The 53879-nt window shown below is 57.3% G+C and carries 65 protein-coding genes and 1 tRNA gene (1 of these 66 running past the window's edge); 46 read left to right on the top strand and 20 right to left on the bottom strand.

Translation table 11 applies throughout. The annotated features are described in order from the left end of the window. From DY251_RS05305 to rlmN, 4 genes are all read left to right on the top strand, one after another. Window positions 1-393 carry the 3' portion of an MAPEG family protein gene (locus DY251_RS05305; RefSeq protein WP_116622834.1) on the top strand. Its footprint begins 12 nt before the window's first position, so 393 of the gene's 405 nt are visible here — the last part of the coding sequence; its start codon lies beyond the left edge, outside the window; it ends in the stop codon at window positions 391-393. Between the two features lie 45 nt (window positions 394-438). After that, window positions 439-897, top strand: coding sequence for a hypothetical protein (locus tag DY251_RS05300; RefSeq protein ID WP_116623117.1), 459 nt, complete (start codon window positions 439-441; stop codon window positions 895-897). 52 nt (window positions 898-949) lie between these two features. Continuing rightward, window positions 950-2353: a dihydrolipoyl dehydrogenase gene (gene lpdA / locus DY251_RS05295; RefSeq protein WP_116622833.1), complete on the top strand. Its 1404-nt coding sequence runs from the start codon at window positions 950-952 to the stop codon at window positions 2351-2353. Between the two features lie 275 nt (window positions 2354-2628). Beyond that, on the top strand, window positions 2629-3864 hold the full coding sequence (gene rlmN, locus DY251_RS05285; protein WP_116622831.1) for a dual-specificity RNA methyltransferase RlmN: 1236 nt from the start codon (window positions 2629-2631) through the stop codon (window positions 3862-3864). 4 nt (window positions 3865-3868) lie between these two features. On the opposite strand, the gene DY251_RS05280 is transcribed toward rlmN, so the two are convergent. Continuing rightward, window positions 3869-4510, bottom strand: a complete 642-nt coding sequence (locus DY251_RS05280; protein WP_116622830.1) for a LysE family translocator — start codon at window positions 4508-4510, stop codon at window positions 3869-3871. Between the two features lie 178 nt (window positions 4511-4688). On the opposite strand from DY251_RS05280, the gene DY251_RS05275 reads away from it, so the two are divergent. Beyond that, on the top strand, window positions 4689-5912 hold the full coding sequence (locus tag DY251_RS05275) for an argininosuccinate synthase (RefSeq protein ID WP_116622829.1): 1224 nt from the start codon (window positions 4689-4691) through the stop codon (window positions 5910-5912). Between the two features lie 74 nt (window positions 5913-5986). On the opposite strand, the gene DY251_RS05270 is transcribed toward DY251_RS05275, so the two are convergent. Then, on the bottom strand, window positions 5987-6796 hold the full coding sequence (locus tag DY251_RS05270) for a lytic murein transglycosylase (RefSeq protein WP_116622828.1): 810 nt from the start codon (window positions 6794-6796) through the stop codon (window positions 5987-5989). Between the two features lie 260 nt (window positions 6797-7056). On the opposite strand from DY251_RS05270, the gene DY251_RS05265 reads away from it, so the two are divergent. After that, on the top strand, window positions 7057-7953 hold the full coding sequence (locus DY251_RS05265; RefSeq protein WP_116623116.1) for a CPBP family intramembrane glutamic endopeptidase: 897 nt from the start codon (window positions 7057-7059) through the stop codon (window positions 7951-7953). Here DY251_RS05265 and DY251_RS05260 read toward each other — a convergent pair. After that, on the bottom strand, window positions 7950-8639 hold the full coding sequence (locus DY251_RS05260; protein ID WP_116622827.1) for a DUF2270 domain-containing protein: 690 nt from the start codon (window positions 8637-8639) through the stop codon (window positions 7950-7952). The genes DY251_RS05265 and DY251_RS05260 overlap by 4 nt on opposite strands. A 265-nt stretch (window positions 8640-8904) precedes the next feature. Between DY251_RS05260 and ffh the strand changes: the two genes are divergently transcribed. Genes ffh through rpsP form a run of 3 tightly spaced genes read left to right on the top strand, consistent with a single transcriptional unit; the run spans window position 8905 to window position 11274 of the window. Continuing rightward, a complete protein-coding gene (gene ffh / locus DY251_RS05255) occupies window positions 8905-10485 on the top strand; it encodes a signal recognition particle protein (protein WP_116622826.1) in 1581 nt (526 codons plus the stop codon). A gap of 9 nt (window positions 10486-10494) precedes the next feature. Further along, window positions 10495-10830 (top strand): chorismate mutase, encoded by a 336-nt coding sequence (locus tag DY251_RS05250; protein ID WP_116622825.1) that lies wholly within the window; start codon window positions 10495-10497, stop codon window positions 10828-10830. A gap of 45 nt (window positions 10831-10875) precedes the next feature. After that, window positions 10876-11274: a 30S ribosomal protein S16 gene (rpsP, locus tag DY251_RS05245; protein ID WP_116622824.1), complete on the top strand. Its 399-nt coding sequence runs from the start codon at window positions 10876-10878 to the stop codon at window positions 11272-11274. 366 nt (window positions 11275-11640) lie between these two features. Here the strand turns inward: rpsP and DY251_RS05240 are convergent, their stop codons facing one another. The 5 genes from DY251_RS05240 to DY251_RS05220 all read right to left on the bottom strand — a co-directional run bounded on the left by DY251_RS05240 (window position 11641) and on the right by DY251_RS05220 (window position 16368). Then, window positions 11641-12675, bottom strand: coding sequence for an aspartate-semialdehyde dehydrogenase (locus tag DY251_RS05240; RefSeq protein WP_116622823.1), 1035 nt, complete (start codon window positions 12673-12675; stop codon window positions 11641-11643). Between the two features lie 300 nt (window positions 12676-12975). Next, the gene (leuB, locus tag DY251_RS05235; protein WP_116622822.1) at window positions 12976-14076 is read right to left on the bottom strand and encodes a 3-isopropylmalate dehydrogenase; all 1101 of its coding nucleotides are present in this window, start codon (window positions 14074-14076) and stop codon (window positions 12976-12978) included. 64 nt (window positions 14077-14140) lie between these two features. Further along, window positions 14141-14524, bottom strand: a complete 384-nt coding sequence (locus DY251_RS05230; protein ID WP_116622821.1) for a RidA family protein — start codon at window positions 14522-14524, stop codon at window positions 14141-14143. Then, a complete protein-coding gene (gene leuD / locus DY251_RS05225) occupies window positions 14521-15126 on the bottom strand; it encodes a 3-isopropylmalate dehydratase small subunit (RefSeq protein WP_116622820.1) in 606 nt (201 codons plus the stop codon). The genes DY251_RS05230 and leuD overlap by 4 nt, the downstream gene beginning before the upstream one ends. Before the next feature lie 75 nt (window positions 15127-15201). Further along, the gene (locus DY251_RS05220) at window positions 15202-16368 is read right to left on the bottom strand and encodes an NAD(P)/FAD-dependent oxidoreductase (protein ID WP_116623115.1); all 1167 of its coding nucleotides are present in this window, start codon (window positions 16366-16368) and stop codon (window positions 15202-15204) included. A gap of 121 nt (window positions 16369-16489) precedes the next feature. Here DY251_RS05220 and DY251_RS05215 point away from each other — a divergent pair, with 121 nt between their 5' ends. Both DY251_RS05215 and DY251_RS05210 read left to right on the top strand, forming a co-directional pair. Continuing rightward, window positions 16490-17374 (top strand): HpcH/HpaI aldolase/citrate lyase family protein, encoded by an 885-nt coding sequence (locus tag DY251_RS05215; RefSeq protein WP_116622819.1) that lies wholly within the window; start codon window positions 16490-16492, stop codon window positions 17372-17374. Beyond that, complete coding sequence (locus tag DY251_RS05210) at window positions 17371-17577, top strand: DUF1737 domain-containing protein (protein ID WP_116622818.1); 207 nt, start codon at window positions 17371-17373, stop codon at window positions 17575-17577. Before DY251_RS05215 ends, DY251_RS05210 begins: the two co-directional genes overlap by 4 nt. A gap of 2 nt (window positions 17578-17579) precedes the next feature. Here the strand turns inward: DY251_RS05210 and DY251_RS05205 are convergent, their stop codons facing one another. From DY251_RS05205 to DY251_RS05195, 3 genes are all read right to left on the bottom strand, one after another. Then, window positions 17580-18002 (bottom strand): metallopeptidase family protein, encoded by a 423-nt coding sequence (locus DY251_RS05205; RefSeq protein WP_116622817.1) that lies wholly within the window; start codon window positions 18000-18002, stop codon window positions 17580-17582. Window positions 18003-18115: 113 nt separating this feature from the next. After that, a complete protein-coding gene (locus tag DY251_RS05200; RefSeq protein ID WP_116622816.1) occupies window positions 18116-18331 on the bottom strand; it encodes a Trm112 family protein in 216 nt (71 codons plus the stop codon). Between the two features lie 11 nt (window positions 18332-18342). Further along, entirely contained in the window at window positions 18343-19014 is a 672-nt protein-coding gene (locus DY251_RS05195; RefSeq protein ID WP_116622815.1) for an LON peptidase substrate-binding domain-containing protein, read from the bottom strand. Window positions 19015-19210: 196 nt separating this feature from the next. On the opposite strand from DY251_RS05195, the gene DY251_RS05190 reads away from it, so the two are divergent. The 4 genes from DY251_RS05190 (at window position 19211) to leuC (ending at window position 23068) form a co-directional block, all read left to right on the top strand. Then, the gene (locus tag DY251_RS05190; RefSeq protein ID WP_116622814.1) at window positions 19211-19999 is read left to right on the top strand and encodes a transporter substrate-binding domain-containing protein; all 789 of its coding nucleotides are present in this window, start codon (window positions 19211-19213) and stop codon (window positions 19997-19999) included. 16 nt (window positions 20000-20015) lie between these two features. Beyond that, window positions 20016-20840 (top strand): amino acid ABC transporter permease, encoded by an 825-nt coding sequence (locus DY251_RS05185; protein ID WP_116622813.1) that lies wholly within the window; start codon window positions 20016-20018, stop codon window positions 20838-20840. Window positions 20841-20903: 63 nt separating this feature from the next. After that, window positions 20904-21413 carry an MgtC/SapB family protein gene (locus DY251_RS05180; protein WP_116622812.1) on the top strand — a complete coding sequence of 170 codons (510 nt, stop codon included), beginning with the start codon at window positions 20904-20906 and terminating at the stop codon, window positions 21411-21413. A gap of 245 nt (window positions 21414-21658) precedes the next feature. After that, window positions 21659-23068: a 3-isopropylmalate dehydratase large subunit gene (leuC, locus tag DY251_RS05170; RefSeq protein ID WP_116622810.1), complete on the top strand. Its 1410-nt coding sequence runs from the start codon at window positions 21659-21661 to the stop codon at window positions 23066-23068. 33 nt (window positions 23069-23101) lie between these two features. On the opposite strand, the gene DY251_RS05165 is transcribed toward leuC, so the two are convergent. Together DY251_RS05165 and DY251_RS05160 are read right to left on the bottom strand one after the other, a co-directional pair. Beyond that, window positions 23102-23872 (bottom strand): COG3904 family protein, encoded by a 771-nt coding sequence (locus DY251_RS05165; RefSeq protein WP_116622809.1) that lies wholly within the window; start codon window positions 23870-23872, stop codon window positions 23102-23104. A 7-nt stretch (window positions 23873-23879) separates the two neighbouring features. Further along, complete coding sequence (locus DY251_RS05160; RefSeq protein ID WP_425373282.1) at window positions 23880-24215, bottom strand: hypothetical protein; 336 nt, start codon at window positions 24213-24215, stop codon at window positions 23880-23882. A 294-nt stretch (window positions 24216-24509) separates the two neighbouring features. Here DY251_RS05160 and sdhC point away from each other — a divergent pair, with 294 nt between their 5' ends. The 5 genes from sdhC to DY251_RS05135 all read left to right on the top strand — a co-directional run bounded on the left by sdhC (window position 24510) and on the right by DY251_RS05135 (window position 28763). Beyond that, window positions 24510-24932 (top strand): succinate dehydrogenase, cytochrome b556 subunit, encoded by a 423-nt coding sequence (gene sdhC, locus DY251_RS05155; protein WP_116622807.1) that lies wholly within the window; start codon window positions 24510-24512, stop codon window positions 24930-24932. Then, window positions 24932-25315: a succinate dehydrogenase, hydrophobic membrane anchor protein gene (gene sdhD, locus DY251_RS05150; protein WP_116622806.1), complete on the top strand. Its 384-nt coding sequence runs from the start codon at window positions 24932-24934 to the stop codon at window positions 25313-25315. Before sdhC ends, sdhD begins: the two co-directional genes overlap by 1 nt. Before the next feature lie 4 nt (window positions 25316-25319). Beyond that, window positions 25320-27146 carry a succinate dehydrogenase flavoprotein subunit gene (gene sdhA / locus DY251_RS05145; RefSeq protein WP_116622805.1) on the top strand — a complete coding sequence of 609 codons (1827 nt, stop codon included), beginning with the start codon at window positions 25320-25322 and terminating at the stop codon, window positions 27144-27146. A gap of 11 nt (window positions 27147-27157) precedes the next feature. Continuing rightward, entirely contained in the window at window positions 27158-27937 is a 780-nt protein-coding gene (locus DY251_RS05140; RefSeq protein WP_116622804.1) for a succinate dehydrogenase iron-sulfur subunit, read from the top strand. Window positions 27938-28088: 151 nt separating this feature from the next. After that, a complete protein-coding gene (locus DY251_RS05135) occupies window positions 28089-28763 on the top strand; it encodes a DUF480 domain-containing protein (RefSeq protein WP_116622803.1) in 675 nt (224 codons plus the stop codon). Between the two features lie 10 nt (window positions 28764-28773). Here DY251_RS05135 and DY251_RS05130 read toward each other — a convergent pair whose 3' ends face one another. The 3 genes from DY251_RS05130 to DY251_RS05120 form a co-directional block, all read right to left on the bottom strand. Continuing rightward, window positions 28774-29211: an OsmC family protein gene (locus DY251_RS05130; protein WP_116622802.1), complete on the bottom strand. Its 438-nt coding sequence runs from the start codon at window positions 29209-29211 to the stop codon at window positions 28774-28776. 96 nt (window positions 29212-29307) lie between these two features. Next, window positions 29308-29769 carry a YbaK/EbsC family protein gene (locus DY251_RS05125; RefSeq protein WP_116622801.1) on the bottom strand — a complete coding sequence of 154 codons (462 nt, stop codon included), beginning with the start codon at window positions 29767-29769 and terminating at the stop codon, window positions 29308-29310. 39 nt (window positions 29770-29808) lie between these two features. After that, window positions 29809-31050 (bottom strand): ubiquinone biosynthesis hydroxylase, encoded by a 1242-nt coding sequence (locus DY251_RS05120; protein WP_170971282.1) that lies wholly within the window; start codon window positions 31048-31050, stop codon window positions 29809-29811. Window positions 31051-31239: 189 nt separating this feature from the next. Here DY251_RS05120 and tesB point away from each other — a divergent pair, with 189 nt between their 5' ends. The 4 genes from tesB (at window position 31240) to DY251_RS05100 (ending at window position 36954) form a co-directional block, all read left to right on the top strand. Then, the gene (gene tesB, locus DY251_RS05115; protein ID WP_116622800.1) at window positions 31240-32112 is read left to right on the top strand and encodes an acyl-CoA thioesterase II; all 873 of its coding nucleotides are present in this window, start codon (window positions 31240-31242) and stop codon (window positions 32110-32112) included. Between the two features lie 224 nt (window positions 32113-32336). Beyond that, a complete protein-coding gene (locus DY251_RS05110; protein ID WP_116622799.1) occupies window positions 32337-32675 on the top strand; it encodes a P-II family nitrogen regulator in 339 nt (112 codons plus the stop codon). Window positions 32676-32713: 38 nt separating this feature from the next. Then, window positions 32714-34084, top strand: a complete 1371-nt coding sequence (locus tag DY251_RS05105; RefSeq protein WP_116623113.1) for an ammonium transporter — start codon at window positions 32714-32716, stop codon at window positions 34082-34084. 203 nt (window positions 34085-34287) lie between these two features. After that, window positions 34288-36954, top strand: coding sequence for a DNA translocase FtsK (locus tag DY251_RS05100; RefSeq protein ID WP_116622798.1), 2667 nt, complete (start codon window positions 34288-34290; stop codon window positions 36952-36954). Window positions 36955-36966: 12 nt separating this feature from the next. Here DY251_RS05100 and DY251_RS05095 read toward each other — a convergent pair whose 3' ends face one another. Then, entirely contained in the window at window positions 36967-37290 is a 324-nt protein-coding gene (locus tag DY251_RS05095) for a DUF167 family protein (protein WP_116622797.1), read from the bottom strand. Then, window positions 37287-37580, bottom strand: a complete 294-nt coding sequence (locus tag DY251_RS05090) for a YggT family protein (protein ID WP_116622796.1) — start codon at window positions 37578-37580, stop codon at window positions 37287-37289. The genes DY251_RS05095 and DY251_RS05090 overlap by 4 nt, the downstream gene beginning before the upstream one ends. Before the next feature lie 120 nt (window positions 37581-37700). Between DY251_RS05090 and DY251_RS05085 the strand changes: the two genes are divergently transcribed. The 16 genes from DY251_RS05085 (at window position 37701) to DY251_RS05020 (ending at window position 46834) form a co-directional block, all read left to right on the top strand. Beyond that, a tRNA-Ala gene (locus DY251_RS05085) sits at window positions 37701-37776 on the top strand. Between the two features lie 141 nt (window positions 37777-37917). Continuing rightward, the gene (locus DY251_RS05080; RefSeq protein WP_116622795.1) at window positions 37918-39147 is read left to right on the top strand and encodes a tyrosine-type recombinase/integrase; all 1230 of its coding nucleotides are present in this window, start codon (window positions 37918-37920) and stop codon (window positions 39145-39147) included. 90 nt (window positions 39148-39237) lie between these two features. After that, window positions 39238-40044, top strand: a complete 807-nt coding sequence (locus tag DY251_RS05075) for a hypothetical protein (protein ID WP_116622794.1) — start codon at window positions 39238-39240, stop codon at window positions 40042-40044. A gap of 154 nt (window positions 40045-40198) precedes the next feature. Beyond that, window positions 40199-40375: a helix-turn-helix transcriptional regulator gene (locus DY251_RS05070; RefSeq protein WP_116622793.1), complete on the top strand. Its 177-nt coding sequence runs from the start codon at window positions 40199-40201 to the stop codon at window positions 40373-40375. 10 nt (window positions 40376-40385) lie between these two features. Further along, complete coding sequence (locus DY251_RS21240; RefSeq protein WP_137113416.1) at window positions 40386-40622, top strand: hypothetical protein; 237 nt, start codon at window positions 40386-40388, stop codon at window positions 40620-40622. Next, the gene (locus tag DY251_RS05065) at window positions 40619-41179 is read left to right on the top strand and encodes a hypothetical protein (protein ID WP_116622792.1); all 561 of its coding nucleotides are present in this window, start codon (window positions 40619-40621) and stop codon (window positions 41177-41179) included. Before DY251_RS21240 ends, DY251_RS05065 begins: the two co-directional genes overlap by 4 nt. Continuing rightward, window positions 41176-42690 (top strand): YfjI family protein, encoded by a 1515-nt coding sequence (locus DY251_RS05060; protein ID WP_116622791.1) that lies wholly within the window; start codon window positions 41176-41178, stop codon window positions 42688-42690. The genes DY251_RS05065 and DY251_RS05060 overlap by 4 nt, the downstream gene beginning before the upstream one ends. After that, the gene (locus tag DY251_RS21235; RefSeq protein ID WP_137113417.1) at window positions 42687-43055 is read left to right on the top strand and encodes a hypothetical protein; all 369 of its coding nucleotides are present in this window, start codon (window positions 42687-42689) and stop codon (window positions 43053-43055) included. The genes DY251_RS05060 and DY251_RS21235 overlap by 4 nt, the downstream gene beginning before the upstream one ends. A 98-nt stretch (window positions 43056-43153) precedes the next feature. Then, entirely contained in the window at window positions 43154-43882 is a 729-nt protein-coding gene (locus tag DY251_RS05050; protein ID WP_245415866.1) for a hypothetical protein, read from the top strand. 34 nt (window positions 43883-43916) lie between these two features. After that, window positions 43917-44165: a hypothetical protein gene (locus DY251_RS05045; RefSeq protein WP_116622789.1), complete on the top strand. Its 249-nt coding sequence runs from the start codon at window positions 43917-43919 to the stop codon at window positions 44163-44165. A 57-nt stretch (window positions 44166-44222) separates the two neighbouring features. Next, the gene (locus tag DY251_RS05040; protein WP_116622788.1) at window positions 44223-44879 is read left to right on the top strand and encodes a TrmH family RNA methyltransferase; all 657 of its coding nucleotides are present in this window, start codon (window positions 44223-44225) and stop codon (window positions 44877-44879) included. Continuing rightward, the gene (locus tag DY251_RS05035; protein WP_116622787.1) at window positions 44880-45191 is read left to right on the top strand and encodes a hypothetical protein; all 312 of its coding nucleotides are present in this window, start codon (window positions 44880-44882) and stop codon (window positions 45189-45191) included. Next, a complete protein-coding gene (locus DY251_RS21430; protein WP_158553224.1) occupies window positions 45188-45373 on the top strand; it encodes a hypothetical protein in 186 nt (61 codons plus the stop codon). Before DY251_RS05035 ends, DY251_RS21430 begins: the two co-directional genes overlap by 4 nt. Further along, window positions 45357-45857: an Imm26 family immunity protein gene (locus DY251_RS05030; protein ID WP_158553223.1), complete on the top strand. Its 501-nt coding sequence runs from the start codon at window positions 45357-45359 to the stop codon at window positions 45855-45857. Before DY251_RS21430 ends, DY251_RS05030 begins: the two co-directional genes overlap by 17 nt. A 96-nt stretch (window positions 45858-45953) precedes the next feature. Further along, window positions 45954-46316 (top strand): Imm8 family immunity protein, encoded by a 363-nt coding sequence (locus DY251_RS05025; RefSeq protein ID WP_158553222.1) that lies wholly within the window; start codon window positions 45954-45956, stop codon window positions 46314-46316. A gap of 167 nt (window positions 46317-46483) precedes the next feature. Next, window positions 46484-46834, top strand: coding sequence for a hypothetical protein (locus DY251_RS05020; protein WP_137113419.1), 351 nt, complete (start codon window positions 46484-46486; stop codon window positions 46832-46834). A 125-nt stretch (window positions 46835-46959) separates the two neighbouring features. On the opposite strand, the gene DY251_RS05015 is transcribed toward DY251_RS05020, so the two are convergent. Both DY251_RS05015 and DY251_RS05010 read right to left on the bottom strand, forming a co-directional pair. After that, window positions 46960-47286: a hypothetical protein gene (locus tag DY251_RS05015; RefSeq protein WP_116622783.1), complete on the bottom strand. Its 327-nt coding sequence runs from the start codon at window positions 47284-47286 to the stop codon at window positions 46960-46962. Between the two features lie 174 nt (window positions 47287-47460). Then, complete coding sequence (locus tag DY251_RS05010; RefSeq protein ID WP_116622782.1) at window positions 47461-47820, bottom strand: immunity protein Imm33 domain-containing protein; 360 nt, start codon at window positions 47818-47820, stop codon at window positions 47461-47463. A 204-nt stretch (window positions 47821-48024) separates the two neighbouring features. On the opposite strand from DY251_RS05010, the gene DY251_RS21425 reads away from it, so the two are divergent. The 6 genes from DY251_RS21425 to DY251_RS04980 form a co-directional block, all read left to right on the top strand. Next, window positions 48025-48168, top strand: coding sequence for a type II toxin -antitoxin system TacA 1-like antitoxin (locus tag DY251_RS21425; protein ID WP_158553221.1), 144 nt, complete (start codon window positions 48025-48027; stop codon window positions 48166-48168). Next, a complete protein-coding gene (locus tag DY251_RS05005) occupies window positions 48168-49580 on the top strand; it encodes a hypothetical protein (protein WP_116622781.1) in 1413 nt (470 codons plus the stop codon). The genes DY251_RS21425 and DY251_RS05005 overlap by 1 nt, the downstream gene beginning before the upstream one ends. After that, entirely contained in the window at window positions 49577-51643 is a 2067-nt protein-coding gene (locus DY251_RS05000; RefSeq protein WP_116622780.1) for a hypothetical protein, read from the top strand. Before DY251_RS05005 ends, DY251_RS05000 begins: the two co-directional genes overlap by 4 nt. A gap of 38 nt (window positions 51644-51681) precedes the next feature. Continuing rightward, on the top strand, window positions 51682-52176 hold the full coding sequence (locus DY251_RS04990; RefSeq protein ID WP_147307418.1) for a hypothetical protein: 495 nt from the start codon (window positions 51682-51684) through the stop codon (window positions 52174-52176). A 9-nt stretch (window positions 52177-52185) separates the two neighbouring features. Beyond that, on the top strand, window positions 52186-52794 hold the full coding sequence (locus DY251_RS04985) for a hypothetical protein (RefSeq protein WP_116622777.1): 609 nt from the start codon (window positions 52186-52188) through the stop codon (window positions 52792-52794). A gap of 731 nt (window positions 52795-53525) precedes the next feature. Further along, window positions 53526-53879 (top strand): IS21 family transposase (locus tag DY251_RS04980; protein ID WP_483466591.1); only part of this gene is annotated, 354 nt, incomplete at its 3' end.

Here is a 53879-nt window from a genome sequence, read left to right as displayed (position 1 = left end):
GTGCTGTCTACTGAACTCACCTATCTTGCGTGGAGCGTTGTGTTGCTGATCGGCCAGATCGTGGCGCAGGCTCTTTCACTCACCAAAGACGGGGGCCTGGCCTATACCGCTGGCGCGCGCGACGGCGAGGTTCCGATTTCTGTCGTTACAGACAGGTTCACGCGCGCACTGCGCAATTTCCTCGAAACCTATGGCGCGTTCATTGCGCTTGCGCTGGCGCTACATGTTACCGGCAAGGCTGGTGGCATCGGCGCAACGGGCGCTGCGCTGTGGTTCTGGGCGCGGGTTGCCTATGTCCCGGCCTATGCGTTTGGCATTCCCTATCTTCGTTCGTTGATCTGGGCTGCGTCGCTGCTCGGCATTGTGCTGATGCTCATCCGGCTTATCGGGTGACATTTGGGAGTGATCGGAGCCAGACTCGGAACTGCCGCTGTTGCCATGAGCCTGTCGGTTTTGCAGGCTCATGCGGCCTGCCCGATGGAACTCGCGGTTTATGGTGACAAGACCGGCGTGGCTGGCATCGATTTTCGTCCCACGGGTGAAAATGCAGTCGTAACGAACAGCTTCAAGATGGTGATGGACAGCGATGTCGTGCTCGACGGCATTGTCATGTGGACGCAGGAAGAGCCCCGACCCAACGCCCTCGTTTCCCGAAACTGTCCAGAGGGCGACGTGACCGGCGAGGAATACGCAGCCTGCACGCTGTGGCAGGGCGTGGTCTACGCCGTGGATGAAAAGGGAGAGATCGGGCTTTTACCCGCCGAGGGATCGCCTGCGCCCGCGCGCTTGATCCTTGCGGATATTGGCCCGGCGTTGCGCGCTTCAAATGCCTTCGGCGAGGGCGGATTTACAAAAGTGCCTTTCGACATGTTCGAGTTGAAGGGCTGTCAGGAATGATTGGCGGCTTGCCCGGTGCGGGCTCCGCAGCAAGACAATTAGAGGGTGCATTATGGCTTATGATGTTGTTGTGATTGGTTCCGGTCCCGGTGGCTATGTGTGCGCTATCAAGGCGGCGCAACTCGGCATGAAGGTGGCTGTCGTTGAGAAGCGGGAGACGTTCGGCGGAACCTGCCTCAACATCGGCTGCATTCCATCGAAGGCGCTGCTTCATGCATCTGAAATGCTGGCTGAGGCGGAGCATTCATTCGATACGCTTGGCATCGAGGTTGGCAAGCCGAAGGCCAATCTCACGAAGATGATGGCGCATAAGGACACGACCGTGAATGCTAATGTCAGCGGCGTCGCGTTCCTGTTCAAGAAGAACAAGATCGACAGTTTCCGCGGCACCGGCAAGATTCTTGGACCCGGTCTGGTTGGCGTTACGGATTCGGAAGGTTTGATGCAGGAAATCGAGACGACGAACATCGTTATCGCGACGGGCTCGGATGTTGCGGGCATTCCCGGCGTGCCGGTCGATATTGACGAGAAGGTTATCGTGTCCTCAACCGGCGCGCTGTCGCTCGACAAGGTGCCGGAAAAGCTCGTGGTCGTCGGCGGTGGCGTGATTGGCCTTGAGCTTGGCTCGGTCTGGGCGCGTCTCGGCTCGAAAGTCACTGTCGTGGAATATCTGGATTCCATTCTCGGCGGCATGGATGGCGAAGTGTCCAAGCAGTTCCAGCGTATGCTCGGCAAACAGGGCTTTGAGTTCAAGCTCGGTGCGAAAGTCACCGGCGTCGAAAAGGCCAAGAAGGGCGCGAAGGTTACGTTCGAGCCGGTCAAGGGTGGGGCAGCTGAAACCATCGAGGCCGATGTGGTGCTGATCGCCACCGGTCGCAGTCCATATACGGATGGGCTGGGTCTTAAGGAGCAGGACATTGCAATGGATCGCGGTCGGGTCAAAACCGATGGCCATTGCCGCACGAATGTGCCGGGCATTTACGCCATTGGCGATGTGACCGTCGGCCCGATGCTGGCGCACAAGGCTGAAGACGAAGGCATCGCGGTTGCGGAAATGATGGCCGGCCAGAAGGGGCACGTGAATTACGACGTCATCCCCGGCGTCGTTTACACCAGCCCGGAGGTGGCTTCTGTCGGCAAGACGGAGGAGCAACTGAAAGCGGAAGGCGTGGCTTATAAGGTCGGCAAGTTTCCTTTTACCGCAAATGGCCGCGCACGCGCCATGCTGCATACGGATGGCTTCGTTAAGATGCTGGCCGACAAGGAAACCGACCGCGTGCTGGGCGTTCACATTCTCGGCTTCGGCGCCGGCGAAATGATCCATGAAGCCGCAGTACTGATGGAGTTTGGCGGGTCGGCGGAAGACCTCGCACGGACGTGCCATGCGCATCCGACGATGTCGGAAGCCGTGCGCGAGGCCGCTCTCGCCACGTTCTTCAAGCCGATTCATATTTAATCGGGAGCAGATTTGCCCCTCACCCTTACCCTCTCCCCGTAAACAGGGAGAGGGGCTTCAGCGTCGCATTGCATTTTGTGCGCTGATTGAGTTTGCGAGACATTGCCAACGCTCTCCTCTCCCTGTTTTCCACGGGGAGAGGATGCCGGCAGGCAGGTGAAGGGCAGCGCGAGCGCCGCGAAGCTGGCCATAGGGACGTGACGTTTCGGAAATTCCGTGATATTGGCCGCGCGCGTTCGACAAATCGAACTTCGTTTCCCATATTCACGGCTGCCATGACGATCTCGCTCGATATCAAAGACGACGCAACGCGTGCATCTCTTGCCGCTCGCGCCGCTGTGCCTGCGAAAGAATCGCTGATCGGCCTGACGCGCGAGGAAATGGGCGCGGCGCTCGCCGCCATCGGCGTGCCGGAGCGCCAGACGCGCATGCGCGTGCAGCAGCTTTGGCATTGGCTCTATGTGCGAGGCGTGTCCAGCTTCGACGATATGTTCAACATCTCGAAGGATTTGCGCGCGACGCTGGCGAAGCATTTCACCATCGCGCGGCCAGAAATCGTTGAAGAGCAAATTTCCAACGATGGCACGCGCAAATGGCTGTTCCGGTTTCCGTCGCGCGGCGCGGGGCGGCCCGTTGAAATCGAAACGGTTTACATTCCCGAAGAGGGGCGCGGCACGCTGTGCATTTCCTCGCAGGTTGGCTGCACGCTCACCTGCTCGTTCTGCCATACGGGCACACAAAAGCTGGTGCGCAACCTGACTTCGGAAGAGATTCTGGCGCAGTTGCTGACCGCGCGCGACCGGTTGGGCGATTTTCCTGATCGCGATACGCCCGATGGCGCGATTGTTCCTGCAGAAGGCCGTAAGGTGTCCAACATCGTGATGATGGGCATGGGCGAGCCCCTTTACAATTTCGAGGCGGTGAAGAACGCGCTGCTGATCGCGTCGGACGGCGATGGGCTGTCGCTTTCCAAGCGCCGCATTACGCTCTCGACGTCGGGCGTCGTGCCTGAAATCTTCCGTACCGGCGATGAGATCGGCGTGATGCTGGCGATTTCGCTGCACGCGCCGGACGATGATCTGCGCGACCTGCTTGTGCCCATCAACAAGAAGTTTCCGCTGGAACAGTTGATGGATGCCTGCCGGAAATATCCCGGTCTGTCGAACGCCAAGCGCATCACCTTTGAATATGTGATGCTCAAGGACGTGAACGACTCGCTGGAACATGCCCGCGCGCTGGTCAACCTGTTGAAGGGCATACCGGCCAAGATCAATCTGATCCCGTTCAATCCGTGGCCGGGCACGAATTATCAGTGCTCCGACTGGGAGACGATCGAGAAGTTTGCGGACTACATTAACAATGCGGGCTATGCGTCGCCGATCCGTACGCCACGCGGGCGGGATATTCTCGCGGCTTGCGGTCAGCTCAAGTCAGAATCTGAACGGCTGAAAAAGCACGAGCGGCTCGCGCTTGAAGCCATGATGATCGCCAACCACGGCGAGAGCTGGTAGCGTCCTATTTCGCCTGCGCGGTAAGTATCTTCAGCGCGAAGGCCGAGAACACGCCTGCAAACAGATAATCGACAATGCGCGTCACGCGCGGGCTCTTGCGCAGCAGGGCGGCGAATTTGTCGGCTGCAATCACGATTGGAATCGTTACCGGCAGTGAAAGCACGATGAACATCATGCCGAGGAAGAACAGCTTGCCGGGCGCATTAGGGTCGTGCGCCGAAACGAATTGCGGCAGGAACGTCATGAAGAAAAGAATGATCTTAGGATTCATCAGATTGATGCCGAGGCCCGTGGCCCAGTTTTTGTAGAATGAGCGCGGCGGGCGCGGCGTGGCGTCAGGCGAGAAAGCCGAGCCGTGCCATAGCGCCTGATAAGCGAGCCAGACGAGATAACCCGCGCCACCGATCTTGAGCACGAGAAACGCCTGTGGCGATGCGACGATCAGCGCGGAAAGCCCCAGCGCGACCAAAGCGGTGTGAATGATAATTCCTGACAGTGCGCCAAAGAGGCAGGCAAAGCCGGCGGCGCGACCTTCGGAGAGTGCCCGCCCGACAAACAGCGTCATGTCCGGCCCCGGCGTGATGGCAATCACGAAGGTAGCCACCGCGAATTGCAGGATGGTCGAAAGATCGGGAACGAAGCTCATTGAATGGTCCACTGCGTGAAAGCCCGCGCTCTATGGCACATTTTTTGCCGAATTGAACAGCGGCGATCTCGTGACACAGGCAAAGGAATGCAGGGCCAGTGCTGTCGGGCCGCTTGCCCCCATGCCCGTAAATCGCTAAAGCGCGGGCAACATTATTTCCATGCTATTGGGGTCGTGAATGGCGAAGCCGAAAGACGTCAAGAAGGTGGTGCTTGCCTATTCGGGCGGGCTCGACACTTCCATCATTCTCAAGTGGCTGCAAACCGAGTTGGGCGCGGAGGTCGTGACCTTTACTGCCGACCTCGGACAGGGCGGCGAACTTGAACCTGCGCGCAAGAAGGCGGAACTGCTCGGCATCAAGGAAATCTATATCCGCGATGTGCGCGAGGAGTTCATCAAGGATTTCGTGTTCCCGATGTTCCGCGCCAATGCGCAGTATGAGGGCGTTTATCTGCTCGGCACGTCTATCGCGCGCCCACTGATTTCCAAGCATCTCGTCGAGATTGCACGCGAGACTGGCGCTGATGCCGTAGCGCACGGCGCGACTGGCAAGGGCAACGACCAGGTGCGTTTCGAGCTATCGGCCTATGCGCTGAATCCCGACATCAAGGTCATTGCGCCGTGGCGCGATTGGTCGTTCAAGTCGCGCACCGATCTGCTGGAATTCGCGCGCGATCATCAGATTCCGATTGCCAAGGACAAGCAGGGCGAAGCGCCGTTCTCGGTGGACGCGAATCTGCTGCACTCCTCATCCGAGGGCAAAGTGCTGGAAGACCCGTGGCAGGAGCCGCCGGAATATGTGCACCAGCGCACGGTTTCGCCGATGGATGCGCCCGACAAGGTCACGGAAATTACTTTGACGTTTAAGAATGGCGACCCCGTTGCACTGAACGGCAAGGAAATGTCTGCCGCAACGCTGTTTGCGGCGCTGAACGATCTTGGTCGCGACAATGGCATTGGCCGTCTTGATCTGGTCGAAAATCGCTTCGTGGGCATGAAGTCGCGCGGCGTCTATGAAACCCCCGGCGGCACGATCCTGATCGTGGCGCATCGCGCGATGGAATCGATAACGCTGGATCGTGGTGCGGCGCATCTCAAGGATGAGTTGATGCCGCGCTATGCGGAGCTGATCTACAACGGCTTCTGGTATTCGCCGGAGCGCGAAATGCTGCAGGCCTTGATCGACAAGAGCCAGACCGATGTCGAGGGCGAAGTTCGCCTCAAGCTTTACAAGGGCAATGTGATCGTCACCGGTCGCCGGTCGCCGAAATCGCTCTACAGCGACGCGTTGGTGACATTCGAGGATGATCGCGGTGCATATGATCAAAAGGATGCGGCGGGCTTCATTCGCCTGAACGCCTTGCGCCTTCGCACGCTGGCCGCGCGGGATCGCAAGGGCTGAGAGTGCTCTGCTCCCTCTATCAACAAAAAAGCCGGCTTTGAGCCGGCTTTTTTGTTGTTTTTCTTAGCGGCCAATCAGCCGCCGTCAATTGCGGCGCCGATTGCTGCAATGGCCTGCTGGTAGACGCTTGCTGCGTTCCAGCCCTGAATCGCAGCGAAGTTTGGCTGCCCCGGCTGATAGCCAGCGCCCGGCTGCCAGCCATGACCGCGCAGGAAGTTTGCCGTCGAGGCAAGCGCGTCAGCCTTTTCGCGCAGGTCTACGCCACCGCCACCGCCGCCATTGACGCCGTAACGAAGAACGTTGCCGGGCAGGAACTGCGTGTGGCCAACTTCGCCATGCATAGCGCCAACGGATGAAGAGGTAAGCGTACCCTTATCCACCAACTTGAGCGCGGCGATTGCGTGCGGCTTGAAATAATCCGGGCGGCGGCAGTCATAGGCGAGCGTGGTGATGGCAGAAATCGTGTTCTGCTTGCCCATATAGCTGCCGAAGCCTGTTTCCATGCCCCAGATTGCGATCAGCGGGCCGGCAGGCACACCATAGCGCTGCTCGATATTGGCGAAGAGCGCTGCATTCGCGCGCTTCATCTGCTTGCCCTTGGAGATGATGGTGGAAGCGCCGCGTTTCTTCATGAAGGCGTCAAAGGAAAGCTTGAAGCTTTTCTGGTTGCGGTCGGCATTGATCGTGGCGTTGGCATAGCTTGCACCCGCCAGTGCCGAAAGGCCCTTGCGGCCAACACCCTGCGCGGCGGCTTCCTGTGCAAAGCTCGCTTTCCAGTTTTCAAATCCGGAACTGGTCTTGCCGCATTCGGCTGCTATTGCGCCACCGCTGAAACCACCCAGCAAAAGAGCGGCCAACAAAACGCTTCTGGCACGTCCTGCCATGAAATCTCTCCTGAAAATCGAGGTTCTTTTGATTGTGGCGAAGGCTCCGCACACCACAAATCACTTACTAAACGCAACGTCGTTAACGGGCTTACAACCAAGAAATGAGGCGCAATCAAGTGTTTTGTTACATGAAACGCACTCAACATGCATTCAATTAGGCGCGAGTGTTGCGCGCGTGACGCTTACACGCAGTTGACCTGTCAGTAACCGGAACCTGTCTATCTATGGTTGTCTCAGTGGAACCGGACCGATCAGCCATGCATAGCCCTGCCTTTGAAGCCTACAGATCCAGCCCTCCTCGTCGGGTAAGCCTGTGGCGCTTGCTGTTCGGCATAGTAGTCATCGGCCTGTGCTGGCTCGGCACCTCACTGCTGGCCGGTCTGCCCGCACTTCTAGATCGGAGCGCCGATCCGCTGGCCTTCTTCAGTTCGAAGATCGGCACGCTGGCGACCCTTGCAAGTTTCATCGGAATCTGGATCGGCGTGTGGATTGCAACGCGCTTTATCCATCGCGAACCGTTCAGCAATGTGCTGGGCGTGTCGCGGCGCATCAACTTCGGAGATTTCGCGAAGGGATTGCTGGCAGTGTTTCTAACCTCCGTGCTTTCCGAGGTGCTGATTTACATTCTCAATCCGCAATTTGAACGCACGGCGCTGGATATAGGCACATGGCTCGTTTTCATTGTGCCCGTTCTTGCGCTGTGTTTTGTGCAGACTTCTTCCGAAGAGTTGTTGTTCAGAGGCTATCTGCCGCGGAATCTTGCCAATCGCTTTCGCAGTCCGTGGATATGGGCGGTGCTGCCGAGCATCATGTTCATTGGTCTGCACCTGACGCCGCAAATGTCCGCATCGCAACTGGCATTGGTCGTGATCAGCATCGGCACGCTCACCGCGCTGATGATGTTTCTGGTTTGGCTGACAGGAAATCTTGGCGCTGCCTTCGGTGTCCATATGGGCAATAATCTGTTCGGCTTTGCGCTGGTTGCGCATCAGGATGAGTTTGCAGGCCTGGCACTTTTCCGAGGTGTGCCGATCAATGACCCGGCGATGGGCAATGATTTTGCATTAGCGCTCGGTGCTGTCGGCGTTGTCTGCGTTGGCCTGACGGCGCTGCTGCTATTGCATTCGCGCTCGCCGCTGAAGGTTTCCGGTTAGACGTGTACCTCGCCATAACCCGCTTCATCCGCATCGTCGGAGGGGCGGAAATAGGCGTAAGCGAGGTAGGCATAGAACAGGCCGACACCAACCACTACCGCGATGCCTGGAATGGGTCCCAGATTGGCGTTCAGAATGCCCTCGTGAATGCTCGGCGTGATGGCGCCGAGTTCGGGCGAAGAGATCTTAAGCACCCATGCCAGAAGAAGAATCATAAACATCCAGACGTAATTCCGGCGTAGCCGTCGCGCGAAGGCGTCCGCGTGCGATATTCGAAAGCGCGGTTCGCGCAGGTTTTCGCCAAGAATCTGTTGCCAGTTGGACGCGTAGTCCTGCGCTGGCGAGAAAATCTGCGCAAAATAATGGCGTTCGAACTGCCGCACACGCGCGCGGTAAACATCGAAAAAGCGATAGCGGCGCGCTTCGATGCGCAGCAGCAGGAAAACCAGCAGCATGGCGAACAGAAGCACGCCCTGGTGCGCATTGGGCGTAGACAGGGAAACGGACAACATCGCCGCCACAACCGTGATCGCCCAGTTCGACGTTCGGTCGATGCGGTCGCGCCAGCTTCCCATGCGTCCAATCTCAGCCCGGTGAAAATGCGCGAGCACTGTGATGCGCTCGGCTGAGGTTGTGGGCAAGGGCACGCCCGGTGTTGCAGCTGCGGCCAGAGTTTCGACAACCATTATTGCCTCCCTGTGCGCCGATGTGCCTCACAAGCAGCGCAGAACTTGACTTTAGCGCTGTTTTGCTGTGTAAGCGCGGCAATTCAGCGACGAGTTTCACTCCGAGCCGCCGACCGGGACCCCTTAAAGGTATAAACAGATCCCGGAGGCCAACACCCGGCAGCGCGATGCGCCCCCGGGTGCTTTTTGGTTTTGGGCGGCTTGTTGCCGGAGCTTCGCTGGCACCCTACCTCTCGGGCTCACGCCAGAGACAAGGAAGATTTGGATGTTTGAATCACTTCAGGAACGCCTAGGCTCAATCCTGAACAATCTGACCGGACGAGGCGCGCTGTCGGAAGCAGACGTGTCGGCTGCGCTGCGCGAAGTGCGTCGCGCGCTGATTGAGGCCGACGTGCAGATCGATGTGATCCGTTCCTTCGTGGACAAGATCCGGTCCAAGGCAGTTGGCGCGGAAGTTCTGAAGTCGATCAAGCCCGGCCAGATGGTCGTCAAGATCGTCCATGACGAGCTTGTCGAAATGCTGGGCGCCGAAGGCGTTCCCATCGACCTGAACGCGCCCGCGCCGGTGGTTCTCATGATGGTGGGCCTGCAGGGCTCCGGCAAGACGACCACCTCGGCCAAGATCGCCAAGCGAATGACCGAGAAACAGGGCAAGAAGGTCCTGATGGCCTCGCTCGATACGCGTCGGCCTGCTGCGCAGGAGCAGCTTCGCCAGCTAGGCGAGCAGGTCCATGTTGCAACGCTGCCGATCATTGCGGGCCAGGGGCCCGTGGAGATTGCGCGCCGCGCCGTGCAGGCTGCCAAGCTCGGCGGTCATGATGTGGTGATCCTCGACACCGCTGGTCGTACACATATCGACGAGCCTTTGATGGTCGAAATGGCCGACATCAAGAAGGCCGCGAACCCGCATGAAATTCTGCTGGTCGCAGACTCGCTGACCGGTCAGGACGCTGTGAACCTCGCCACCAACTTCGATTCCCGCGTTGGTATTACGGGCATCGTGCTGACCCGTATGGATGGCGACGGACGCGGCGGCGCGGCCCTTTCCATGCGTGCAGTTACGGGCAAGCCGATCAAGCTGATCGGCACCGGCGAAAAGATGGAAGGGCTTGAGGAGTTTTATCCCAAGCGCATCGCTGATCGCATTCTCGGCATGGGCGACATCGTTTCGCTTGTCGAAAAAGCTGCCGAACACATCGACGCTGAAAAAGCGGCGGCGATGGCCAGGAAGATGCAGTCCGGCAAGTTTGATCTCGACGATCTTGGTGATCAGCTTCGCCAGATGCAGAAGATGGGCGGCATGGGCGGCATTATGGGCATGATGCCCGGCGTTGGCAAAATGAAGGATCAGATGGCAGCGGCGGGGCTGGACGATTCCATGTTCAAGCGCCAACTCGCAATCATATCGTCGATGACCAAGGCTGAGCGCGCCAATCCAGATATGCTCAAGCACAGCCGCAAGAAGCGCATCGCAGCCGGTTCCGGCACGGATGCTGCCGAGATCAACCGGCTGCTGAAAATGCATCGCGGCATGGCCGACATGATGAAGGCGATGGGCGGCAAGGGAAAAGGCGGCGGCATGATGCGCCAGATGATGGGCGGCCTCGCGTCCAAAATGGGCCTTGGCGGCATGGGTGGCATGGGCGGAATGCCCGACCTTTCCAAAATGGACCCGAAGCAGCTCGAAGCGCTGCAAAAGCAAGCGGAAGCTGCTGGCTTGGGCAAGGGCCTGCCGGGTGGCTTGCCCGGTTTGGGCAGCGGCGGGCTTCCGGGTCTGCCGGGTGGGCTAAAGCTGCCAGGTCTTGGCGGGCCCGGCGGATTGCCGGGTTTCGGCAAGAAGAAGTGAGGGAATAGGATGGCATCGGAACAGGAAGACGTTGAACGCGCCCGCGTGCTGCTGAAAGACCTGCGCGCATCGATCGACAATATAGACGCGGCCATCGTTTACATGTTGGCTGAGCGATTTCGCTGCACGGAAGCCGTCAGCTATCTGAAGACGCAACACAATCTGCCGCCTGCCGACAAGGTACGCGAGGCCGAGCAGATCGAGCGTCTTCGGCGCCTTGCCGCTGACGCGCGCTTCAATCCCGACTTCGTTGAGAAGTTCCTGAATTTCCTTATCGCCAACGTGATCCGACATCACGAGGCGGTCAATGAAGGAAGAAATGACGTCGATCTCGTCCATCGATGAGACCGGAAAACCAATCGCAGATCTTAGAGCTTTAGGAGAACTTAAATGTCACTGAAAATCCGCCTTTCCCGCGCGGGAGCAAAGAAGCGCCCTTACTATCACATCGTCGTTGCTGATGCGCGTTCGCCGCGCGATGGCCGTTTCATCGAAGCGATTGGCTCGTGGAACCCGACGCTCGCCAAGGATGCAGAGCGCGTGAAGCTCGACGCTGACCGCGTTGGCCATTGGCTCTCGCAGGGTGCGCAGCCGACCGACCGCGTTTTGCGCTTCCTCGATCAGGCTGGCATTGCCAAGCGTCCGGCTCGCAGCAACCCGACCAAGGCTGTTCCGGGCAAGAAGGCGCAGGAGCGCGTCGCTTTGCAGAAGCAGGCTGAAGAAGCTGCTGCAGCCGCTGCTGCTTCCGCTGCTGAAGCTCCGGCAGAAGAAGCTGCCGCCAGCGAATAAGTTTTGCTGGAACGCACTGAGTGAAAAAGGGCGGGCTTTTGGCCCGCCTTTTTGTTTGTGCCGGCACCCCTCATCCGCCTGCCGGCACCTTACCTCAAAAGGGAAGAAGCAGAAATTTCAAAGCCCGTCTTCAATTGCAAGCGTTGTAGATACAGCGGGACGTCCCAATTAGCCCCCTTCTCCCCTTGAGGGCTGAGGAGTGGTCCGCGAAGCGGATGAAAAGCCCCAAAATGGGCTTTTCAAATGACGAACGCCCGGAGCCATAGCGGAGGGCTGGGTGGTGCCGGCAGGCGGATGAGGGATAATGAACGTGCGTAGATCCTCGGGACAAGCCCGAGGATGGCGCGCTCGCAGCAATGAGGCGGACTACGCCGCCTTCTTCTTCGGCGTGATGAGGCCGCGGGCGATCAGCAGTTCCGCGATCTGGACCGCATTCAACGCTGCGCCCTTGCGCAGATTGTCCGAGACGATCCACATGGCCAGGCCATTCTCTACCGTGCCATCCTCGCGGATGCGGGAAATGTAGGTCGCGTCTTCGCCGGCGCTCTCGATCGGGGTGATGTAGCCGCCGTTTTCGCGCTTATCGATCACGACGCAGCCCGGCGCATCGCGCAGGATGTCACGCGCTTCGTCGGCAGTGATGGGCTTTTCAAACTCCAGGTTCACGGATTCCGAATGGCCGATGAACACGGGCACACGCACGCAAGTCGCGGTCACCTTGATCTTGGGATCGAGCATCTTCTTGGTCTCGGCGACCATCTTCCACTCTTCCTTGGTGAAGCCGTCTTCCATGAACACATCGATATGCGGAATGACGTTGAAGGCGATGCGCTTGGTGAACTTCTTCGCCTCCACCGGATCGGCCACGAACACCGCGCGCGATTGGGTGAACAGCTCGTCCATGCCTTCCTTGCCAGCGCCGGAAACTGACTGATAGGTCGAGACGACAACGCGCTGGATGGTCGCGGCATCGTGCAACGGCTTGAGCGCCACCAGCATCTGCGCGGTCGAGCAGTTCGGGTTCGCGATAATGTTCTTCTTGGTGTAGCCGGCAATAGCGTCGGGGTTAACTTCCGGCACGATCAGCGGCACATCAGCGTCATAGCGCCAAGCGGACGAGTTATCGATAACGATGCAGCCCTGCTTGCCGATCTTGGGCGACCATTCCTTTGACACATTGCCGCCTGCCGACATCAGGCAGATGTCGGTGTCAGAAAAGTCGTAAGTGTCCAGCGACTTAACCTTCAAGGTGCGGTCGCCATAAGACACTTCGGTGCCCTGGCTGCGGCGGGAAGCGAGCGCCACCACCTCGTCGGCGGGAAAGCCCCGCTCTTCCAGAATATTCAGCATTTCGCGGCCAACATTCCCCGTTGCGCCGACAATAGCTACCTTGAAACCCATCGCAAAAAGTCTCCTGTCGCTCTCCGCTTGGTTTGGAGAAGAACCCGCCGGCCTCGCGGGTCCCGCCTCCCTCGGGCCTTACCCGGGGAGAGGGCGGATTGGCCAAGGGAGATCAGACCGTGGTGACGGTGGTTTTTTTGGCCGTGGTTTTCGTGGAGCGGAGGCGCGCAGGCACATCCCGGCTGCGGACGTCATGTCCGAAGCCGGAGAGATCAACAGTAATGATGGCCGAATGGCTCAACATTTTCGCTCCGTTCGCGGCAGCGCTATCGCGCGGAATGCGCCGCGAGTCAATGCGCCTTACGCGAGGAACTTGGCAAGAATTGCGTCGCCCATGGCGGTGGTGCCGACTTCCTGCATTCCAGCGGACATAATGTCCCTGGTGCGCAGGCCATCGTCCAGCACCGCGGCAATTGCAGCTTCGAGACTGTCGGCTTCCGCAACCATGCCAAACGAATAGCGCAGGCACATGGCGAAAGAGGCGATCATGGCGATGGGGTTGGCGATGCCCTGACCGGCAATGTCCGGCGCGGAACCATGCACGGGCTCATAAAGCGCCTTGCGCTTGCCGGTCTTGGCATCCGGTGCGCCGAGCGAGGCGGAAGGCAACATGCCGAGCGAACCGGTCAGCATGGCGGCAACGTCCGACAGCATGTCGCCGAACAGATTGTCAGTCACGATGACGTCGAACTGCTTGGGCCAGCGCACGAGCTGCATGCCGCCCGCGTCGGCCAGCATATGATCCAGCTTCACGTCGGAATATTTCGCCTTGTGCGTTTGCGTCACGACTTCGTTCCACAGAACGCCGGACTTCATCACATTGCGCTTTTCCATCGAGGTAACGTGGTTCTTGCGCGTGCGGGCAAGCTCAAACGCAACGCCGGAAATGCGTTCTATTTCGAACGTGTCATAGACCTGCGTATCGATGCCGCGCTTCTGACCATTGCCAAGGTCGATGATTTCCTTCGGTTCTCCGAAATAGACACCGCCTGTCAGTTCGCGAACGATCAGGATGTCCAGACCTTCGATGATGTCCTTCTTCAGCGAGGAGGAATCGGCCAGCGCCGGATAGCAGATGGCTGGACGCAGGTTTGCGAACAGCGCGAGATCTTTGCGCAGGCGCAGCAATCCGGCTTCCGGGCGAACCTCGTAAGGCACGCTGTCCCACTTCGGACCACCAACCGCGCCGAACAGAACTGCATCGGCGGCGAGCGCCTTTTCCATGTCGGTTTCGGAAATTGCCTTTCCATGCGCATCATAAGCACAACCGCCGACAAGGCCTTCTTCGGTTTCAAAACCCGCGCCGGTTTTGTTCATGGCGGCTATTATCTTTTTCACCTCGGCCATTGCTTCTGGGCCGATGCCGTCGCCGGAGAGGAGGAAAAGCTTGCGCGCTGCCATGTTGATGTCCCTGAAAATGTTTGCGCGCTTCGCTAGCGCGCCCGCGTGTCGATGGCAAGAAGGTTCAGCCGCGCTTAAGCGCTGTCACTTCAATCTCGATTTTCATTTCCGGCTTGTTGAGCTGGCACACGATCATCGTCGCAGCTGGGCGAATGTCGCCAAATGTCTCGCCGAGAATGGGGAATACCCGATCAACAAAGGATTGATCGGTGATGTAATAATGCGCGCGCACCACGTCGGCCATTTCAAACCCGCCCTCTGCGAGCGCCGCGGCAATGGTGGCAAGGCAGTTGCGTGTCTGATCTTCCACGCTCTCCGGCATGGTCATGCTGGAATAGTCGTAGCCGGTCGTGCCGGAAACGAAGCACCATTCGCCTTGAACCACGGCACGGCTATAGCCCGCCGTTTTCTCAAACGGCGAGCCGGTCGAAATGAGCTTTCGGCTCATGCCCAGGGGCGGCTTTCGGCGGTCTTCTTCTCGAAATTATCGATTGCGCTGGATTTTTCGAGCGTCAGCCCAATGTCGTCCAGACCATTCAGCAAGCAGTGACGACGGAACTCATCAATGGAGAATTTCACGACGCCGCCATCCGGGCCGCGGATTTCCTGCTCTTCGAGATCGACGGTCAGGGTCGCATTTGCACCGCGGTCTGCATCGTCGAGCAGCTTTTCGAGGTCTTCCGGGCTGACGACGACCGGCAGAATGCCGTTCTTGAAGCAGTTATTATAGAAGATGTCGGCGAAGCTGGTGGAAATCACGCAGCGAATGCCGAAATCCAGCAGCGCCCAGGGCGCGTGCTCACGGCTCGACCCGCAGCCGAAATTGTCACCAGCGACAAGGATTTGCGCCTTGCGATAGGCTGGCTTGTTCAGCACGAAATCGGGGTTCTCGTGACCCTCTTCGTTGAACCGCATCTCTGCGAACAGCCCTTTGGCCAGGCCGGTGCGCTTGATCGTTTTCAGATAATCCTTCGGGATTATCATGTCGGTATCGATGTTGACGATGCGCAACGGCGCGGCAACGCCCGTCAGCTTTGTGAACTTGTCCATGCTTCCACCCGTCATCTGGTTCGGGAAATTGGCTTTGGGTTCGCTTTACACAAACTACCGGTTGAATCAAAGGGATCAGATAATATTCAGTTCGCAGAAAGCGCGTCCCGCCGGAATGCGTGCATAGCCGAATGCTGAGCAATCGATGGTGCGATAGCCGCCATGCACGATCAGCTCGGCAAGTGATTTGCCTACTGCCGGAGCCTGTTGCAGGCCGTGGCCGGAAAAACCGTTGGCGAAGATGAAGTTGGCGACCTCTGGATGCGGGCCAATAACACCGTTCTGGTCCAGCGTGTTGTAATCATAGTGGCCTGCCCACGCTCGGGTCAGCTTGATAGCCTCAAAGGCCGGAATGCGATTGGCGAGCGTCGGCCAGATCATATCTTCAAACAGACCCCAGTCAGGATCGAAATCTTTCGGGTCTGCGGCGGCTTCGCCATCTTCCGATTCGGCACCTCCGGTGATGTATACGGAGCCTTCGGGACGAACATAAATGCCGTTCGGATCGACCAGCAGCGGCATGTCGCCATATTGTTCGCGCGCCTCGAAAACGAAGACCGTGCGCTTGCGCGGCTCGACCGGCAGAACGATGCCAGCCATGTTGGCAACCACCCCGGCATTTGGCCCGGCTGCGTTGATGATCGTGCCGGCGCCGAGACGACGGCCATCCTCCAGCGTCACGCCGGTAACGCGATTGCCGTCGCGTTCAATGGCGCTCACTTCGCTCTTGATGAGATCGACATTCATCGTGCGCAGCGCCTTGCGGAAAAGCATCAGCATCGCGTGGGCATCGAACCAGCCTTCGCCAGACAGGCCATAGGCACCTGCCGCAACGCCTTCGGTCGAAAGCCAGCTGAACCTGCGCGCGAGTGCTTCGGCGTCTTCCAGAACTACATCTGCACCTTCGGCCTTCTGGATTTGATGGTTGGAGGCAAGCACCGGCGCGCCTTCCGGCGATGCCAGCAACAGATAGCCGCCCTCGCGGAAACCAATATCGGCGTCCGCGCCGAACTCTTCCTTGAGCCGCCGAAACAGGCCGAGCGTAAACTGCGAAAGCCGGATGTTTTCAGGAATCGAAAACTGCTGGCGGATGGAGGCGGCTGAAAGCGTCGTGGCCGAATGCTCGAATTGCGGGTCGCGCTCGATCAAGGCAATGGTTCCGCTAAATCCTTCCTTGCGGAGGAAATAGGCGGCGGAGCTTCCAACAATCGCCCCGCCCACAATTATGATGTCGTAGTTCAATTCAGCCTCCGGCACGCTGCGGCCTTCGAAACGCCACGACGCGGCGTCTGTCAAGCGCTCTGGCGCATCCACGCGCTGGTCCAGCCTTGCCACGCGGGCGGGTGCGCGGCATAGATGCGCGATGCAAGATCAGACCTTTCGCCCGCGCCGCTCCGTTCTCTATGTTCCGGCTTCCAATGAGAAGGCGCTCGCCAAGGTTGGCAGCCTCAATTGCGATGCGATTATCTTCGATCTTGAAGATGCCGTTGCTCCGGCTGAAAAAGCGGCTGCTCGCGAACGCCTGAAACAGGTTTTCGGGACATTCCAGAAGGGCGGCGCAGAAAAAGTCATTCGCATCAACGGGCTTACGACCGAATGGGGCGCGGACGATCTGGCCGCTGCGCGCGCCTGTCGTCCCGATGCAATTCTGCTGCCGAAAGTTGCTACGCCCCGTGACATTCATGATGCGGATGAAGTGCTGGACGAGGAAGACGCCGATCTCCGCATCTGGGCGATGATCGAGACGCCGCGCGCGATGCTCAATCTCGGCCCGATTGCAGAACTCGGACGTGACCGCGCCGCGCGATTGTCCTGCTTCGTGGTGGGCACGAACGATCTTGCCAAGGAAACTGGCATAGCGGTTACGAATGATCGGCGCTTTCTGGCTCCACATCTGGCGCATATCGTTATGGCGGCGCGGGCGGGCGGTCTGGACGTGCTGGATGGCCCGCTCAACGATTTCAGCAATGCGACGGTGTTCGAAGATCAATGCCGTCAGGCTGCGCAGATGGGCTTTGACGGCAAGACCTTGATCCATCCGTCGCAAATCGATGCGGCAAACAAAGCGTTTGCGCCACCGCCGGAGGCTTTGGAGGAAGCGCGGGCGGTTGTGGCCACCTTTGCTCTGCCGGAGAATGCGGGCAAGGGCGTCATTTCCTTCAATGGACGCATGGTCGAGCGGCTTCACCTCAGTCAGGCCGAACGGCTCATTGCCAGGGCGGCAACAATAACGGAGCGCCAATCATGAGACTTTACCGATTCTTGAGCGGTCCAGACGATTCGAGTTTCTGTCACAAGGTGACGAACGCGCTGAACAAGGGCTGGCACCTTTACGGCTCGCCGACTTACGCATTCGACGCAGAAACCAAGACGATGCGCTGTGGCCAGTCAGTCGTCAAAGATGTCGATGGTGTTGAGTACGATCCGCTGATCAAGCTCGGGGACTTCTGAGCTTACTCGACCGAGCTTTCGATGTGCGCCATGTCGTCATCGGAAAGGCCGAAATGGTGGCCTATCTCGTGGATGAGCACATGGTTAATGATCGAACCCAGCGTCTCTTCGTTCTCGGACCAATAGTCCAGGATCGCGCGGCGATAGAGCGTGATACGGTTCGGTCCCTCGCCGGTCGCAGGGTTCCAGCGCTCTGCTATGCCGCGCCCTTCGAACAAGCCCAGCAGATCGAATGGTGTCTCTAAAGACAGTGCATCCATAATCTCATCGGTCGGGAAATCTGCGATCTGGATGACGAGTTCGCCCGTCAAATCGCGGAAATCCGCCGGCAAGCCTGCGTATTTTTCAAGCGCAAGCAGTTCCAGCTCGTCCAGGGAGGGCGAAAGTTGCTCGCCCCATGCTCTTGTTTGGTAAATGCGGGCCATTTCGTTCTCGTTTTTCTTCGGCCAGTCTCGCTCTCGGGCTGCATTTAACTATTCGCGCGTGAAGATGCGAGGCCAAAATTCGCAGATGAATAGCTAACTTCCGAAAATTGACCTTAGTCGTCGTCAACAGACCGGGCTTCGGAAGGCAACATTACCGGAATGCCATCCCTTACCGGATAGGCCAGTTTGGCAACTCGCGAGATCAACTCGCTACGCGCAGGATCCCAAGTCAGCGGCCCTTTGGTCAAAGGGCATGCGAGCATTTCGAGCATACGAATATCGATCGGCTGCTCGTGGGTAACGACCTTGGATTTCGATGTGCGTTTCATGATCGCCCCCTTTATTGAAGGTTGGCGACATAATCGTCGCGGTCGCGGGCCAACGCAATTTCGGTGATTGCGACCAGAGTTTCGGCGCGCGTGCGAAGGTCTGGCGCTTCGAGTAGCGCCTGCTTTTCAGCGGGACCATAAGGAGCCATCATGGAAAGCGCATTGACCAGCGTCGCATTGCCGGCATTGTTGACGCCTTCCCAATCGGCCTCCATGTCGTTCGCTTCAAGGAAGGCGCGAAACGTGTTCAGGAGAGCCGTGCGGTCAACCTTTTCCGCGCCTTGGTCTTCCGCAATATCGGTCAGGAAGGGCGCAATCTTCGCTTGCCGGAAGGGTGTTTTGACGTTCGCCTCCTCCACTATGCGGAAGCGGCACACGCCTTGGAGGGCGATGAGATAACGCCCGTCTCCCGTTTCCGAAACAGACACGATGCGCCCGAGGCAGCCAACCTTGCACAATTCCGGTTCGCCATCAGAGCGGATCGCGCCATCCAGCGCGGGCTGGATCATGGCTATGAGCCGGTCGCTCGAAAGCGCGAAATCGATCATCTGCAAATAGCGCAGTTCGAAAATATTCAGCGGCAGACGCCCGCCGGGCAACAAGAGCGCGCCGCTCAGGGGAAAAAGCACTGCCTTCTTGGGCAGATCCTTTTCGAATCGGTAGTGGGCGTTGCCTACCTGCACATGCGTCTCCTGTCGGGAGCTTCTGCAATAACCGCTGTCACTATGCCAGAAATTTCTGGCGCCTGTTTGGCGGTCTTCGAAAATAAGTTTCCTGGCTGAGTGCTGCAAGTGCATGCGAGCCGCTTGCAACGTTTGATGCAGCGGCTAAACTTCGCACATCGCGGGCGCGATTGCGCGCCTTTTTCCGGAGCGCATCATGGTTCTTAGATATTTTCTTGCAGGTCTGCTGGGCCTTTTTTCAACTGTCGCCGTGGCTCAATCCTTGCCGGACCTCGGTGGCAAGTCAGTCACCGTTGTCACTGAGAACGCCTATCCGCCGCTTCAATTTGTGGATCCCAAGACCGGACAGGCCATCGGCTGGGAATATGATGCGATGAACGAAATCGCCAAGCGGCTGAATTTCAAGGTGGAATACAAGAACGTTTCCTGGGACGCGATGATTCAGGCAGTGTCGGACGGCCAGTACGACATCGGCATGACGGGCATCACGATCAAGGAAGATCGCAAGGAGAAGGTCGATTTCTCCGACCCCTATATGCGCTCCGAACAGTTCATGCTCGTGCGTGGCAATGAGGATCGCTTCAACGATGCCAAGAGTTTTGCCGCTTTCAAGGATGGGCTTGTCGGCGCACAGGCTGGCACGACGCCATTCTACACCGCCGTATATAGCGTTCTCGATGGCAATGAGCAGAACCCACGCATCAAGCTGTTCGAAACATTCGGCGCCAGCGTGCAGGCTCTGAAGACCGGTGACGTCGATACGGTCTTGACCGATGGCACGGCCGGACAGGGCTACGTGGACGCTTCCGACGGTGCGCTGAAAATGGTGGGCGGACCACTTGGCACCGAGGATTTCGGCTTCATCTTCAAGAAGGGGTCTGACCTCGTTGCGCCCGTGAATCAGGCGATTGCAGCGCTCAAGGCCGATGGAACGCTCGACAAGCTGAATCGCAAATGGTTCCTCGAATATAAGATGGGCCAGTAACGGCGCATCCTATTCGATGACAGTCAAGCGCAGAACGCTGCGGCCGGATTTTCCGTACTGGCTGGTTGCCGCGATCCTTATTGCTATCGCCGTGGCTGTGCTGATCGCCACGAGCGGGCTTTATTCGCAGGTATTCGCAACCGTCGCCAAGGGCGTCGGCGTCACGGTTCGCGTCACGCTGATTGGCTATGCGCTGGCCTCGGCGCTTGGATTGGCAGTGGCGTTGATGGGCCTGTCGCGTTCTACCGTCATCAGCCAGATTGCGCGATTCTACATCGAGATCGTGCGCGGCGTGCCTATGCTGGTCCTGCTTTTCTGGATCGCCTTTGTGGGTGCGCCAGCGATGGTTGCGCTCTGGAATGTGCTGACACAACCGTTGCAGGCGTTGGGTCTATTGGGGGAAGCGTCGGTTCGGGACTTCTCGCTGGAATGGCGCGCGATCATCGCTTTGACCATTGGCTATTCCGCATTCATCGCCGAAATCTTTCGCGCGGGCATTCAGTCCGTCGAGGTTGGGCAGGTTGAGGCTGCGAAGGCGCTTGGGCTTGGTCGCTATCGCCGGTTTCGCCATGTCGTCTGGCCGCAAGCCTTCCGCACTATCCTGCCGCCCTATAGCAATGACTTCGTGGCGATGGTGAAGGACAGTTCGCTGGTTTCCGTGCTTGGTGTCGCGGACATCACGCAGATGGGCAAAATCTATGCGTCGGGCTCGTTCAGGTTCTTCGAAACATATTCCATCGTTGCCTATATCTACCTGATCCTGACAATCGGGCTTTCGCTTGCGCTGCGCGCGCTGGAACGCCGAATGCGTTTCAACACGACAACTGCGCCGGAACATTAACCGGCACAAGGGAACCCAATTTTGTTGGCCGCGTTTTGCGCCCAACAGTTTTGAGGGGTTCTCATGGAAGCGCTTGTCGAAGAATTTGGCCATCCGACCTATGTTTCATTTCCGGTCATTGCGGCGCGTCTGTTGCTTGCGGCAATTTTCGGCGCAGCAATCGGCTACGAGCGCGAAGTGAACAATCGCCCCGCCGGTTTGCGCACGCATATTCTCGTGTGCGTGGCGGCTGCTACCTTCGGCATTCTAACCGTCGAGATTGCGCACGCTCCGATGTTTGAGGGCGAACTTTTCAAGTTCGACCCGATCCGCGCCGTGGAAGCGGTAACGGCAGGCATCGCCTTTCTTGCGGCGGGTACGATACTGTTTGCGAAGGGCGAAGTGCATGGCCTTACCACGGGTGCGGGCATGTGGCTGGCCGGAGCGATTGGCCTTTCCGCCGGGCTTGGCTTCTGGCAAATCGCCGGGCTGGGCACGCTGCTGACACTGATCGTGCTCATGGTTCTGCAGAGTATGGAGCGCAAGCCGAAGTTTGAGAAACCGGGTGCGCAGGACTCCAAACCGCACGACTAGCGCGCGCGGCGCGGTGTTCGATTGCCGCCACCGCAAAAGACTGTTATTAGGCGGCGCATGGAACGGCTATTTTCGGATCCGCACTACAAAGGGTTCGTGCTGCAGGACAAGAAACGCCTGCCGGCACGGTTCTTTGCGCGGATTTCTGGCGCGCTGACGAGTCGACTTCCCGCCTGAACGACCCCACTGGTTTCGTTTCAGCCCAAGCCGGGCTTTCCAAAATTCTAATCGACGGATTTACGCAAATGAGCGCTCCACGCACCCTTTATGACAAGATTTTCGATGATCACGTTGTCGACCGTCAGCAGGACGGCACTTGCCTGCTCTACATCGACCGTCACCTCGTGCACGAAGTGACCAGTCCTCAAGCCTTTGAAGGTTTGCGCATGGCTAACCGTTCCGTGCGCCACCCGGAAAAGACGCTTGCCGTCGTTGACCACAACGTGCCAACCTCACCTGATCGCCGCTTCGGCATCAAGAATGAGGAAAGCCGCATTCAGGTTGAAGCGTTGGCGAAGAACGCGGCAGACTTCGGCGTCGAATATTATTCCGAGAACGATAACCGTCAGGGTATCGTACACATTGTCGGCCCGGAACAGGGCTTCACCCTGCCGGGCATGACGATTGTTTGCGGCGACAGCCATACCTCGACGCATGGCGCATTCGGTGCGCTCGCGCATGGCATCGGCACTTCGGAAGTCGAGCACGTGCTGGCGACGCAGACGCTGATCCAGAAGAAGGCCAAGAACATGCTTGTGCGTGTCGATGGTCAGTTGCCGGCAGGCGTGACTGCGAAGGACATCATCCTCGCCATCATCGGCGAAATTGGAACGGCGGGCGGAACCGGCTATGTGATCGAATATGCGGGCGAGGCAATCCGTTCGCTGTCGATGGAAGGCCGCATGACCATCTGCAACATGTCCATCGAAGGCGGCGCGCGCGCAGGCCTCATTGCGCCGGACGAGACTACCTTTGCCTATATCAACGGCCGCCCGAAAGCGCCGAAAGGTGCGGCGTGGGACATGGCCGTCGATTATTGGAAAACGCTGCACACCGATGAGGGTGCGCATTTCGACAAGGTAATCGTGCTGGACGCTGCAAAGCTGCCTCCCATCGTTACGTGGGGTTCATCGCCGGAAGACGTCGCATCCGTTATGGGCGTTGTGCCGGATCCCGAGGAAATCGAGGATGAAAACAAGCGCCGCTCCAAGCATCGCGCGCTTGAATATATGGGTCTGAAGCCGGGCACGAAGATCACCGACATCGCGGTTGACCGCGTTTTCATCGGCTCGTGCACCAATGGTCGTATTGAGGATTTGCGCGCCGTTGCAAAGGTTGTCGAAGGCCGCAAGGTAGCTTCGACAGTCAATGCGATGATCGTTCCGGGTTCCGGTCTGGTGAAGGAGCAGGCGGAAGCCGAAGGCCTGCACAAGATCTTCATCGAAGCTGGTTTTGACTGGCGCGAGCCGGGTTGCTCCATGTGCCTCGCCATGAACGACGACCGGCTGAAGCCGCACGAGCGTTGCGCATCGACGTCAAACCGCAACTTCGAAGGCCGTCAGGGCTTCAAGGGCCGCACGCATCTCGTCTCGCCAGCAATGGCCGCCGCCGCGGCTATCGAAGGTCACTTCGTCGACATTCGCGATTGGAATTGAATCGAAGCCTGGGCGGATGAGGGTGAAATCTGGCTAAATCGTTTCCAGAAAGTGCGCCAGCGCGCCAAACACACCATCATCCGACGGAGCTTGGCGCCCCGTCGTGAAATGATACTCCGCCAGTTCCCATGTCGAGAAATAATAGAGTGAGGTTGGTGGTGTATCGAGCGCATGGAGCCACGCAGCAGGATCGATACCCATTTCCAGCAAATGTCGAGACACGCGCGCGGTGGTAAGCTGCGCGTCGGACATCGCGTCGATACTGCCGCGCAGTCCGGGAACCGGTCGGGTATAGAACTGATGCACCGCGATTGCGGCCCGTGATCCTGCCGTTCGCTCAACGCCACCTGCAAACAGAAGCGGGCAAGACGACGCACAGATCGCGCCATCTGCCACCTCGGTCGCCAAACTATGCGCGCGAACCTGGCGCGCCATCGACATGGCTTCGTTCAGCGAGCCGCCCGGCGAATTCAGCGATACCGCCTTCACACTCTCGCCAAGCGCTTGCAATTTGGCTTCGAACTTAGCTGCCGTGCCGGGTTCGATGCTGCCCTGCGCGATCAGCACACCGTCGCCGGTGAGCGTGAACTTCATGGGCTTGGCCAGCGCTTCAGGTGTTGCCCGAATCGGTTCGGTATGTACCTCTTCGACCTGCGCTGGCTGCTGCTCTGCGTCTGCAAGTGCAAATGCGCCGGAAACGCCAATTGTCGCGCCGCCCAATATCGCAATCAGCAATTCGCCCGCAAAGCCAAGTTTGCGAAAGCCCCTCGATGATCTGCGCGGAAGGTCCAGCGCGAGACTCATGGCGCGCCTACCGGCAATCCGAAAGTACGGGCATTTCGCCTTCGGCCAGACCATACATGTAGGACCGTCCCTTGACGAAAGCGCCCGGCCGATAGCAATCGCGATAACCAAGGTAAAGCTTGCGCGGCAGCACATACTCCGCAGGCTGGCGCCGCTGCTGTCCCCGGTCGAGGTAATTGTTTACGCGGTCCGCATCGCGACCGCGCCCGACCAGAATGCGCTTGTAGCCAGCCGCGCTCTCGATAACCAGATTGCCGTACGAATCCGCGTAGGCAAAATCCTGCGCAATCGCGCCGGTCGCCGTTACAGCCGCCACAGCTGCCGCACATAGAAATGATTTCATCAACTGCATTGAGCCTGTCTCCCCAGCCATGAGATGCAAGCCTCCTCAATGCTTACGTTAACGATTTATTAACTCTCTTTAAAGGCCGCCAAAGGGGTAAGATCAGCGCATTCGTTAATTATGGTTAATTTCCACAGTCGGATATGCTGGCGGTGCGGCAAGCGGTTCAATCGATTAAGACTATTTTCCGCGTTAAATAGTGCTGCCGAAAGTGTTTTTCGTCTTTGACGCAGTGCAAAAAGCGATTAGAACCGGCCCGTCCGGTTCAGAAGGACAAGCGACGTCAGGGGAGCCATGAGCCAGTCCACAGCCACCCAAGCGCCGGGAAAAAAGGCGCGTCCGTTATCGCCGCACCTCTCGGTTTATAAAATGACCATCACCATGGCGATGTCGATCGTACATCGAATCACTGGTGGTGCGCTCTATTTTGGCACGTTGCTCGTGGTTTGGTGGTTGATCGCGGCCGCGACCGATGCCCAATATTTTGATTTCGTAAGCTGGCTGTTTGGCACTCTGATCGGGCGCCTCGTGCTGTTCGGATACACTTGGGCGCTCATTCATCACATGCTCGGTGGTATTCGACATCTGATCTGGGATACCGCAACCGGCATGGAAAAGCATACCGCGTCGAAGATCGCGTGGGCAACGCTGATCGGTTCGGTGACGATCACAGTTCTGATCTGGCTCTTCGCCATTTTTGCAAGGGGAGCGATGTGATGCGCGACATGACAACGCCTCTTAAAAAGGTTCTCGGATATGGTTCGGCCCATGAAGGCACCGATCATTTCTGGAAGCAGCGCGTCAGCGCCATCGCCAATGTGCCGCTCACACTGTTCTTTGTCGGGCTCGTTGTTGCGCTGAACGGCGCAAGCTATGAGGAAACGCGCGCGGCGCTGGCAAACCCCTTTGTCGGCCTGCTACTCGGGTTAACGCTGTTTGCGGTGCTGTATCATATGCGTCTCGGCATGCAGAGCATCATCGAGGATTATCTGCACAATGAGGGCGTGAAGCTGCTCGCGCTCATGCTCAACACGTTTTTCACAATTCTGATCGGCGCTTCGGCGCTCTACGCGCTGATCAAGCTTACACTTGGAGCCTGACCCAATGGCATCGGAAAAGGCTTCTTCCGCCTATACATATGTCGATCATAAATTTGACGTCGTGATTGTCGGGGCTGGCGGTGCGGGTCTGCGCGCTACGCTCGGTATGGCCGAACAGGGCCTCAAAACGGCGTGCATCACCAAGGTTTTCCCGACGCGCTCGCACACGGTCGCGGCGCAGGGCGGGATTGCTGCTTCGTTGCGCAATATGGGACCGGACCATTGGCAGTGGCACCTCTACGATACCGTCAAGGGCTCGGACTGGCTCGGCGACGTAGATGCCATGGAATATCTCACCCGCGAGGCTCCGGCTGCGGTTTATGAGCTTGAGCACTATGGCGTGCCATTCTCGCGCACCGAGGAAGGCAAGATCTATCAGCGGCCGTTTGGCGGGCACATGCAGAATTTTGGCGACGGTCCACCCGTGCAGCGCACCTGCGCAGCGGCTGACCGCACCGGCCACGCCATCCTGCATACGCTCTACGGACAGTCCTTGCGCAACAATGCGCAGTTCTTCATCGAGTATTTTGCGCTCGATCTCATCATGGATGATGACGGCACCTGTATCGGCGTCGTCGCGTGGAATCTCGATGACGGCACGATCCACCGCTTCTCGGCCAAGATGGTTGTGCTGGCGACGGGGGGGTATGGCCGCGCCTATTTCTCCGCAACGTCCGCGCACACCTGCACAGGTGACGGCGGCGGCATGGTGGCGCGCGCGGGCCTGCCCTTGCAGGATATGGAATTCGTTCAGTTTCACCCGACCGGCATCTATGGCGCGGGCTGTCTGATCACCGAAGGTGCGCGCGGCGAAGGCGGCTATCTGGTCAATTCAGAAGGTGAGCGCTTCATGGAACGTTACGCGCCTTCGGCCAAGGATCTTGCGTCGCGCGACGTGGTTTCGCGCTGCATGACCATGGAGATTCGCGAAGGCCGTGGCGTCGGCAAGCTGAAAGACCACATCTATCTGCATCTCGACCATCTGGACCCTGCTGTGCTGCATGAGCGCCTGCCGGGCATTTCCGAATCGGCCAAGATTTTCGCAGGCGTCGACGTTACCCGTGAGCCGATCCCGGTCTTGCCGACCGTCCATTATAATATGGGCGGCATTCCGACCAATTATTGGGGCGAAGTGCTGAACCCGACGCCAAAAGCGCCGGACCGTATTCAGCCGGGCCTGATGGCCGTTGGTGAAGCAGGCTGCGCTTCGGTGCATGGTGCAAACCGGCTCGGATCAAATTCACTGATCGATCTCGTCGTGTTTGGTCGCGCCGCCGCCATCAAGGCCGGTCAGGTGGTGGACCGCAACGCGGCAATCCCGTCACTGAACATGGCTTCGGTCGACAAGATCATGGATCGCTTCGACCAGCTGCGCCACGCGAATGGCTCGACGCCAACCGCTGTGTTGCGCGAGCGTATGCAGCGCGCCATGCAGGAAGACGCTGCAGTGTTCCGCACGCAGGATACGTTGGAGCAAGGGTGCAAGCGCATTTCGAAGATCTGGGGCGAGTTGAAGGACATCAAGGTTTTTGACCGCTCGATGATCTGGAACTCCGATCTGGTCGAAACGCTGGAACTGGAAAACCTGATGGCGAACGCCATTTGTACGGTTTACGGAGCCGAGGCGCGCAAGGAAAGCCGCGGTGCGCATGCGCGTGAGGATTTCGACAAGCGGGACGACAAGAATTGGCGCAAGCATACGCTGTCTTGGGTGGACGCCAACGGCAAGGTCACGCTGGGCTATCGTGCGGTGCATACCGAGCCGCAGCTTGCCTATGAAGATGGTGGCATCGACCCGGCCAGGATCGCGCCCAAGGCGCGCGTGTATTAAGGGGTAGAGACATGGTTGAACTCGCACTCCCCAGAAACTCGAAAATCCAGGAAGGCAAGATCTGGCCGAAGCCGGAAGGCGCGACCAATCTTCGCGAATATCGCATCTATCGCTGGTCGCCCGACGATGACCAGAATCCACACATGGACACCTATTTCGTCGACATGGACGATTGCGGTCCGATGGTTCTGGATGCCTTGCTCTACATCAAGAACAAGATCGACCCGACGCTGACGCTGCGCCGCTCCTGCCGCGAAGGCATTTGCGGTTCGTGCGCGATGAATATTGATGGAGCAAACACGCTGGCCTGCACCAAGGGCGCAGACGAGATCAAAGGCCCGGTTAAAGTTTATCCGTTGCCGCATATGGAGGTCATCAAAGACCTCGTGCCGGACCTAACCAATTTCTATGCGCAGCACGCTTCTATCCAGCCTTGGTTGCAGACGGTTTCGCCAGAGCCGGCGAAAGAGTGGCTGCAAAGCCATGAAGACCGTCAGAAGCTGGACGGACTTTATGAATGCATTCTGTGTGCCTGCTGCTCCACTTCATGCCCGAGCTATTGGTGGAATGGCGACCGGTATCTCGGCCCTGCCGTGCTGTTGCAGGCCTATCGCTGGCTGATCGATAGTCGCGACGAAGCGACTGGCGAACGTCTCGACAATCTGGAAGATCCATTCCGGCTTTATCGCTGCCACACGATCATGAACTGCACGCAAACCTGCCCGAAGGGTCTGAACCCTGCGAAGGCAATTGCCGAAATCAAGAAAATGATGGTCGAGCGGCGCGTTTAGGCGTCGCCATCAGCCAGGTAGCCACTCGTCTGGGCTGGGCCACCGTCTCGTGAAAATCATGCCAGGACGATATTTTTGAGCCATTTCGGCTAGCAACTTATGCGTGCTCACGCTATTAAGTTAGTTATCACTAATATTTTAAAACTTGTGCATGACTCAACTCCCTATCCTTACCCAAATTGAAGCTCGTATTCTCGGCTGTCTCCTGGAAAAGAAGGAGGCTACGCCGGATGTGTATCCGCTGACCTTCCTGTCGCTGAAAGCGGCGGTGAACCAGAAGACCTCGCGCGATCCGGTGATGTCGCTGGAAGATGCCGAGATCAATCACGCTATAAAATTGCTTGAACAGAAGGAACTCGTACGCCGCGCGTTTGCCTCGCGCGCCGACAGGTTTGAGCATCGGTTGGGCCATAAATACAACCTTCTTCAGCCGCAGGCGGTTTTGCTCGCGCTGTTGTTGTTGCGCGGCCCGCAGACGGCCTATGAATTGATGGCTCGCAGTGAGCGCATGGCGATTTTTGGCTCGATCAATTACCTGCGAGAGCAACTTGACCTGCTCATCACCCAATCGCCCTCGTTGGTCGCGATCACTGAGCCGCTCTACGGTCAGCGCGAGGAGCGCTTTGCGCATCTCTTCTGTGGAGAGGTTGCAAGAAAGCCGGCAGTTGCGCCTGCCCCTGCGCCTGTGGTGCGCCTCGTGCCGCCTGCGCCCGTTCTCGCGCCGTCAACTACGGTCATAAACGTATCGGCGCTTGAGAAGCGGGTGCAGCAGCTTGAGCGGGAAGTCGCAGCGCTGCGCGCTCATTTGGAAGCACGCAGCGCATGATGTGATGGGCTCAGGCCAATTTCGCGTTCAGAGAAACCTTGATCGCGCCGAGTGCCTTGGAAACAGGGCATCCGGTTTTTGCCTTTTCGGCCAGTTCCTTGAACTTGGCTTCGTCAATGCCCGGCACCTTGCCGACGAGCGTCAGGGCGCTTTCGGTGATCTCGAAGCCGCCTCCCGCTGCCGGGCCGTAGGTCACAACCGCTTTCGCATTCAGTTCGTCGGCGGGCGTACCGTTTTCAGCAAGGAAATGCGAAAGCTGCATGGCGAAGCAGCCGGCATGAGCCGCACCGATCAACTCTTCCGGGTTGGTTCCGGACTTTCCGCTTTCGTCCTGAAACCGGCCTTTGAACGAATATGGCTGCTTGTTGAAAACGCCGCTTTGGGTATCCAGCGTGCCGGATCCCTCGGTCAAGGTCCCCTTCCAGATGGCAGTCGAGGTGCGGTTCATGACGTTCTCCCGTTTTGATTGCAGATATCGAACTATAGCAACACACTGGTTGCAATCTAGATCACACAACGCATTCGGGAATGCCGGGTTGCAGAATCAGGATTGGCAGACGTCAACCCATTGCGCGCTGGTCAATTCCACCATGCGGCCTGGTGCAATGTGCACTGCCGCGTTGGTTGCTCCGGCTGCGGGAACCACTTCTGCAAAGCGGCGAAGCGATTCGTCGCAGTAGACAGGCAGCTTTGTCGGCAGGCCGAACGGACAAACACCGCCGACCGGGTGGCTGGTTGCGGCCACGACTTCGTCGGCGTCCAGCATTCGTGGTTTGCCGCTGAAGCGATCCTTGAATTTGCGATTGTCCAGGCGCGCTGTGCCTGCCGCCACAACAAGCAGAATTTGGTCGCCGACGCGCAGGCAAATCGTCTTGGCGATTTGCGCCGGCTCAACGCCATGTGCCTCAGCCGCCAGCGCCACCGTGGCCGAACTTTGCTCGGTCACTATGACGTCGATGTCGGGAGCATTGGCTGCGAAGAAGGCGCGAACGGATTGAAGAGACATGTGTGATTTATCGACGGCGATGGCTGCAGATGCAAGCGCCTAGATCGCTTCTCCGCGCAGCAACTTTGGCGCGGGTCCAGCCAAGCCGGAGGCCTGCTTGATGAAGAAATTCTTCAGATGCGGCGCCCTCTCGACCAGTCCGAGGCCAATATCTCGCAACGCCCGCAATGGTCCGAAGTCATTCGAGAACAGCCGGTTCAGCACGTCGGTGGTCACGCCCATCTGCCAGGTGTCGAAGCGCCGCCACATCTGATAGCGCTCCAGCACATCGAACGCGCCAATGTCCTGTCCCAGCCGGTCGGCGTCCACAATCACCTCGGCCAGCGCGGCGACATCCTTCAGCCCAAGATTCAAACCCTGCCCGGCAATGGGGTGAATGCCGTGTGCGGCGTCGCCCGCCAGGGCAAAGCGCGGGGCAATAAATTCGCGTGCGAGGGTCAGGCCAAGCGGCCAAGCGCGCGGCTTTGTCTCCGCGCGGATTTCTCCGAGCTTGAGGCCGAAGCGCATTTCCAGCTCGCTCTCGAAAACGAAATCATCCGCGGCGACAATGCGGTCCGCATCGGCGGTGCGTTCGGTCCAGACGATGGACGATCGATTGCCCTTGAGCGGCAGAATTGCGAATGGGCCAGCGGGCAGAAAATGCTCTTCCGCGCGGCCGTTATGCGGCCGTTCATGCGCGATGGTGCACACGATGCCGGACTGTCCGTAGTCCCAATGCACAGTTTTGATGCCGGCCATGTCGCGCAGTTTCGAGCGCACGCCATCTGCCGCGATCAGCAGCTTGGTCTTGAGCGCGACGCCGTCCGCGAGGTGAACGGTCAGGCCAGACAGTCCCTGATCGAATGAACTGACCGCCACACCTTCAAGAATATCGATCCCGAGGGCGGCGGCTTGCTTGCGCAGCGCGCCGTTCAACGCGGTGTTCGGCACCATGTGCGCAAAGGGCTCGCCGGGTTCAACCTCACCATCGAATGTCAGAAAGACCGGCCGCACAGGATCGCTGGTGCGCGAGTCGGTCACGATCATGTCGGTAATAGCTTGGGCCACGGGCGCGATTTCGTCCCAGCATTCGAGTTGCGCAAGCATCCTTGAAGCCGCGGCAGCGATTGCCGAGCAGCGGCCATCTTTTTGCCAGACACCCGCAGGAGCCGCATCGACAACCGCTATGCTCAGATTCGGACGCGAGGATTTGATAGCGACGGCGGCTGCCAGCCCGACATAGCCTGCGCCCGCAATCAGAATATCGAGATTGCCAGAGCCATCCTTCGTTGCAACGGGCATATGGTTCATCCAGTTATGAGCGCCATTTGAATAATAGCATAGCGCCATAGCCAAATAGTGTCGCATGCGCAAAGTGCGTCAATGCGCGCATAGCACCATAGTTCTGCTGCGCTGCGGGTTGACGCGCGATGCTGCCTGTCGGAAACGCATGCAGCGAAAAGAAACTTGCCTGACCAGAGGTCTGTCGCGATGTCTGCTGTTTTCGATGCGTTGCTCGATCTCCTGAATCTGGAGAAGATTGAGGAGAATGTTTTCAAAGGGCGCAGCGCGCACACCTCCTGGCAGCGTGTTTTCGGCGGTCAGACCATCGCACAGGCGCTTGTAGCCGCGCAGCGCACCGTAGAGCCAACACGGCTCGCGCACTCGCTGCATGGCTATTTCATGCTTGGTGGCGATCCCAACGCGCCCATCGTTTATTCGGTAGATCGTATTCGTGATGGCGGATCGTTCACCACACGCCGCGTCGTGGCGACCCAACACGGCAAGGCGATTTTTTCGCTGGAAGCTTCTTTTCAAAAGCCTGAGAGCGGGCTTGACCATCAGGTAGCAATGCCGGATGTGCCGCAGCCGGAGCAGCTCGCTGGCCAGCGCGAGCTTCTGGAGAGGCTTGGTGATGGCGTGCCGGAGGTAGTTCGCAAATATTGGGCGCGGGAGCGGCCCATTGAGGTCAGGCCGGTCATCGTCGAGCACTATACCAGTCGCGAAAAGCTGAAGCCGGTGCAGCATGTCTGGGTTCGCTTTGCTGCAACTCCCCCCGATGATCCGGCGATGCGCCGTGTGCTGCTGAGCTACATGTCAGACATGACTCTCCTGGACACGTCTACTTTTGCGCATGGTCGGGCGATTTTCGATCAGGACATTCAGGCCGCCAGCCTCGATCATGCCATGTGGTTTCACCGCGAAGATCCGCTTGACGACTGGATCCTCTACACACAGGACAGTCCTTCGACCTCCGGCGGGCGTGGCTTCACGCGTGGTTCGCTCTATTCGCGCAGCGGAACATTGATAGCTTCCGTGGCGCAGGAAGGGCTCATCCGGCTAAAGCGTAAGCCTAATAATTAGGCAATTCTTGTGCATTGCATATAATTTGTTCATCTCAGGTGTGGTGGGTGTGGGTGCATTCCGGCTGCGGTCGATAATCTCATAAATTTTCCCTTTCTTTTCAGCGTTTTTTGCTCGCTCCCGGCGAATTGGCACAGGACTTGAATCCTTTGGTGCAGTCGCCGGGCTGCTCCGGTGATGTTCGGAGCAAATGCGGGGACCGCAAAAGCAGAGGGTAACTCTTCATGAAAATCGTGATGGCAATCATCAAGCCGTTCAAGCTTGACGAGGTGCGTGAAGCGCTCACCAATGTCGGCATTCAGGGCCTGACCGTCACCGAAGTCAAAGGCTACGGGCGTCAGAAAGGTCATACGGAAATCTATCGCGGCGCAGAATACGCCGTCAGCTTCCTTCCCAAAATCAAGATTGAAATCGCTGTTGCCGCCGACCTCGTGGACAAGGCGGTCGACGCAATCGCGATCTCCGCCAAAACCGGCCAGATCGGCGATGGCAAAATCTTTGTCTTCGGCATCGATCAGGCCGTGCGCATCCGCACCGGCGAAACCGACACAGACGCGCTTTGAGCCGTCGTTCAAGTGATTCTCAGGAGAGTTCAATGACAATGAATACGACACTCAGGAAAGGTGCGCGCACGGCGCTCCTCGGCGCGCTCGGCCTGGCAGCGATGGGAACCGTTGCCGCCTTCGCACAAGATGCTGCTCCGGCGGCGGCTGATGCAGCAGCGGCAGCGCCTGCCCCTGTTATGGATAAGGGCGATGCCGCCTGGATGATGGCGTCCACCGTGTTGGTGCTTTTCATGACCTTGCCAGGCCTGGCGCTCTTCTATGGCGGTCTGGTTCGCGCCAAGAACATGCTTTCCGTTCTCATGCAGTGCACCATGATCGCTGCCGTAGTCATGGTTGTTTGGGTTGTGTACGGCTACTCGATGGCTTTTGGCGGCGGCACCGGGCCGTTCTGGGGCGGTCTGGGCAAGGCGTTCCTCGTTGGCGTTACGAAAGACTCGACCGCTTCGACGTTCAGCGCCGGTTACGTGCTGCCTGAATACGTCTTCATCTGTTTCCAAATGACCTTCGCGGTGATCACGCCTGCGCTGATCGTTGGAGCGTTCGCGGAACGCATCAAGTTCTCTGCAGTCGTGCTGTTCACGATACTGTGGGTCACATTCGTCTATTTCCCGATCGCGCACATGGTTTGGGATGCGAATGGCTACATCTTTAAAATGGGCGCGCTGGACTTTGCAGGCGGCACTGTCGTTCACATCAACGCTGGTATCGCAGCTCTCGTCGGCGCTATTTTTGTCGGCAAGCGCGTTGGTTACGGCAAGGACAATATGGCGCCTCACTCAATGACACTCACCATGGTCGGCGCTTCGATCCTGTGGGTAGGCTGGTTCGGCTTCAACGCCGGTTCCAATCTGGAAGCCAATGGTGGCGCCGCTCTGGCCATGATCAACACCTTCACCGCGACGGCGGGTGCGATCATCGCCTGGTCGGTTCTTGAAGCGGTTCTGCGCGGCAAGGCGTCCATGCTCGGTGCTGCGTCGGGTCTTGTCGCAGGTCTGGTTGCTGTTACGCCCGCTTGCGGTACTGTTGGTCCAATCGGGGCCATCGTGCTCGGTGCTCTCGCTTCGGGTGTCTGCTACTTCTTCGTGGCGGTCGTGAAACACAAGATGGGCTATGACGACTCGCTCGACGTTTTCGGCGTGCATGGCATCGGCGGCATCATTGGCGCGCTCGGCACCGGCATCTTCACCGCTCCGTCGCTTGGCGGCACCGGTGCTGAAGATTACTCGATCGGCGCGCAGTTCCTGGTCCAGCTCACGGCTGTTGTCATCACCGTCGTATGGTGCGGCATCGGGTCAGCGATCTTCTATAAGATCGTCGATGCGATTATTGGCCTGCGTCCTACCGAAGAGGCAGAACGTCAGGGTCTCGATCTCACCTCGCATGGCGAAGTGGCATATCACTCCTAGGACTTTTACCGGCGCGACGGATACGCCGCGCCACCATTTCCTGCACACTGACCCGGCCTCGTGCCGGGTCTTTCTTGTTTTCGCGGAATGTTGTCGAAACGCTCTATGGTTAATCCAGCCTTTACCAAGACCCTAATAGTGTGAGCGCGAATCTGCCTGCCCGCTATCTGTGGGCGGGGCACAGAGACGGGGTTTTGCAGGGTATGCGTTCAGGTTCCTCTTCATCCATGGCTCTCGAAGACCAGGGCTTTGGTTTCCGCTCATTTCTGAAGCGACAGGCTGGCCGCGTTGCCGGGTTGGCGCTTTTGATGGTCATTGCGTTCTGCCTCGCGGCTATGGCGACGTGGAATGTTGCTGATCCGAGCTTCAGCCACGCAACCGGAAACGAAGTAACCAATGCGATGGGTTATCCCGGCGCAGTGTTTTCCGATCTCGCAATCCAGTTTTATGGCCTGTCTTCCGTCGCAGCATTGGTTCCGGCGGTCATCTGGGCTCTCTTCCTCGCCACCGCCACGCGCATTGACCGCGTCGGCAAGCGTGCGCTGGCGTGGTTTGGCGCATCCGTTTTGTTCGCGGGCATCGCGGGATGCTTCACGCCGCCGCCCACCTGGCCGTTGCCTACAGGTCTTGGCGGGGTATTCGGCGATATGGTGCTTAAGCTGCCTTCGCTCTTTATCGGTGCCTATCCAAGCGGATGGAAGGGCGCAATCGTGGCCCTTGTTCTGCTAATGCCTGCGCTTGTTGCGTTCAGCTACGCGTCGGCGATCATCGCTCGCGGTCCAGAGCCGAAGCAGGAGAAGAAGGCCGAATTGCCGATGCGCCATGCCGGCCAGCCCGCAATGGAGGATGGCGACGAGGATGAAGACGACGGATTCAGCTTCGCTTTCCTCGGCGCGGTAACGCATTGGTGGCTGTCTGCGCAGCACTTCTTCCGTCGTCGCTTCGCGTCCCATGCGCAGCCGGGCGATTTTGAGCGTCGTGGCGGCTGGCGTCGCGCGGCGGAACAGGTCGAACTTGCCGAGATGGAAGAAATGCGCGTCAGCCCGCATGGCCGCGCGCGTGTTGAACCTGAATTCTTCGCCCAGATGGTGAGCGAGCGTCGTGTCGAGCCGCAGGTTTTTGCGGATGATGACGATATGGACGACGCACCGCCGTTCGATATGGATGATGATTATGAGGTGCCGCTGCCGTCGCCGGATGCACGCGTGCAGAATTATCGGTCCGTGCCGGGGCAGACGTCGGGTCGTCCTAGTGATTCAGCGCGGGTTTCAACGCCCGCGCCGCGACCACAGCAAGGCAATCGCGTTGTTCGCGAAGCGCAGACATCGATGCTCGGCAGCGGTACGTTTGAAATGCCGTCTCTGCATTTCCTTGCCGAGCCGAAGAATGTCGTCAAACATCCATCGCTATCAAAGGACGCGCTGGAGCAGAACGCGCGCCTGCTGGAAGGCGTGTTGGAAGATTTCGGCGTTAAGGGCGAAATCATCCAGGTTCGCCCCGGCCCTGTCGTGACGCTGTATGAGCTTGAGCCTGCGCCCGGCATTAAGTCGTCGCGCGTCATTGGCCTCGCGGATGACATAGCACGCTCCATGAGCGCCATTGCCTGCCGTGTTGCCGTTGTGCCGGGGCGTAATGCCATCGGCATCGAGCTTCCGAACGCCAGCCGTGAAACGGTGTATCTGCGCGAACTTCTCGCGAGCCGTGATTTCGAGCAGACCAAGGCGAAGCTTGCTCTTGCGCTTGGCAAGACGATCAATGGTGAGGCCGTCACCGTCGACATCGCCAAGATGCCTCACGTTCTGGTCGCGGGTACGACCGGCTCCGGTAAGTCCGTGGCCATCAACACCATGATCCTGTCCATGCTGTATCGCATGACGCCGGAAGAATGCCGCCTGATCATGATCGACCCCAAGATGCTGGAGCTTTCCGTCTATGACGGCATTCCGCATTTGCTGACGCCGGTCGTGACCGATCCGAAAAAGGCAGTTGTCGCGCTCAAATGGACCGTGCGCGAGATGGAAGATCGCTACCGCAAAATGTCCAAGGTGGGCGTGCGCAACATCGATGGTTTCAATGCGCGCGTCGCGCAGGCGGAAAAGAGCGGGGAGCAGATCAGCCGCACGGTGCAGACCGGCTTCGACCGCCAGACCGGCGAGGCTATCTACGAAACGGAAGTGCTGGACCTCAAGCCAATGCCCTACATCGTCGTGATAATCGACGAAATGGCCGACCTCATGATGGTAGCCGGCAAGGACATTGAAGGCGCGGTGCAGCGGCTTGCCCAGATGGCGCGTGCGGCCGGCATCCACGTTATCATGGCTACGCAGCGACCATCGGTCGACGTCATCACCGGCACGATCAAGGCCAACTTCCCGACGCGTATTTCCTTCCAGGTCACGTCGAAGATCGACAGCCGCACCATTCTGGGTGAGCAGGGCGCTGAACAACTGCTTGGCATGGGCGACATGCTCTATATGGCAGGCGGTGGCCGTATCCAGCGCGTGCACGGGCCATTCGTTTCGGATGATGAGGTCGAAAAGGTCGTCAAGCATCTCAAGACGCAGGGCGTGCCGGAATATCTCGACGCCATCACCGAAGACGATGAAGACGATGAGGACGACCAGCCACGGGGCGGCGGCGGTGGAGGTGGCGGCAACTTCGACGATTCCGAAGATCCGTATGATCAGGCCGTCTCGGTTGTGCTGCGCGATGGCAAGGCATCGACCAGCTATATTCAGCGCCGTCTCGGCGTCGGCTATAACAAGGCCGCTTCGATCATTGAGAGGATGGAGCAGGAAGGTATCGTCGGTCCTGCAAATCACGCTGGAAAGCGCGAGATCCTCGTGCCTACCGAACAGGACAAGATGTAAAGCTGCCGCTGCTCAGGCAGCGGTCTGTTGGGCCAGCGCAGCGATCCGCGCGGACAAATCTCGCGGATCGCCATTTACCATCACCGTTTTAAGGCGCGACGTTGAACCGCTGACAATCGAGACTGTGCGCTTCGGCACGCCAAGCCATTCGGCGACCAGTTCTTCGAGCGCGGTGTTCGCCTTGCCCTTTTCGGGAACGGCGCGAACGCGGGCCGAAAGGTGCTGAGCGCCATCGGCGCTCGCGATAAGCCCCTCAACCTTATTGCTGGATGAGCGCGGCGTAAGTCGAACCGTCAGCTCGACTCCGTCTTTATGCAATCGGAGCCAGTCGCTCACAGTCCGGAATAGGAAAGTGCGATCTGCACCAGCACCTGCTCGAGGAAGAACAGGATCACCAGCACGACCAGCGGCGAAATATCGACGGTGCCGAGGCTTGGCAGCATGTTGCGGATTGGGCGGAAAACCGGTTCCGTCATCTGGAACAGCGCATTGCCAATCATGCCGACGAACTGATTGCGCGAGTTCACGACATTGAACGCGTAGAGCCATGAAAATATGACCGACAGAATGATAATCCACCAATAGATATTCAGGACAAAAAGCAGGGTGTTAATAACCGGGATCATGTTTCGCTCCAGACATGCTGCGACATGTAGCTATTGGAGCCAATCGCGGCAAGTCCCGATGCTTCGACGGTGTCTTGACAGCTATGTTGCCTAGCACATAAATGCGCGCATCCTTCGGTGGGGGCTGTAGCTCAGCTGGGAGAGCGCGTCGTTCGCAATGACGAGGTCAGGGGTTCGATCCCCCTCAGCTCCACCAAACCACCATTTTTCATCGTCCCACGTAGTTCCAAGAATGTAGAAGATTCAAGTGCATCTGCGCTGTTTGCGGTTCCCATAGTGTTCGATAGTGCGCTATTATCCCACAAACTTTGTTGGGTAAATTGTTGGGCACGGGCTAATGGCTCTTACGCTGAACCGGTTGACAGACACAGCCGTCAAGGCTGCGACGAAACAGACGCGTCTTTCAGATGGCGGTGGCCTTTATTTGGACGTAGCCCCAGGTGGTTCAAAGTCCTGGGTCTTTATGTGGACGCAGAATCGCAAGCGTCAGGAAATGGGGCTGGGTGGGTATCCTTCAATCACGTTGGCCAAGGCACGCCAGAAAGCGGGTGATTGTAGAACTGCGGTCGCAGAGGGTCGCAATCCACGAATCGAACGCGATCGGGAAGCTGAGCCAACTTTTGCTGACTGTGCCGAAAAGTACATTGCGTCGGTCGAATCCGAATGGCGCAATTCCAAGCATCGTTACCAATGGGAGCAGACGCTAGGCGAAACATACTGCTCTCACATCCGTTCGATGCGCGTGTCCGAGATTGAAGTGGAGGATGTGCTGAAGGTACTTTCTCCAATATGGGTGACCAAGAATGAAACTGCGTCGCGTGTTCGGGGGCGTATCGAACGGGTGCTCGAATACGCAAAAGTCAAAGGCTGGAGATCGGGTGAGAATCCTGCTGCCTGGCGTGGCAACCTTCGGAACCTGCTTCCCAAGCGACAGAAGCTCCAGCGCGGACATCAACCGGCGTTGCCTTATGACGAGGTCCCGGCCTTTGTTGTTCGCCTGCGAGAACTAGAAGCAATGGCTGCCAGGGCGCTGGAGTTCACCATACTCACTGCAATGCGATCCGGCGAGGTGATAGGTGCAAAATGGTCTGAATTCGATCTGGAAAAGGCTGTCTGGACCATTCCCGCTGCGAGAATGAAAGCGGGTCAGCAGCATAAGGTTCCTCTATCAGACCGGGCATTGGAAATCATGGCCATGCTCAAGGAAAACGAGCGTGGCGAGTACGCGTTTGCCGGTGAACCAAGACCGGGCAATCGACAGGATATGCTGCACGGTCGCCCACTTTCCAGCATGGCTATGCTGATGCTGCTGCGCCGAATGAAGGCAGAGAACATTACGGTTCACGGCTTCAGAAGCTCATTCAGGGATTGGTGTGGTGACCAAACCAATTTCCCACGTGACGTGGCGGAGGCTGCGTTGGCGCACAAGGTTGGTGATGAAACCGAGCGCGCATATCGCAGGCTCGATGCACTGGAGAAACGCAGAGCACTAATGCAGGTATGGGCTGACTACGTTGGGGCAGTTCCGAGTGATAATGTGGTTCGGTTGGCGGATCGGACAGCATAACGCGAATCTGCAGGGATAGGAGGCATCCGACAAGCCGGCAGCATCACCCGTTTCCCTGTGGACCATATGATGCAATCGTAGGATGCGGCGATGGCAAAGGAAAAGAAAACCGGCCTAAAGAGTCAGCTACCCTTCATCAGCTACACAAAGGACGCTTCCTTTGAAATAGACGATAACGGGTTCGAAAAGCTTCAGGAGGCATATGATACGGTCATAAGCGAAACGGCGCGAAAGGAACTTGTCAGGCTGGCGGATACATACCTCGACAACTTGATTGTAGAGCGAAACAGACAGACTTGGGCTGATGCGGCCACGGAATTGGCCAAATACGAAGCAGCGGTTGCCGCTCTTTGGCAGATAACTTGTGGCGAAGATCCGAGAACCGACGCGCTGGTCCATATAGAACATGAGGTCATCCAAGCGTTTGATCCGATACCTATTTATCCTGGACGCGGCGATATCGTCGTTAGCGATAAAAAGGGATGGGAACCCTTCGCTGAGCGCTTCGAAGTACCCGACGTTGGATTTGGCGTTCGCATCAAGACTAAAACCCTGCTTAGTTTCACGATGGGGTTGCGTATCGCCTGTGATAAGGTGAAGCGCCAGATCGAAGAACAATCATCGAGGGAGATAGTACCGACAGAAGCAGCCCTTGATCGACTTGTCTTGGATCTAACGGAATGGGCGCAAACCTTTAAATTTCCGATTGCGCCTTACGCGGATGGTGAACAGCCGAATAAGTTTGCGAAGTTGATGTCTACGCTAGTTTCTTTGACGCCCGAAAAGTACCGTTCGGACAAAAGCGAGGGCGGCATGGCGGCCAAGATTCGGCAGATCAGAAAAGCCGCCAAAGACCGCCAAAGGGAGAAAAAACTAGCCGGTCTCACAGGCGGATAACTCCCTTTGAGAGCAAACCGGTCGGCTGTTCTTTTTATTTTCACTCTCATGACAGCGCGTCTTCCATGTATATTTTGGGGGACATCCTGACGCACTGACGCACGGGTTGCTAGGCTGACAGCAGGTCAGCCGGTTCCATAACAAGGAACCAGTTATGACACCAATTTCCGTTACGATCCCTCAAGCAATGTCTATGACAGGGCTTGGCCGCTCTTCCATTTATCGCCTGTTTCAAGAAAAAAAGCTGACGCCTCGCAAAGCAGGCAAGCGCACGCTCATCCTCACGTCCGAGATATCGGATTACATCAACTCACTGCCGACTGCGGCGTAGGCGGTGACACATGAGAAAAGAAAAAGCCGCTGAGGCGACGGGCCTCAACGGCTTGGTAGATAAAGCGAATTCAGCAACCGCTTTCTACCAAGCCTCTCCACTAAACACAAATGATATTGCACCGTGGGAGCACATATCCGCTCCGTTGGACCATGTGATTGCCAAGCTGTCGCAGGCGTACGCAATCTCGCAGCCGCTTGCGCGTGCAATTGCCGAGAACGCCGGTCTGGCAAGGAGGGCTGCATGAATAGCACCTCATATCCGTCGCCCGGTCAGAACCTCATTGGCTTACGTCAGCGCCATTTGGATTGGCTCCGGCGCTCAGGTGTCAATATCCAGTCATTGATATTCAGCCGATATCATCAGCCCTCGGCGATCCAACTTGGCTATGGCGAGGTTGCACCTGACGGTCGCTTTGATTTCTCTGAAGATGGCGAAGCTTGGCTCGCCTTCGACATTTTCGACGGCTTCATGGAGCCGGTTGATATCGGCTTTTGGCAACCGAGAACTGGCGAACTGGCAACCTCAGAAGGGCGTACCTTCGCGCTCGGACAGGAGATTGTCGACGATCCGGCGACATATTCCTTCGACTGCCGCCTGAACATCTTTGCTGATCCACTCCAATGGCTACAGGCAGATCGTGATGGGATTGTCGTGGTCGATTGGTCGTTGGCCTTCGACCGGCTGCGGGACGTGCCGCGCATAGCCGTCGATGAAACCCTCATCCTTCAATACCGCAGGCATATGCAGCCGCCCAAAGGTCCGGAAGTCTTTGTTATCGCAGGCCGGAGGGTTGCGGCATGAATGAGATAAAGATCATTCCCATCAGCGAATACGAAGCACAGCACCCTGCATGGCCAGAGCCGGATATGCGGTATCTGCGCTCCGAACTGCCGGAGCCGCCAGCTTTGCCACTGCGTGATGTGTTCTCGTCCAAATGGGTGGAATGGATCGAGGCAGCGGCTGAAGCCAAGGCAGCACCGCCTGACTATGTGATGGCAGCGGTCCTGTCCGTCTGCGGTTCGGTACTCGGCAATGCGCGTTGGCCTCTGGTATGGGAGGGCTGGGCAGAACCACCTGTCCTTTGGTCGGTCATTATTGGCAATCCTTCTGCCAACAAGTCACCTGCGTTGGACGCGGTGCTTATTCCATTGAAGCAGGCAGAACGTCGTCAGCGCGATAAGGCGAAAGCGGAAGTCGAGGAATGGCGTTCAAACGCTGAAGTCGCAAAGCTCGCTGAGAGTGCGTGGAAGGAGCAGGTCAAGGCCGCCATCAAGGCTGACGAAGATCCGCCTGCAAGACCTGCGAGCGCCGATCCCGGCCCCGAGCCATTTCTACCCCGGCTGGCTGTTTCAGACACGACAGTCGAGCGGTTGGCTGTCATTCTATCTCGGCAGCCGCGTGGCGTTCTTGTCTCTCGTGATGAGCTTGCAGGATGGCTGCAGGGAATGGCGAGGTATTCTGGCGGTGGAAGCGACAGGCCGTTCTGGTTGGAAAGCTATGGCGGTCGTGGCTACACGGTCGAGCGCATGGGACGTGATCCAGTCTATGTCGAGCGCCTGACCGTGGGTGTGACCGGCGGCATCCAACCTGACCGGATGCGTACTCTGCTGATGAAATCGGATGATGACGGGTTGCTTGCCAGGTTCGTTCCGATCTGGCCGCATCCAGCGCCGGTAAAGCGTCCAACACTCTTCCATGATGATCTGTTCATGGAAAACGTTATTGGCAGGCTGCTTATGCTGGACATGCCAACCGATGCGGATGGCAACAAGCGCCCCTGGTTCATTCCGTTCACAGATGATGCCCGCAACCTGATGGATGATTTTCGCCAGCAGGTACGAGACTGGGAGAACGAGAGCGAGGGATTGCTCAAGTCCTTCATCGGCAAGCTTCCCGGTATCGCAGCACGTCTCTCGCTCATTCTGACCTATCTGGAATGGGCGTCGGAAGAGGCAGATGAGCCAAGAGAGATTGGTGTCAGCGCATTTGGCAAGGCTGCGCATCTGATCGAAGCATACCTTCTTCCAATGGCGCGGCGCGCTTATGCGGATGCTTCGGTATCAAAAGAAGAGCGCGCGGCGAGGCGGCTGGTCCAACTGATAAGAGAGCAGCATTGGCGGCAGTTCACCATCAGGCAAGTCGTTCGTTGTGCTCGTCCGAGCCTCAAGAGCGCCGACGAAGTAAGCCAGTCGATAAAACCGCTTGAGGAAGCTGATCTGGTTCGCGCGGTTGAAAGCTCGGCAAAGTCGCAGGGCGGGCGTCCCATTCGCCTCTATGCCGTCAATCCAGCACTACTCGGAAGCCAGAAATGACACGCTGGCTACAAGCAGCAAAAATGGGTTCAGGGGTGTTTGACACAACTGACACAACTGACAAAACCCTCCACATCGTACCTACCAATTCCCTAGAAGCAGCGGGCACTCACCCCCACAAAACTCATAGTTCCGAGGTTTTGTCAGTTGTGTCAGTTGTGTCAAAGGGGGGTAAGGCGGATTTCGGCAATGGCGAGGGCCATCAATCCTCACCTTTCCTGCATGATAAAGAATCGCTGAATGCTGAGTTCGAAGAACGCGCGGCAATCCTCGAGTTCGATGCGGACTTTTCACGGCGGGAGGCGGAACGGCGCGCAAGATTGGAAATTTATGGCTCAGACGACGCAGAAGGCGGGCCGCTATGATTTATCTAGCTAGCCCCATAAAACGTCCGCGAGCGACAAAAGCCGAAATCGAAAACCGTCGTGCCGCGCTTTGGAATATCGTTTGGGAAATGCATCCCATGACGGTTCGGCAGGTTTATTATCAGGCGACGGTTCGCAACATTGTCGAAAAGACTGAAGCCGGTTACGCGAAGGTGCAGACCGACCTTGCCATCATGCGCCGGACGGGACGTCTGAGCTATGACTGGCTGGCGGATAACACCCGCTGGCAACGTAAGCCGCGCACCTTCGACAGCATTGAGCAGGCACTACAGGACACGGCCCGGTTCTATCGCAAAAGCCTATGGACCGATGCTGCATGCTATGTCGAGATATGGCTCGAAAAGGATGCACTTGCCGGCGTCGTGATGCCGGTGACGTCGCTCTACGACGTGCCACTCATGGTTGCGCGAGGATATGCCAGCCTTTCGTTCCTTCACACGGCAGCCGAGTTCATTTCATCGCTCGACGTGCCAGCCTATGTCTACCACCTTGGCGATTACGATCCCTCGGGCGTTGACGCGGGAATGAAGATTGAGCGTGACTTGAGGGAAATGGCACCTCGCAGCGAAATTCACTTTGAACGGCTGGCAGTTTCACCTTCTCAAATAGAGCAATGGAATTTGCCAACGCGTGCCACGAAGACCAGCGACAGCCGTTCGAAGAACTTCGGAGAAGTGTCGGTGGAGTTGGACGCCATTGCTCCGGACGCGCTTCGAAGCCTCGTGGAAAGTGCTATCAACAGGATTTGCCGCAGGACCAACTCAGGATTCTGCAGGTCGCAGAGCAAAGTGAACGAGAGCACTTGAACAGCATCGTGGAACTTCTCGGGAGGGCAGCGTAATGGCGATCCACTCGCTTCTGACTGCCCTCCTTCCAGCATCAGCGTTCGTGCTCTCTCAAGCGGAAGCCGCCTTTCACGAAGCGCAGATGCGCAAGGAACGCGATATCGCCTCTGCCATCAAGGACCGGTCCAGCTTGGCAGACGGCTACTGGAAAGCCGCTCATGCCGCCCGGCTACGCTATGAAGCGGCCAAGGGCGTGCACGCGGCGCTTCTAGAAGTTTTGGCCGATGACCAGCGGGACAGTTAGAGCGATAAGCTACCCTCGGCCCATTGAAGCCCCGAATTCAATTGCGTAGAAAGCTGTATGGAAGAACGAAAGTCAAAACCAACTGTTCGCGCGCGTGCCAACGCCATCAGGTCATTTCGCTGCAAAAATTTGGTCGCGGTTATCGAAGACCCGACCGATGTTCGGAACATTGGCGCTGTCATACGCAACGCCAATGCGCTTGGCGTAGAGAAGGTTTATATCGTCGATCCACGCCGGTCCCTCCCCGATGACTGGCAGGATATGAGGGAGCGCAAATCGCTTTCAGCTCCATCTGTATCTGCCGTGAAATGGACCTTCGTTAAGCGATTTGACAGCACTGAAGCTTGCATCGCTCACCTTGAGAAGAACGGCTATATATCGGTCGTCACCTCGCCGCATGTAAAGGGCAAGACCAACGTTTATCTCCATGAAGGCGATTTTACACCTCATGCAAAGCTTGCGGTTTGGTTCGGCAATGAGGCGCGTGGGATAAGCCCGCTTGCGGTTGAACACAGTGAGATGTGTGTGGCAATTCCAATGTTTGGAATGATCGAAAGTCTCAACCTTGGGACATGCTCGGGGATCGTTCTTTATGAGGTCGCAAAGCAGCGGCGCGAATACCAAAGCAAATTCCGCCGTGCCGGCAAAAAGGGGCAACGTGCCACGCAGTTACCCGTCGTTCCCAAACGCGAATCTGACGAAGTTATGACTTGAATGCACAACGCGGCATTGCTTAATCAATGGCTAGAGACAAATAAGTCTCGGATATCACACCGGTTTGAAATCGAGCGCATCGGTGATTGGAGCAACGCGGAGTCGCAAGGAATCACGCTGGACCTTTATGGTACGTCGGTCGCAAGTCGACTGACGCTATGGCCCGAAACTGTTGCTGACACGAAAACGCCCTTCGCCGATATTGAAATTATCAATGTCGAAACCGGTGAAACGATTTCTTCCGAATGCTTTGTGGAATTCAACGCAATGCTTCTCAATCGCCGGCTCGACGAAATTGAGAAGAACGCATGAAGAAGGAAATCGAGAAGGCGACTGAAATTCTTCAGGCACATGGATGGCTGTTGGGCTTCATGGCTGCGTTCAATAATACGGCCTTGCCTGAACGTGCGGATGGTCTGCGTAAGGGCATGGCACGACGCGTCAAACCATTGCCCGTCATTCTTGATCGCAAAGGTTATGAAACCTCAGTATGAGGCAGTTTTGAAGAGAATTCAAAAGAAGGAAGGTGACGTTTTCATCGTCCCAATAACCGACACGCAACATTGCTACGCTGTGGCCCTTAATCATCCACTGTTTGGATTTTTCGATGTTTTGTCTGATACAGAACACAGTGTTTCATCCATCGATCGGTATGATGTTTTGTTCGCTGTTTGGGTGATGGATTATGCTGTAAAAAAGGGTCGTTGGCGGAAGCTTGGCCATACAGAGAAATTTAAGGGATGCTTCGAGGGCACGCGTTTCTTCAAACAGGACACCATAAATGGTCGTCTAACCTCGTACTGCGACACAGACGGCAGTGAGTTTCCCATTAGTTACAATGAAGCAATCGGCTTGGAGGCTGCGGCGGTATGGGACCCCGAACACGTCGAGCAACGGCTTCGCGACCATTTTGCCGGTGTGCCCAATAAGTGGGTCGAAATAATGAAGCTCAAATCGTCACCGCACAGTCATTCTTAGGGACGCAGGCAACAGTATGAATGGTTGCGCCTACTTGATCCACCCTCGTTTCATTGTTTGGTGGTTAGCAGCAGGCCATTAATGGAGGCAGATTGTGTGATCAAAGTTCATGATATCTACAGCTCGATCTTTGATAAATCAGGCCAATATATCGACTTCCGTGATCTACCAAAGCAAGCCGATGTTCATATCTCGGTTCGGCTTATCATTGGCTTTGATGAAACGCCCGCTGCAGACATATTCGATGTCGACGTAGTCACGGGACGTTACGCTGAAGAATGTCGCGCAGGTAATTGCCCGCTTCCGAATGAAGGGCGCGTCCTTTGCTTCGATACATTTGATCCGCTAGAAGTTGAGGCCGAAATTTACAGGTGCATCTCACAATGTGATCTGGGCAGTTACGAAGAAAGCAATGATTGCCTGAGAAGAGTTTTCTTTTGGGAATTCGAAGGTATGTAGCCGATGCTTGGGTTCATCGCTGGCCGTAGCGCATGAAAAGTAAATTGAGATAATTGATCCTAGGCCAAATCGTTCAAATCACGACTGCCACTATGTCGATGCCAGCTTTTAAGCACCTAAATAATGACTGGAATGCCGAGCCCAATGCACCTTGCGAAAAGGTGACGGTGAGCGGCCAAACAGTGCGGCTGACGTTTTTCCTTAACCCGTGGGCTTACGCGGCAGAGGAAGACGAGAGGGCGTGCCTGACCTTCGACCAATGCTCAATGTGGAGACTGGGGGCGACCAACGACGAGGGGTGGTATGCTGGTGAGTGCCGCTATGGCAAAGCTGCTCCGGCTTGGGGCGAGTTTTATGAACTGCTTGGCGAAGACGACCAACAACTCACGCCGACAGACTGGCACATAACTGCACCGCTGCATTTCCAGCAGCGGCATTTCCTCTTCTACCTTCGGGACAATATGTTCGAATGCTTTGCTGCTGAATGGCGTTTTGAGCGCCGCATTCCTGCCGAATAACCCGCCACCGTTATGATTCGCAGCCCAATCCTTGTGGCAGGTCGCCGGTAATATCGGTCCACCCGCTCGGAGCGGTCAAAGGCTAGCCCGTAGTAGCCAACGACCATTTGAGGACTTATCTCGTATCAATGTGCTTCTGACCGAACAGCGTCGAGCGCTTTATCGAGAACTGACGTGTCACTAGAGGGCATGCCGCTGTCGATTTTTTTAAGCCAGCTGTCATATCCCTTCTTAATGACGAGCATACCGAGTTCATTCAGATCCTCCGAAACGATTTCAAAATCCTCGTCAATATGTCGTTGTGCCACGTTAGAATGCGTTGATAGAAGACCATTCCTGCACAAGAAGGACACGAATACCCGAAACCGCTCAATGGTTTCCTCACGACTTTCAGGATTGCCTTTGGTGCTTGTATGCCATGCGACCTTGTCAACCATGAATGAACGGCTCATTAGGGTGTCCTCATAATTTCAGGCGGAACATCCTTCTGGTCAATCCGAGAACCGTTCCGAAGCCGACACTCCGCTAGTCGAGATGCCGAACGATGTATTCAACGCGGCGTTCGCGTCTGAAAACATGGCCGCAAATCAGAATAGCAAAATCATCCAATTCTTGTGTCTCGCTGCTCAAACCAAAAGTAGCGATTCATCGAACCAAATATCTTCATATCCGGCGGCATCAAACAGAAACCGCCAACCTGGCGGCAAACCAAGAAATCGCACGACCGGAGAGGACGCTTCTATCAAATGCGAAACATGAATTGGCTGAAAGAAGTCGGCGGCGGATGACAGTTCTTCGCCGCTCCATATATACCATCCGGTTGTGTCACCGACAGGCAAATGCCTCAGCCCATTTATTGGCTCGTTGAAAAGATCAAAATTCTGAGAGATCCCCACTTTGCTCGACACTGGACTTGGCACAAAATCAGCACCAATGCGGTCACACAGTGCGCGCTGCCCCAACCGTACCTCTGGAAATGTGATCATTCGTGCCGCCCCCCAATCGCCGATTTTGCCAAAGCGCTTCGGTTATCACATCTTACTGTGTCGAGTGTCTAATAGCAGCGCATTCTCGAACAACACCGGACACACCCGGACAACCTTGGATACACTATAACACATTGATTGTATTACTTTATTTATGCTCTCTGAAATGCTAGATTCTGTGTGTCCACAAGAGGCACGCAGACAATGCAAACAATCAAGGCAGATCTGATCAAGGCTCGAATAACCGGTGCAGACAAGGGGATCATCCTCGATGCTGCCCGTCGTCGTGGCCAGTCCATTTCCGAATTCATTCGCGCAACTGCGCTCAAGGCAGCGGGGGTGCAGTGATGGTCGGCATTCTCGATTTCCTGAGCGGCATCCTCAACCCGGAACAACAGAACCGTCTTGCTGCTGTCGCGCAGCCTTCGAATGGCTCAAATCGACTGCTGTTCCTCGGTGGTGACGATACACCTGCTGGCGGCGGCACATTGGACGCTGTCGGGCAACGTATCATGCAGCAGCAACTGAACCCGTATATGGGGGGTGCCACCCCTATCAACGCACAGCCTGCAGTTTCAGGAACGGCGTCTGCATCAACTATGCAGGATGATCCGGCTTCGAAATCCCTTTCCGGCAGCCAGACTGCTGCAACTGGTCGAGCAGGTTCGGCAAGCGCATCGGGACAGGGCTTTGGTGGTTTTCTTCAGAACCTTTTCAACCCTGAACAAAAGGGCCTCAACGAGACTGTGGCCTGGCTGCAGCGAAGAGGCTACGACGCGGGTGCCGCCAACTATATCGCCCACAACAAGGACATTCTTCGCAATGTCCTGAATGAACAGATCATGGGCGGCAAGCCCAATGAGTACCAGCAGCGTGCTCAGGCACTCACTCAGGCAGGCGTTGATCCAAACTCGGCTGAAGGACGGCGTTATTTCCTCACCGGCAATCTGCCAGAAGCGCCAAAGCCATATGAGCCGCCAGACGCGGTCCAGACATTGGAATGGCGAGCGCGTGCTGCCGGACTGCAACCAGGCACTCCCGAATATCAGAGCTTCATGCGCGTCAACGGCGGTGGAGTAACGACCAACGTCAACATGCCGGTCGACAACGAGTACGACAAGACAGTCGGCAAGGGCTTTGGCGAACGCTTCCTCGATATCCAGAAAGATGCACAGACGGCAGGCAAGGCCCTCAACAGCCTTACCGTCATGGATCAGGCGATGAACCAGCCGGGCTTCTATTCCGGAACCGGTTCGGGTGCAGTTCAGTATGCAAAGCGGGTTGCCGCAGCTCTTGGGCTTGATCCTAACGGCGTCTCGGACATGGAAACCTTCAATGCCATGACGAAATCCGCAGCACTGGACAGCATGGGTGGTTCACTTGGCACGGGCTTTTCCAATGCCGACCGTGATTTCGTGCTCGATCAGGTGCCAAACCTGTCCAACAGCCCTGAGGGCAATCGCCAGTTGATCGACATTCAGCGCAAGCTGGCGCAGCGCAAGCAGCAGGTTGCAAAACTGGCTCGTGGCTATGCGGAAAAGAACAATGGCAGGATCGATGCGGGCTTCGATGATTATCTAGCCCAATGGGCAGAGTTGAACCCGATCTTTCCAAAACGCCCTTCAAAACCAGCACCAGCAAACGTTACGGGTCCGGAACGAGTAAGGAATCCTCAGACAGGTCCGAAGCCGCGAGCCCGCAATCCGCAAACGGGACAAGTCATCGAATGGAACGGCAGTGAGTGGGAGCCAGTACAATGACGGATATTCGCCAGCCCATTCCGCTGCCTCCGGGCTTCGTTCTTGAAGACGAACCGCAACAGCCTTCACAGCAAACCACGCCACAGCTTCCGGGTGGCTTTGTGCTGGACGCGCCGCCTGCACTTGAATCCGAAGGTATCCGTCAGGGGCGCAGTGCCGCACAGGGCTTTGCCGATCTGGCAACATGGGGATTGGCTGACGAGGCTGCCGCTGCAGTTGGAACGCTTGGCGGCATGCTGCCGGGTGGTCATGGCAAGGGATACAGCGAGCTGCTGGACGAAATTCGCCATACCAGCGAGGACGATGCCAAAGCTTATCCAAAGTCGCATCTTGCGGGTCAGGTTCTGGGTGCGGTTGGCAATGCATCCGGAATGGCTCGTGGCGGCCTGTCTCTTGCGGCCAATGCCACCCAGGCAGGCAAGGGCTGGTTTACGCGTCTTCTGAGCGGTGGGGCCGATGGTGGCCTGCAGGCAGCAGGCTATGGCTTTGGCTCTGGGGAAGGTGTTCAGGACCGTATGGCACGTGCGGCCTACAACTTCCCGCTAGGTGCTGCGCTGGGTAGCGGTGGAGAATTGCTCGCAACGGGCATTGGTGCCGGTTCGAAGGCCCTGTTTCGTGGCTCGGACGATATAGCCAAGGGGGTCAATCCGGCTGCCAATGTCCAGACGGCAAACGAGTTCGGAATACCTTTGTCCAGAGCGCAAGCAACGCGTTCCATTCCACAATCCAATATCGAGAACCAGCTTCGCTCTCAGGGCAGCATGTCCGGCTTCGACGCAGCACAGCGCGAAGCACTCGGCGAATCCGTAAATCAGGTGCAAAGAGGCCTTGCCGGTCCAAACGTTCCCATTTCCTCTGCTTCCTCGGCCTATGAAGCCATTCCGGGCAGACTGCGCAGTGTCAGGGACATGACGAAGGCAGCATCGAAAGACGCCTACAAGGTCATTGACGACAATGACGTCTTGGTTTCGGGAGAGGCAGTGCGTTCCCTGCCGGACTTCATTCGCAACAGGCTGACCTCTGACCAGATTCTGATCGACCCGATGTATCATCAGGGTGCAGCGCGTGCGATGGCCTATATCGATGACTACATTGGCAGGCTCCCCAAGCCATCCGGCGATGTGAAGAACATCGACGCTCAATTGCGCTGGGTGGAAAGCCTTCGTGCAGGCTTACGCAAGAACTTTCCGCCAATCGGACAGGATGCACCGGCCCTGAAGGCCATTTCCGGTTCTGTCGACCAGTGGATGGACGACATCTTCGACAACGGGCTGGTCTCGGCTTCCGATGATGTTCTCGACCAACTGAAGACGGCGCGTTCCAAGTGGTCGGATTACATGAGCATTGCCGATCCTAAGCTCAAACAGGGACGCACATTCAATCCGCAATATGAAGCCCAGCGTGCAGTAAAGGCCATTTCGGAAAAGGATATGTCACCGGAAGAAATCGGTCAGTACCTTTGGGGCTCTTCCGTCGCTTCTCCGAAGAACATGTCGTTCATGACCGCGCAGCATCTTCGCAAGGTGCTTGGACCGGATAGCCCGGAATGGAGCGCGGTACGTCAGTCATTCTGGCTGCGAGCTACCCGAGCGGGTGACGAGGCGCTGAACCCGTCCCAGATTGCCAAGAATCTCGACGGTCTTCTCAACGGTCAGGGAAAGTCGGTTGCGTCGACACTGTTCTCAGACGGCGAGCGCGAACTGATGGGCAAGTACCTTGCCACCATGCGCATGCTCTCACCTGCCAGGGAAGGATTGAATACCAGCAACACGGCCAACAGGATGTTGCCGCAGCTTCAGCGCTATGGGACTGCCATCATGGGCACGCTGGCTGGCGGTGGAGGCCTTTACGGTGGTCTGGGCCCATTGGAGGCGATGGGCGTCGGTGCTCTTGCCACAGGGGCGCTAAAGGGCGCTGGCGCGCTATCCAGACAGGCAAAAACCTACACCGCGACGCGTGTTCCTGTTCCGAAGATGGCATCCGGTCAAGGTGGTGTTCTGCTCAGGGCGCCGGGCATGCCGCTTCTGGACGACAAACGTCAGGGCTTTTTGCCTGCCCGCTAGAACAGGCTCAAGACCCAATCGCGGAAAGGAACGGAAACATGCGTTTCCACCAGCGGCAGCACGAAGCGGATAAACAGGCTCATGCCAATGATGAAAAGCAAGGAGCAGAACGTTCGGAAGGCGATCTTTCCAAGCGGGCTGAAATGATCCGGAGGCCGGAAGTGATCATAGTACATAGGGCGAAGAATACGCCGGAAACGGCAAAGGTAAAAGCGGTGCAAATACCGACCTATGCCGAAGTTCAGGCTAAGATTGCGGACCTGCTGACAAGAGATGTCCAACGTGGCTTGCAGGAAGAAACGGCTGCTTCACTCGCTGCTGTGTTCACGACCACAAGCAGGACGGACGTGGACCTGTTCGATTTCATTGCCTTCTCGAAAGCCTGTCATTCGGCAGCGGACGTGATGCGCAAGCATGGTGATCTCGATCAGGCAGGCCTTTATTTCGCAATGGGACAGGACCTGCTCACTAAGGCTGCTGAAGCCTACAGCGCACTTGTTGCCGCATATGGCCAGACACAGCCCCAACACTGAGGAATATAAATGGCCAAAACAGCACAAGCCCCAGCCAAGCCTTATGAGCCGACGCCCCGCGAGAACAAGGCGCTTTCGGCATTTGAACTTCGCAGACAGAACACGATTCCCACACCTGTCATGAAGGCAACGAAGAAGGGCAAAGACCTTCGCATTGCTCCTGACCATGAAGATAAAGAGACAGGGTACAAGCTGATTATGGAAGCCATCGGCACAGCCGACCCGGACTTCGTGCAGATCGCTCTGGAGCAACTAACTAAACTGGCGATACCCGGTGCAACGGCTCCGTGTACTCCCGAAGCCCTCAATGCCAGTCTTGCCCTTGTGCGGGGCATTCGCCCGCAAGATGAGGTTGAGGCCATGCTTGCCATCCAGATGTCGGCAATTCACATGGCAACCATGACAACTGCAGCCCGTCTTTCAGTCGCCAAGGAAGTTACATGGATCGAATTGCACGAGAAGGCGCTGAATAAGCTCGCCCGCACTTTCACGACGCAGATAGAGGCCCTGAAGCGCTATCGTTCCAAGGGTGAACAGAAGGTCACGGTCGAGCATGTCACCGTCAACGAGGGTGGGCAGGCCATCGTTGGCACTGTCACACAGGGGGGTGGGGTATGATCGAAATTATGCAACATTACCCCATGAGCAAGGCACATGCTGCGCCTCGTTGCTCGGCACGCTCGAAGCGAACCGGATTGCCCTGTAAGGGTCCGGCAATGAAGGGTTGGAAAGTGTGCCGCAGTCACGGCGCGCGGGGTGGAGCGCCCAGAGGCGAGAAGCATGGCAACTACCGCACAGGCCGGTTCACGTGCGAGGCAATCGAGGCAAGGCGCGAAACGGCAGCGCTTATCGCTGCCATGAGGCAAATGTCATCGAATGCACCCTGATGAGATTGAAGGTGTGGCCATCATGGCCATACCTTTGCTCTCAAATCAGGCCGCAAGGTGTATGCATGACACATATACCTTGCCATTCCTCGGAAATGACCGAGCGACTTTATTGTGATCCGAACTAAGGCGGGCACCCTTCCGAGTTTTGCTCTCGGAGTACGTAGGCCTGATTGAATCCGTCCCCACTCGGTCTTGAGGCACTGGCCCCGCCGTCTCAGCCTTTGACGGCGGGGCTATTCGTAACATCGAGCGAACTGTTGTGAAGGCCGCAACAAAACATCTTGGTTCGTCACAGCCATTTTCTGCTCCCATTCCCAAAGAAGAAATCCTGTGTAATCAAATGACTGTGATTTTTCGTGGAATGAGGACCCTGCTTAAGGGGTGATTTTCGTCCAAACGGGACCCCTTAACGTGGGGTCATCAAGATGCTTCCGGTTTTATCGGAGGCATTTGTTTTGGATGTTGATTGTGGAGACGATTGCAAAGATACGCCGGCTGTCGCTGGTGCAGGGAAAGTCGATCAAGGCGATCTGCCGGGAGCTGAAGATCTCCCGGAAGGTGGTGCGCAAGGTGCTGCGGTCGGACGAGACGGAGTTTCGTTACGAGCGCAAGCATCAGCCCTATCCGCGGATGGGCGCCTGGCGTGAGAAGCTCGATCTGCTGCTGTCGGTGAATGCGGCGAAGTCTCAGCGGGAGCGGCTGACACTGATCCGGATATACGAGGAGCTTCGCGGCCTCGGCTATGACGGCAGCTATAGCTCAGTGTGGCGGCATGCGCAGGATTGGGAAGAGCAACGCGGCAGTGCCGCGGCC

Origin of the sequence: Mesorhizobium denitrificans (assembly GCF_003403035.1) — a bacterium.
GTDB classification, from domain to species: domain Bacteria; phylum Pseudomonadota; class Alphaproteobacteria; order Rhizobiales; family Rhizobiaceae; genus Mesorhizobium_G; species Mesorhizobium_G denitrificans.
The sequence above is the reverse complement of the archived record's forward strand: the minus strand, read 5'-3'. Positions and strand labels throughout refer to the sequence as shown.

Excerpts from the sequence above, each read along its gene's own strand:
- DY251_RS05065 (WP_116622792.1), top strand. The coding sequence starts at position 40,619 with ATGAATAGCACCTCATATCCGTCGCCCGGTCAGAACCTCATTGGCTTA.
- leuC (WP_116622810.1), top strand. The coding sequence starts at position 21,659 with ATGAGCGCTCCACGCACCCTTTATGACAAGATTTTCGATGATCACGTT.
- DY251_RS05010 (WP_116622782.1), bottom strand. The coding sequence starts at position 47,820 with ATGATCACATTTCCAGAGGTACGGTTGGGGCAGCGCGCACTGTGTGAC.
- DY251_RS04990 (WP_147307418.1), top strand. The coding sequence starts at position 51,682 with ATGCGTTTCCACCAGCGGCAGCACGAAGCGGATAAACAGGCTCATGCC.
- DY251_RS05110 (WP_116622799.1), top strand. The coding sequence starts at position 32,337 with ATGAAAATCGTGATGGCAATCATCAAGCCGTTCAAGCTTGACGAGGTG.
- DY251_RS05300 (WP_116623117.1), top strand. The coding sequence starts at position 439 with ATGAGCCTGTCGGTTTTGCAGGCTCATGCGGCCTGCCCGATGGAACTC.
- DY251_RS05090 (WP_116622796.1), bottom strand. The coding sequence starts at position 37,580 with ATGATCCCGGTTATTAACACCCTGCTTTTTGTCCTGAATATCTATTGG.
- DY251_RS04985 (WP_116622777.1), top strand. The coding sequence starts at position 52,186 with ATGGCCAAAACAGCACAAGCCCCAGCCAAGCCTTATGAGCCGACGCCC.
- DY251_RS21430 (WP_158553224.1), top strand. The coding sequence starts at position 45,188 with ATGAAGAAGGAAATCGAGAAGGCGACTGAAATTCTTCAGGCACATGGA.
- leuD (WP_116622820.1), bottom strand. The coding sequence starts at position 15,126 with ATGGACAAGTTCACAAAGCTGACGGGCGTTGCCGCGCCGTTGCGCATC.
- DY251_RS05165 (WP_116622809.1), bottom strand. The coding sequence starts at position 23,872 with ATGAGTCTCGCGCTGGACCTTCCGCGCAGATCATCGAGGGGCTTTCGC.
- ffh (WP_116622826.1), top strand. The coding sequence starts at position 8,905 with ATGTTTGAATCACTTCAGGAACGCCTAGGCTCAATCCTGAACAATCTG.
- DY251_RS05035 (WP_116622787.1), top strand. The coding sequence starts at position 44,880 with ATGCACAACGCGGCATTGCTTAATCAATGGCTAGAGACAAATAAGTCT.
- DY251_RS05045 (WP_116622789.1), top strand. The coding sequence starts at position 43,917 with ATGGCGATCCACTCGCTTCTGACTGCCCTCCTTCCAGCATCAGCGTTC.
- DY251_RS05185 (WP_116622813.1), top strand. The coding sequence starts at position 20,016 with ATGACAGTCAAGCGCAGAACGCTGCGGCCGGATTTTCCGTACTGGCTG.
- DY251_RS05100 (WP_116622798.1), top strand. The coding sequence starts at position 34,288 with ATGCGTTCAGGTTCCTCTTCATCCATGGCTCTCGAAGACCAGGGCTTT.
- DY251_RS05205 (WP_116622817.1), bottom strand. The coding sequence starts at position 18,002 with ATGGCCCGCATTTACCAAACAAGAGCATGGGGCGAGCAACTTTCGCCC.
- lpdA (WP_116622833.1), top strand. The coding sequence starts at position 950 with ATGGCTTATGATGTTGTTGTGATTGGTTCCGGTCCCGGTGGCTATGTG.
- DY251_RS05005 (WP_116622781.1), top strand. The coding sequence starts at position 48,168 with ATGGTCGGCATTCTCGATTTCCTGAGCGGCATCCTCAACCCGGAACAA.
- DY251_RS05160 (WP_425373282.1), bottom strand. The coding sequence starts at position 24,215 with ATGAAATCATTTCTATGTGCGGCAGCTGTGGCGGCTGTAACGGCGACC.
- DY251_RS05120 (WP_170971282.1), bottom strand. The coding sequence starts at position 31,050 with ATGCCCGTTGCAACGAAGGATGGCTCTGGCAATCTCGATATTCTGATT.
- DY251_RS05180 (WP_116622812.1), top strand. The coding sequence starts at position 20,904 with ATGGAAGCGCTTGTCGAAGAATTTGGCCATCCGACCTATGTTTCATTT.
- DY251_RS05135 (WP_116622803.1), top strand. The coding sequence starts at position 28,089 with ATGACTCAACTCCCTATCCTTACCCAAATTGAAGCTCGTATTCTCGGC.
- sdhA (WP_116622805.1), top strand. The coding sequence starts at position 25,320 with ATGGCATCGGAAAAGGCTTCTTCCGCCTATACATATGTCGATCATAAA.
- DY251_RS05275 (WP_116622829.1), top strand. The coding sequence starts at position 4,689 with ATGGCGAAGCCGAAAGACGTCAAGAAGGTGGTGCTTGCCTATTCGGGC.
- DY251_RS05240 (WP_116622823.1), bottom strand. The coding sequence starts at position 12,675 with ATGGGTTTCAAGGTAGCTATTGTCGGCGCAACGGGGAATGTTGGCCGC.
- DY251_RS05200 (WP_116622816.1), bottom strand. The coding sequence starts at position 18,331 with ATGAAACGCACATCGAAATCCAAGGTCGTTACCCACGAGCAGCCGATC.
- sdhD (WP_116622806.1), top strand. The coding sequence starts at position 24,932 with ATGCGCGACATGACAACGCCTCTTAAAAAGGTTCTCGGATATGGTTCG.
- DY251_RS05250 (WP_116622825.1), top strand. The coding sequence starts at position 10,495 with ATGGCATCGGAACAGGAAGACGTTGAACGCGCCCGCGTGCTGCTGAAA.
- sdhC (WP_116622807.1), top strand. The coding sequence starts at position 24,510 with ATGAGCCAGTCCACAGCCACCCAAGCGCCGGGAAAAAAGGCGCGTCCG.
- leuB (WP_116622822.1), bottom strand. The coding sequence starts at position 14,076 with ATGGCAGCGCGCAAGCTTTTCCTCCTCTCCGGCGACGGCATCGGCCCA.
- rlmN (WP_116622831.1), top strand. The coding sequence starts at position 2,629 with ATGACGATCTCGCTCGATATCAAAGACGACGCAACGCGTGCATCTCTT.
- DY251_RS05265 (WP_116623116.1), top strand. The coding sequence starts at position 7,057 with ATGCATAGCCCTGCCTTTGAAGCCTACAGATCCAGCCCTCCTCGTCGG.
- DY251_RS05130 (WP_116622802.1), bottom strand. The coding sequence starts at position 29,211 with ATGAACCGCACCTCGACTGCCATCTGGAAGGGGACCTTGACCGAGGGA.
- DY251_RS21425 (WP_158553221.1), top strand. The coding sequence starts at position 48,025 with ATGCAAACAATCAAGGCAGATCTGATCAAGGCTCGAATAACCGGTGCA.
- DY251_RS05140 (WP_116622804.1), top strand. The coding sequence starts at position 27,158 with ATGGTTGAACTCGCACTCCCCAGAAACTCGAAAATCCAGGAAGGCAAG.
- DY251_RS21240 (WP_137113416.1), top strand. The coding sequence starts at position 40,386 with ATGAGAAAAGAAAAAGCCGCTGAGGCGACGGGCCTCAACGGCTTGGTA.
- tesB (WP_116622800.1), top strand. The coding sequence starts at position 31,240 with ATGTCTGCTGTTTTCGATGCGTTGCTCGATCTCCTGAATCTGGAGAAG.
- DY251_RS05050 (WP_245415866.1), top strand. The coding sequence starts at position 43,154 with ATGACGGTTCGGCAGGTTTATTATCAGGCGACGGTTCGCAACATTGTC.
- DY251_RS05080 (WP_116622795.1), top strand. The coding sequence starts at position 37,918 with ATGGCTCTTACGCTGAACCGGTTGACAGACACAGCCGTCAAGGCTGCG.
- DY251_RS05070 (WP_116622793.1), top strand. The coding sequence starts at position 40,199 with ATGACACCAATTTCCGTTACGATCCCTCAAGCAATGTCTATGACAGGG.
- DY251_RS05060 (WP_116622791.1), top strand. The coding sequence starts at position 41,176 with ATGAATGAGATAAAGATCATTCCCATCAGCGAATACGAAGCACAGCAC.
- DY251_RS05190 (WP_116622814.1), top strand. The coding sequence starts at position 19,211 with ATGGTTCTTAGATATTTTCTTGCAGGTCTGCTGGGCCTTTTTTCAACT.
- DY251_RS05125 (WP_116622801.1), bottom strand. The coding sequence starts at position 29,769 with ATGTCTCTTCAATCCGTTCGCGCCTTCTTCGCAGCCAATGCTCCCGAC.
- DY251_RS05230 (WP_116622821.1), bottom strand. The coding sequence starts at position 14,524 with ATGAGCCGAAAGCTCATTTCGACCGGCTCGCCGTTTGAGAAAACGGCG.
- DY251_RS05030 (WP_158553223.1), top strand. The coding sequence starts at position 45,357 with ATGAAACCTCAGTATGAGGCAGTTTTGAAGAGAATTCAAAAGAAGGAA.
- DY251_RS05210 (WP_116622818.1), top strand. The coding sequence starts at position 17,371 with ATGAGACTTTACCGATTCTTGAGCGGTCCAGACGATTCGAGTTTCTGT.
- DY251_RS05000 (WP_116622780.1), top strand. The coding sequence starts at position 49,577 with ATGACGGATATTCGCCAGCCCATTCCGCTGCCTCCGGGCTTCGTTCTT.
- DY251_RS05105 (WP_116623113.1), top strand. The coding sequence starts at position 32,714 with ATGAATACGACACTCAGGAAAGGTGCGCGCACGGCGCTCCTCGGCGCG.
- DY251_RS05040 (WP_116622788.1), top strand. The coding sequence starts at position 44,223 with ATGGAAGAACGAAAGTCAAAACCAACTGTTCGCGCGCGTGCCAACGCC.
- DY251_RS21235 (WP_137113417.1), top strand. The coding sequence starts at position 42,687 with ATGACACGCTGGCTACAAGCAGCAAAAATGGGTTCAGGGGTGTTTGAC.
- DY251_RS05270 (WP_116622828.1), bottom strand. The coding sequence starts at position 6,796 with ATGGCAGGACGTGCCAGAAGCGTTTTGTTGGCCGCTCTTTTGCTGGGT.
- DY251_RS05260 (WP_116622827.1), bottom strand. The coding sequence starts at position 8,639 with ATGGTTGTCGAAACTCTGGCCGCAGCTGCAACACCGGGCGTGCCCTTG.
- DY251_RS05280 (WP_116622830.1), bottom strand. The coding sequence starts at position 4,510 with ATGAGCTTCGTTCCCGATCTTTCGACCATCCTGCAATTCGCGGTGGCT.
- DY251_RS05075 (WP_116622794.1), top strand. The coding sequence starts at position 39,238 with ATGGCAAAGGAAAAGAAAACCGGCCTAAAGAGTCAGCTACCCTTCATC.
- DY251_RS05015 (WP_116622783.1), bottom strand. The coding sequence starts at position 47,286 with ATGAGCCGTTCATTCATGGTTGACAAGGTCGCATGGCATACAAGCACC.
- DY251_RS05215 (WP_116622819.1), top strand. The coding sequence starts at position 16,490 with ATGCAAGATCAGACCTTTCGCCCGCGCCGCTCCGTTCTCTATGTTCCG.
- rpsP (WP_116622824.1), top strand. The coding sequence starts at position 10,876 with ATGTCACTGAAAATCCGCCTTTCCCGCGCGGGAGCAAAGAAGCGCCCT.